Annotated in this window: 46 protein-coding genes; 23 read left to right on the top strand and 23 right to left on the bottom strand. The window is 64.5% G+C overall.

Annotated features, from left to right (window positions below):
* The first annotated feature begins 661 nt into the window (after nt 1–661).
* From glnA to H1D44_RS17275, 5 genes are all read left to right on the top strand, one after another.
* A complete protein-coding gene (glnA, locus tag H1D44_RS17295; protein WP_181516299.1) occupies nt 662–2,068 on the top strand; it encodes a glutamate--ammonia ligase in 1,407 nt (468 codons plus the stop codon).
* Between the two features lie 173 nt (nt 2,069–2,241).
* The gene (locus H1D44_RS17290) at nt 2,242–2,811 is read left to right on the top strand and encodes a DUF4124 domain-containing protein (RefSeq protein WP_181516297.1); all 570 of its coding nucleotides are present in this window, start codon (nt 2,242–2,244) and stop codon (nt 2,809–2,811) included.
* 324 nt (nt 2,812–3,135) lie between these two features.
* Nucleotides 3,136–4,182, top strand: coding sequence for a nitrogen regulation protein NR(II) (gene glnL, locus H1D44_RS17285; RefSeq protein ID WP_181516295.1), 1,047 nt, complete (start codon nt 3,136–3,138; stop codon nt 4,180–4,182).
* The gene (ntrC, locus tag H1D44_RS17280; RefSeq protein ID WP_181516293.1) at nt 4,175–5,584 is read left to right on the top strand and encodes a nitrogen regulation protein NR(I); all 1,410 of its coding nucleotides are present in this window, start codon (nt 4,175–4,177) and stop codon (nt 5,582–5,584) included. Before glnL ends, ntrC begins: the two co-directional genes overlap by 8 nt.
* Nucleotides 5,585–5,775: 191 nt before the next feature.
* A complete protein-coding gene (locus H1D44_RS17275; RefSeq protein WP_181516291.1) occupies nt 5,776–7,113 on the top strand; it encodes a deoxyguanosinetriphosphate triphosphohydrolase in 1,338 nt (445 codons plus the stop codon).
* Nucleotides 7,114–7,131: 18 nt separating this feature from the next.
* On the opposite strand, the gene H1D44_RS17270 is transcribed toward H1D44_RS17275, so the two are convergent.
* Nucleotides 7,132–8,049, bottom strand: coding sequence for a nuclease-related domain-containing protein (locus tag H1D44_RS17270; protein WP_181516289.1), 918 nt, complete (start codon nt 8,047–8,049; stop codon nt 7,132–7,134).
* Nucleotides 8,050–8,185: 136 nt separating this feature from the next.
* Here H1D44_RS17270 and H1D44_RS17265 point away from each other — a divergent pair, with 136 nt between their 5' ends.
* Nucleotides 8,186–9,058, top strand: a complete 873-nt coding sequence (locus H1D44_RS17265; protein WP_181516287.1) for an NAD-dependent protein deacetylase — start codon at nt 8,186–8,188, stop codon at nt 9,056–9,058.
* On the opposite strand, the gene H1D44_RS17260 is transcribed toward H1D44_RS17265, so the two are convergent.
* The 3 genes from H1D44_RS17260 to H1D44_RS17250 form a co-directional block, all read right to left on the bottom strand.
* The gene (locus H1D44_RS17260) at nt 9,030–9,440 is read right to left on the bottom strand and encodes a YbaY family lipoprotein (RefSeq protein ID WP_181516285.1); all 411 of its coding nucleotides are present in this window, start codon (nt 9,438–9,440) and stop codon (nt 9,030–9,032) included. The genes H1D44_RS17265 and H1D44_RS17260 overlap by 29 nt on opposite strands.
* A gap of 14 nt (nt 9,441–9,454) precedes the next feature.
* Nucleotides 9,455–9,832 (bottom strand): translation initiation factor Sui1, encoded by a 378-nt coding sequence (locus H1D44_RS17255; protein ID WP_181516284.1) that lies wholly within the window; start codon nt 9,830–9,832, stop codon nt 9,455–9,457.
* A gap of 110 nt (nt 9,833–9,942) precedes the next feature.
* Nucleotides 9,943–10,641 carry an HAD-IA family hydrolase gene (locus H1D44_RS17250; RefSeq protein WP_181516282.1) on the bottom strand — a complete coding sequence of 233 codons (699 nt, stop codon included), beginning with the start codon at nt 10,639–10,641 and terminating at the stop codon, nt 9,943–9,945.
* 467 nt (nt 10,642–11,108) lie between these two features.
* Here H1D44_RS17250 and H1D44_RS17245 point away from each other — a divergent pair, with 467 nt between their 5' ends.
* Together H1D44_RS17245 and H1D44_RS17240 are read left to right on the top strand one after the other, a co-directional pair.
* Nucleotides 11,109–11,525, top strand: a complete 417-nt coding sequence (locus H1D44_RS17245) for a hypothetical protein (RefSeq protein WP_181516305.1) — start codon at nt 11,109–11,111, stop codon at nt 11,523–11,525.
* A gap of 492 nt (nt 11,526–12,017) precedes the next feature.
* On the top strand, nt 12,018–12,341 hold the full coding sequence (locus H1D44_RS17240) for a hypothetical protein (protein WP_181516280.1): 324 nt from the start codon (nt 12,018–12,020) through the stop codon (nt 12,339–12,341).
* Nucleotides 12,342–12,417: 76 nt separating this feature from the next.
* Here the strand turns inward: H1D44_RS17240 and H1D44_RS17235 are convergent, their stop codons facing one another.
* The 6 genes from H1D44_RS17235 to H1D44_RS17210 all read right to left on the bottom strand — a co-directional run bounded on the left by H1D44_RS17235 (nt 12,418) and on the right by H1D44_RS17210 (nt 18,445).
* Nucleotides 12,418–13,803, bottom strand: a complete 1,386-nt coding sequence (locus H1D44_RS17235; protein ID WP_181516279.1) for an SLC13 family permease — start codon at nt 13,801–13,803, stop codon at nt 12,418–12,420.
* Between the two features lie 81 nt (nt 13,804–13,884).
* Nucleotides 13,885–14,466 carry a COG4315 family predicted lipoprotein gene (locus H1D44_RS17230; RefSeq protein WP_181516277.1) on the bottom strand — a complete coding sequence of 194 codons (582 nt, stop codon included), beginning with the start codon at nt 14,464–14,466 and terminating at the stop codon, nt 13,885–13,887.
* 72 nt (nt 14,467–14,538) lie between these two features.
* A complete protein-coding gene (locus tag H1D44_RS17225) occupies nt 14,539–14,895 on the bottom strand; it encodes a hypothetical protein (RefSeq protein ID WP_181516274.1) in 357 nt (118 codons plus the stop codon).
* 156 nt (nt 14,896–15,051) lie between these two features.
* On the bottom strand, nt 15,052–16,116 hold the full coding sequence (gene fba / locus H1D44_RS17220; protein ID WP_181516272.1) for a class II fructose-bisphosphate aldolase: 1,065 nt from the start codon (nt 16,114–16,116) through the stop codon (nt 15,052–15,054).
* A 75-nt stretch (nt 16,117–16,191) separates the two neighbouring features.
* Nucleotides 16,192–17,358 carry a phosphoglycerate kinase gene (locus H1D44_RS17215; protein ID WP_181516270.1) on the bottom strand — a complete coding sequence of 389 codons (1,167 nt, stop codon included), beginning with the start codon at nt 17,356–17,358 and terminating at the stop codon, nt 16,192–16,194.
* 43 nt (nt 17,359–17,401) lie between these two features.
* Nucleotides 17,402–18,445, bottom strand: a complete 1,044-nt coding sequence (locus H1D44_RS17210; protein WP_181516268.1) for a type I glyceraldehyde-3-phosphate dehydrogenase — start codon at nt 18,443–18,445, stop codon at nt 17,402–17,404.
* A 246-nt stretch (nt 18,446–18,691) separates the two neighbouring features.
* Here H1D44_RS17210 and H1D44_RS17205 point away from each other — a divergent pair, with 246 nt between their 5' ends.
* The 3 genes from H1D44_RS17205 to H1D44_RS17195 all read left to right on the top strand — a co-directional run bounded on the left by H1D44_RS17205 (nt 18,692) and on the right by H1D44_RS17195 (nt 20,772).
* Nucleotides 18,692–19,153: an Hsp20/alpha crystallin family protein gene (locus tag H1D44_RS17205; RefSeq protein ID WP_181516266.1), complete on the top strand. Its 462-nt coding sequence runs from the start codon at nt 18,692–18,694 to the stop codon at nt 19,151–19,153.
* A 45-nt stretch (nt 19,154–19,198) separates the two neighbouring features.
* Nucleotides 19,199–19,588: an Hsp20/alpha crystallin family protein gene (locus H1D44_RS17200; RefSeq protein WP_181516264.1), complete on the top strand. Its 390-nt coding sequence runs from the start codon at nt 19,199–19,201 to the stop codon at nt 19,586–19,588.
* 131 nt (nt 19,589–19,719) lie between these two features.
* The gene (locus H1D44_RS17195; RefSeq protein ID WP_181516262.1) at nt 19,720–20,772 is read left to right on the top strand and encodes a class I fructose-bisphosphate aldolase; all 1,053 of its coding nucleotides are present in this window, start codon (nt 19,720–19,722) and stop codon (nt 20,770–20,772) included.
* A gap of 90 nt (nt 20,773–20,862) precedes the next feature.
* Here H1D44_RS17195 and tkt read toward each other — a convergent pair whose 3' ends face one another.
* Nucleotides 20,863–22,854 (bottom strand): transketolase, encoded by a 1,992-nt coding sequence (gene tkt, locus H1D44_RS17190; protein ID WP_181516260.1) that lies wholly within the window; start codon nt 22,852–22,854, stop codon nt 20,863–20,865.
* Nucleotides 22,855–23,177: 323 nt separating this feature from the next.
* Here tkt and metK point away from each other — a divergent pair, with 323 nt between their 5' ends.
* The 3 genes from metK (at nt 23,178) to ahcY (ending at nt 27,818) form a co-directional block, all read left to right on the top strand.
* A complete protein-coding gene (gene metK / locus H1D44_RS17185; protein WP_181516258.1) occupies nt 23,178–24,398 on the top strand; it encodes a methionine adenosyltransferase in 1,221 nt (406 codons plus the stop codon).
* A gap of 199 nt (nt 24,399–24,597) precedes the next feature.
* Entirely contained in the window at nt 24,598–26,217 is a 1,620-nt protein-coding gene (locus H1D44_RS17180) for an SLC13 family permease (protein WP_181516256.1), read from the top strand.
* A gap of 191 nt (nt 26,218–26,408) precedes the next feature.
* Nucleotides 26,409–27,818 carry an adenosylhomocysteinase gene (ahcY, locus tag H1D44_RS17175; protein WP_181516254.1) on the top strand — a complete coding sequence of 470 codons (1,410 nt, stop codon included), beginning with the start codon at nt 26,409–26,411 and terminating at the stop codon, nt 27,816–27,818.
* A gap of 51 nt (nt 27,819–27,869) precedes the next feature.
* Here ahcY and H1D44_RS17170 read toward each other — a convergent pair whose 3' ends face one another.
* The 3 genes from H1D44_RS17170 to H1D44_RS17160 form a co-directional block, all read right to left on the bottom strand.
* Nucleotides 27,870–28,334, bottom strand: a complete 465-nt coding sequence (locus H1D44_RS17170; RefSeq protein ID WP_181516253.1) for a hypothetical protein — start codon at nt 28,332–28,334, stop codon at nt 27,870–27,872.
* A gap of 9 nt (nt 28,335–28,343) precedes the next feature.
* Nucleotides 28,344–28,694, bottom strand: a complete 351-nt coding sequence (locus H1D44_RS17165; protein ID WP_181516251.1) for a DUF6152 family protein — start codon at nt 28,692–28,694, stop codon at nt 28,344–28,346.
* A 69-nt stretch (nt 28,695–28,763) separates the two neighbouring features.
* A complete protein-coding gene (locus H1D44_RS17160) occupies nt 28,764–29,693 on the bottom strand; it encodes an AEC family transporter (protein WP_181516250.1) in 930 nt (309 codons plus the stop codon).
* A 249-nt stretch (nt 29,694–29,942) separates the two neighbouring features.
* Between H1D44_RS17160 and metF the strand changes: the two genes are divergently transcribed.
* Together metF and sodC are read left to right on the top strand one after the other, a co-directional pair.
* Nucleotides 29,943–30,779 (top strand): methylenetetrahydrofolate reductase [NAD(P)H], encoded by an 837-nt coding sequence (gene metF / locus H1D44_RS17155; RefSeq protein ID WP_181516248.1) that lies wholly within the window; start codon nt 29,943–29,945, stop codon nt 30,777–30,779.
* A gap of 81 nt (nt 30,780–30,860) precedes the next feature.
* Nucleotides 30,861–31,400: a superoxide dismutase family protein gene (gene sodC, locus H1D44_RS17150; protein WP_181516246.1), complete on the top strand. Its 540-nt coding sequence runs from the start codon at nt 30,861–30,863 to the stop codon at nt 31,398–31,400.
* 86 nt (nt 31,401–31,486) lie between these two features.
* Here the strand turns inward: sodC and H1D44_RS17145 are convergent, their stop codons facing one another.
* From H1D44_RS17145 to prlC, 6 genes are all read right to left on the bottom strand, one after another.
* On the bottom strand, nt 31,487–32,542 hold the full coding sequence (locus tag H1D44_RS17145; RefSeq protein ID WP_181516244.1) for a TAXI family TRAP transporter solute-binding subunit: 1,056 nt from the start codon (nt 32,540–32,542) through the stop codon (nt 31,487–31,489).
* 63 nt (nt 32,543–32,605) lie between these two features.
* Complete coding sequence (locus H1D44_RS17140) at nt 32,606–34,765, bottom strand: TRAP transporter permease (protein WP_181516242.1); 2,160 nt, start codon at nt 34,763–34,765, stop codon at nt 32,606–32,608.
* Nucleotides 34,766–34,854: 89 nt separating this feature from the next.
* On the bottom strand, nt 34,855–35,838 hold the full coding sequence (locus tag H1D44_RS17135; RefSeq protein ID WP_181516240.1) for a TAXI family TRAP transporter solute-binding subunit: 984 nt from the start codon (nt 35,836–35,838) through the stop codon (nt 34,855–34,857).
* 196 nt (nt 35,839–36,034) lie between these two features.
* Nucleotides 36,035–37,789 (bottom strand): Na/Pi symporter, encoded by a 1,755-nt coding sequence (locus tag H1D44_RS17130; protein WP_181516238.1) that lies wholly within the window; start codon nt 37,787–37,789, stop codon nt 36,035–36,037.
* Nucleotides 37,790–37,791: 2 nt separating this feature from the next.
* Entirely contained in the window at nt 37,792–38,037 is a 246-nt protein-coding gene (locus H1D44_RS17125) for a YheV family putative zinc ribbon protein (protein ID WP_181516235.1), read from the bottom strand.
* A gap of 74 nt (nt 38,038–38,111) precedes the next feature.
* Nucleotides 38,112–40,163: an oligopeptidase A gene (prlC, locus tag H1D44_RS17120; RefSeq protein WP_181516233.1), complete on the bottom strand. Its 2,052-nt coding sequence runs from the start codon at nt 40,161–40,163 to the stop codon at nt 38,112–38,114.
* 141 nt (nt 40,164–40,304) lie between these two features.
* Here prlC and H1D44_RS17115 point away from each other — a divergent pair, with 141 nt between their 5' ends.
* From H1D44_RS17115 to H1D44_RS17105, 3 genes are all read left to right on the top strand, one after another.
* Complete coding sequence (locus H1D44_RS17115; RefSeq protein ID WP_181516231.1) at nt 40,305–41,645, top strand: sodium-dependent transporter; 1,341 nt, start codon at nt 40,305–40,307, stop codon at nt 41,643–41,645.
* A gap of 41 nt (nt 41,646–41,686) precedes the next feature.
* A complete protein-coding gene (locus tag H1D44_RS17110; RefSeq protein WP_181516229.1) occupies nt 41,687–42,238 on the top strand; it encodes a gamma carbonic anhydrase family protein in 552 nt (183 codons plus the stop codon).
* Nucleotides 42,239–42,344: 106 nt separating this feature from the next.
* Nucleotides 42,345–43,016 (top strand): metal-dependent hydrolase, encoded by a 672-nt coding sequence (locus H1D44_RS17105; RefSeq protein WP_181516228.1) that lies wholly within the window; start codon nt 42,345–42,347, stop codon nt 43,014–43,016.
* Here the strand turns inward: H1D44_RS17105 and H1D44_RS17100 are convergent.
* Genes H1D44_RS17100 through H1D44_RS17090 form a run of 3 tightly spaced genes read right to left on the bottom strand, consistent with a single transcriptional unit; the run spans nt 42,992 to nt 47,071 of the window.
* The gene (locus tag H1D44_RS17100) at nt 42,992–44,374 is read right to left on the bottom strand and encodes a sigma-54-dependent transcriptional regulator (protein WP_181516226.1); all 1,383 of its coding nucleotides are present in this window, start codon (nt 44,372–44,374) and stop codon (nt 42,992–42,994) included. The two genes, H1D44_RS17105 and H1D44_RS17100, sit on opposite strands and share 25 nt — an antisense overlap.
* Nucleotides 44,367–46,280 carry a sensor histidine kinase gene (locus tag H1D44_RS17095; RefSeq protein WP_238984569.1) on the bottom strand — a complete coding sequence of 638 codons (1,914 nt, stop codon included), beginning with the start codon at nt 46,278–46,280 and terminating at the stop codon, nt 44,367–44,369. Before H1D44_RS17095 ends, H1D44_RS17100 begins: the two co-directional genes overlap by 8 nt.
* A gap of 17 nt (nt 46,281–46,297) precedes the next feature.
* Nucleotides 46,298–47,071: a GntR family transcriptional regulator gene (locus H1D44_RS17090; protein WP_181516225.1), complete on the bottom strand. Its 774-nt coding sequence runs from the start codon at nt 47,069–47,071 to the stop codon at nt 46,298–46,300.
* A gap of 315 nt (nt 47,072–47,386) precedes the next feature.
* On the opposite strand from H1D44_RS17090, the gene H1D44_RS17085 reads away from it, so the two are divergent.
* The 4 genes from H1D44_RS17085 to H1D44_RS17070 are packed head-to-tail and all read left to right on the top strand — an operon-like array spanning nt 47,387 to nt 53,152.
* A complete protein-coding gene (locus H1D44_RS17085) occupies nt 47,387–48,142 on the top strand; it encodes a (Fe-S)-binding protein (RefSeq protein ID WP_181516223.1) in 756 nt (251 codons plus the stop codon).
* Complete coding sequence (locus H1D44_RS17080) at nt 48,139–49,608, top strand: LutB/LldF family L-lactate oxidation iron-sulfur protein (protein WP_181516221.1); 1,470 nt, start codon at nt 48,139–48,141, stop codon at nt 49,606–49,608. Before H1D44_RS17085 ends, H1D44_RS17080 begins: the two co-directional genes overlap by 4 nt.
* On the top strand, nt 49,605–50,273 hold the full coding sequence (locus H1D44_RS17075) for a LutC/YkgG family protein (RefSeq protein ID WP_181516219.1): 669 nt from the start codon (nt 49,605–49,607) through the stop codon (nt 50,271–50,273). The genes H1D44_RS17080 and H1D44_RS17075 overlap by 4 nt, the downstream gene beginning before the upstream one ends.
* Nucleotides 50,270–53,152 (top strand): FAD-binding and (Fe-S)-binding domain-containing protein, encoded by a 2,883-nt coding sequence (locus H1D44_RS17070; RefSeq protein ID WP_220128149.1) that lies wholly within the window; start codon nt 50,270–50,272, stop codon nt 53,150–53,152. The genes H1D44_RS17075 and H1D44_RS17070 overlap by 4 nt, the downstream gene beginning before the upstream one ends.
* Nucleotides 53,153–53,280 lie beyond the last annotated feature (128 nt).

Here is a 53,280-nt window from a genome sequence, read left to right as displayed (position 1 = left end):
CGTAGGTGGGGACGACCCAGGTGAGCAGCAGCACCGCGAGGGCGGCGACGCCCAGGCCGGACCAGAAGTTCATGCGTGGCGTATCGGTCATGTGAATACGTCTTGTAGTGAGGGGCTTTTTGTAGATTGAGGTTTGCTTGAAGCAGCAAGCTGATCTGGTAGCTAATATTATTGTGACCTAAAGCAAAGCCAAAAATATCGACTGGCTGGGTGCAGGTCAAAGCACCGTATGCGCTTCATCCGTTTGCCTCAATCTGCTGTGTCTGACGTTTATTCAACGGGGGCGGGTCTCCGCTCGACCGAGAAGGGTTTTTCGACCACAGAGCGACGCTGAACCCTATTGGTGCAATTGGAGCATATATGCCCTAACTTGGTGCGGACAACCCTCGGCTTCGCTTCTGGAATATGCTTCTACGAAATGCCGCAACAGAGTGGTGCACGAGGGGGCGTAAAAATTTTCTATATATAATAACTGCTTGCAATTTTTTGGGGCTTTGTTGGTGCAAGTTGGCATGTAACATGCTTTAAGTTTGCCAGCTCCATGGATGTGCAAGTGACGTGGGCAGCCTGTTCTACCACGTGCTACAACACATGCTGGAAAGCACCAGCACCAGTGGACTTCAGCCAACCGAATCGAGCCACAGCTCAAACGGAGGACACAATGTCAGCCAAGACTCTCGCCCTGATCGAAGAACATGATGTGAAGTGGGTGGACCTGCGTTTCACCGACACCCGTGGCAAGGAGCAGCACGTCACCATCCCGGCCCGTGACGTCGACGAGGAGTTCTTCGAGAACGGCCAGATGTTCGACGGTTCCTCCATCCATGGCTGGAAGGGCATCAACGAATCGGACATGATCCTGCGTCCGGAAGACGGCACCGGCTTCCTCGACCCGTTCACCGAGGATGCCACCCTGGTGCTGCGCTGCGATATCATCGAGCCGGCCACCATGCAGGGCTACGAGCGCGACCCGCGCTCCATTGCCAAGCGCGCCGAGGCCTACCTGCAGTCCAGTGGTCTGGGCGACACCGCCTTCTTCGGCCCTGAGCCCGAGTTCTTCATCTTCGACGAGGTGCACTGGAAGGCCGACATCGAAGGTGCCATGTACAAGATCACCTCCGAAGAGGGTGCCTGGTCCACCGATCGTCAGCTCGAGGGCGGCAACCTGGGCCACCGTCCGCGGGTCAAGGGCGGCTACTTCCCGGTGCCCCCGGTGGACAGCTTCCACGACATTCGCGGTGCCATGTGCAACACCCTCGAGGCCATCGGCCAGACCGTAGAGGTACACCACCACGAGGTGTCCAACGCCGGCCAGAACGAGATCGGCGTCAAGTTCAATACCCTGGTGAAGAAGGCCGACGAGCTGCAGGAAATGAAGTACGTGGTCCACAACGTGGCCCACGCCTACGGCAAGACCGCCACCTTCATGCCCAAGCCGCTGGTCGGCGACAACGGCAGCGGGATGCACGTCCACCAGTCGTTCTGGAAGGAAGGTCAGAACCAGTTCGCCGGCGACCAGTACGCGGGCCTGTCGGAAATGGCGCTCTACTACATCGGCGGCATCATCAAGCACGCCCGTGCCCTGAACGCCTTCACCAACGCGTCGACCAACTCCTACAAGCGTCTGGTGCCGGGCTTCGAGGCGCCGGTCATGCTGGCCTACAGCGCCCGCAACCGCTCTGCCTCCATCCGCATTCCGTACACCGCGAGCCCCAAGGGCAAGCGCATCGAGGCCCGCTTCCCGGACCCGACTGCCAACCCCTACCTGGCGTTCTCCGCCATGCTGATGGCCGGTATCGACGGCATCAAGAACAAGATCCACCCCGGCGACGCCATGGACAAGAACCTCTATGACCTGCCGCCGGAAGAGGGCAAGAAGGTGCCGACCGTGGCTCACAGCCTCGACCAGGCCCTGGAAGCTCTCGACAAGGATCGCGCCTTCCTCACCGAAGGCGGCGTGTTCACCGATGACATGATCGATGCCTACATCGAACTGAAGATGGAAGACGTGGAGCGCATCCGCATGACCACGCACCCGATCGAGTTCGATATGTACTACAGCTGCTAAGCAGCCGCCGCGCCCGGTGGCAGTGCCGCCGGTTCGCCGCAAGGGCCCCGCACCGCGGGGCCTTTTTTGTCATACACTAGAGCGGAACGTTCCGTTACACGTGCCCAATTCCGACATGCCCATGCCTGGCCTCGAGCAGCAGGTGCGATGCGGAGCTCAAGGGGGAATTGCCCATGCTCAAGCCGATCGTGCTGTTCCTGCTGGGAAGCCTGGTGGCGCCCATGGCGCTGGCCACGACCATCTATCGCACCACCGATGCTCAGGGCAATGTCATTTTCACCGATGACCCCAACCGCGGCGGTGAGCCGGTCGAGCTGGCCCCGCTCACGGTAATTCCTTCGCGCATTGAGGGGCGCCAGGCCGAGCCGCCCCGGGTCGAAGGCGCCGCCCCGCGGGCCAGTCAGTCGCCGGGCCAACCCTTCATGCCCTACGACGCCTTCCGCATTCGCGCGCCTGAACATGGGGCCGACCTGCCAGCAAGCTATGCCGGTAACCTGCAGGTAGAACTGGCGATCGAGCCGGAGCTGCGTCCCGACCACAGCGTGCGGCTGCTGGTCGATGGCCAGGTAAGCCAGACTGCCATGCACACGCGAGCGTTCATGCTGACCGACCTGCCGCACGGTGAGTATGTGCTTCAGGCGGAGCTGCTTGATGCTCAGGGTCGGGTGCGTCACCGCACCTCACCTGTGAGCCTCCATGTGCATCGAGCCAGCACTACGCAGCTGCAGGGCGCTGACGGCTGATCCCCCACGCGCCCCTATCCCCGACTTCCTTGGCCTGAAGTGCCTGGTGGCGTGTTGCACCAGATGGAGGAGGCTGAGCGAACTGCTGAACTGCTGAACTGCTGAACTGGTAACTCTCCTATTTTCGCACCATCATGGTGCATTGATGGGTGGGGCGCTCGCCCCGAAATGGCGCCATAGCGGGGAATTAAGGGTTGGCGCGCTTCTTGCTTGAGTATGTTCAGCCCGGGGACCGGACTGGCCGCCGTCAGGATTGGCCGCTGCGCCATTCCGATGCAAGCGTTGCGCTTCCATCCCCCCTGTATTCACCTTGGAAGGTCGAACATGTATCGACGCCTGATGGAACACCTCACCACGGCGGTGCTGCTGCTGGATGGCGAGCTACGCTTGAGCTGGATGAATCCGGCGGCAGAGGCTTTGCTGGCGGTCAGCCTGGGGCGGGTCAAGGGGCTCGACCTGCCCTCATTGCTGCTGGGTGACGATGGCATGGGTGAGGTGCTGGCCAAGGCGCGGGACGATCAGCATCCTTTTACCCAGCGTGAAGTTCGCCTGGCGCTGCTGAGCGGTACCGTGGTGACCATCGACTACACGGTCACGCCGCTTTCCGCGGCCGAGCTGCTGGTGGAGATGGAACCCCGCGACCGCCTGCTGCGAATCTCCCGCGAGGAAGCCCTGCTCAATCGCCAGGAGGCGATCAAGGTGCTCTCGCGGGGGCTCGCTCACGAGGTCAAGAACCCACTGGGCGGCATTCGCGGCGCTGCCCAGTTGCTCGAGCGTGACCTCGACGACCCTTCGCTGAAGGAGTTCACGCGGATTATCGTCGAGGAGGTCGATCGCCTGCGCGACCTGGTCGATAGCATGCTGGGCCCCAACCAGCCGACCCGCCACGACCCCCTCAACATCCACAAGGTGCTGGAGCGAGTGCGCACGCTGCTGATGGCCGAAACTCCCGGGGTCATCGTCGAGCGAGACTATGATCCCAGTCTGCCGGACTTTCCCGGTGACGAGGCCCAGATGATCCAGGCGGTGCTCAATGTGGCACGCAATGCCATGGAGGCGATGGCCGCGGCCGGCACCAAGGCCCCACGGTTGCTGCTGCGCACCCGGGCTCGCCGCCAGTTCACCCTGGGGGCGGAGCGTCATCGGCTGGTCTGCGAGGTGGCCATGATCGACAACGGCCCGGGCATACCCGAGAGCCTGCAGGAAACCCTTTTCTATCCCATGGTATCGGGTCGTGCAGACGGCAGTGGGCTGGGTTTGTCCATTGCCCAGGGCATCCTGCACCAGCACCAGGGGTTGATCGAGTGCGACTCGCGCCCCGGACATACCGAATTCCGTCTGCTTATTCCATTGGAGAGGCGCCATGACTGATGTCGCACGTGTCGCGGTGGTCGACGACGACCGCGCCATTCGCTGGGTGCTGGAGCGCGCCCTGGCTCAGCCCGACCTCGAGGTCGAGTGCATCGATCGAGCCGATGTGGCGCTCAGCCGTCTTCTCGACGATCCCCCCGATGTGCTGGTGACCGACATCCGCATGCCGGGTATCGATGGCCTGGACCTGATGTCACGCGTGCGTGAAGTTCACCCCGAGCTGCCCGTCATCGTGATGACGGCGCACTCCGACCTGGACAGCGCCGTGGCCTCCTACCAGGGTGGGGCCTTCGAGTACCTGCCAAAGCCGTTCGATGTCGACGAGGCGCTGGCACTGGTGCGGCGTGCCGTGGCGCATGCCCGCGAGCGCAAGCGCCCGGTGAGCGTTCCAGAGGGGCTGGACGCCGAGATCATCGGTGAAGCGCCGGCGATGCAGGAAGTCTTCCGTGCGATCGGACGACTGTCCCACTCGCACATCACCGTGCTAATCAACGGTGAGTCAGGCACCGGCAAGGAGCGCGTGGCCCGGGCCCTGCATCAGCACAGCCCACGTGCCGCACAGCCCTTCATCGCCCTGAACATGGCGGCGATCCCGCGCGACCTGATCGAGTCCGAGCTGTTCGGCCATGAGAAGGGCGCCTTTACCGGGGCCACCGCCCAGCGTCAGGGGCGCTTCGAGCAGGCCAACGGCGGCACGCTGTTCCTCGATGAGATCGGCGACATGCCTGCCGAAACCCAGACACGGCTGTTGCGGGTGCTGGCCGATGGCGAGTTCTATCGGGTAGGCGGCCACACGCCGGTCAAGGTGGATGTGCGCATCATTGCCGCGACTCACCAGAACCTGGAAACGCTGGTGGAGGACGGCCGCTTCCGCGAAGACCTGTTCCATCGCCTCAATGTGATCCGGGTTCACCTGCCCAAGCTGGCCGAACGGCGCGAGGACATTCCCCGCCTGGCGCGGCACTTCCTGGCCGAGGCGGCCAAGGAGCTCGCCACCGACGTCAAGGTGTTGACCAAGGCCGCCGAGACCCACCTGACCCGCCTGCCCTGGCCCGGCAACGTGCGACAGCTGGAGAATACCTGCCGCTGGCTGACGGTGATGGCCTCGGGGCGTGAGATCCTGGTCGAGGACCTGCCGCCGGAGCTGCGCCAGGGGGATTCAGTCGAAGTCAGTAACGGTGACTGGCGGGCGGCCTTCCGCGAGTGGGCCGACCGTGCCCTCGCGGCCGGCCACACCCATTTGCTGGAGGAAGCGGTACCGGACTTCGAGCGCATCCTGATCGAGACCGCGCTCAAGCACACCGGTGGGCGCAAGGGCGAAGCCGCCGAGCTGCTGGGCTGGGGGCGCAATACCCTCACCCGCAAGCTCAAGACGCTGTTGCCCTCACTGGCGGAGGATTGAGCGGCACGTATTTCACCTGCGTGCTGCCTGCTGCCTGGACCCGCCAGTCGAGTCAGGAAGGTCGAGCCACAGGGGGTTCGACCTTCCGCGTCAGAGCGAAGGGGCACGGAGGTGGGGCTAATCCTGAAGCGTAGCAGCGATGGCCATGTTGCCCATGCCAATGCCAGAATGGGGCCTTCAGGAGGAAGCCCATGACCCAGATGCAGTGGCAGCAGTTGCTCGACCCTTCCCGGCTGCATGGAAAGCCTACCAGCGGTCGCGACGAAATCGGCCGCAGCCCGTTCCACAAGGATCACGACCGCATCGTCTTTTCCGGCTCGTTCCGGCGGCTCGGCCGCAAGACCCAGGTCCACCCGCTGACCGACAACGACCATATCCATACTCGCCTGACCCACTCGCTGGAGGTGGGCTGCGTAGGGCGCAGCCTTGGTATGATCGTCGGCGAGCTGCTCCGCGAGCGACTGCCCAAATGGATCACCCCGGCCGATCTCGGCGTGATCGTACAGGCGGCCTGTCTGGGCCACGACATCGGCAACCCCCCCTTCGGCCATGCCGGCGAATATGCCATCCGCGACTGGTTCAAGTGTGCGGAGGCGGAAGGCAGCGGGCTGCTCGAGGGGCTGAGCGCGCGCGAGCGAGCCGACCTGCTGACCTATGAGGGCAATGCCCAGGGCTTTCGTATCGTCACCCAGATCGAATACAACCAGTTTCGCGGTGGCATGCGCCTGACGGCTGCCACGCTGGGCACCCTGCTGAAATATCCCTGGACCGTGGAGCATGGCGGCGGGGCCGGCAAGTTCGGCTGCTATCAGTCGGAACAGCCCTTGCTGGAAGACGTGGCCCGCTGCCTGGGCCTGCTGCCGCGCGGCGAGGGCCGCTGGTGCCGGCACCCGCTGGCCTGGCTGGTGGAGGCTGCCGACGACATCTGCTATGCCCTGCTTGATCTCGAGGATGGCCTGGAGATGGGGATCCTGCGCTACGAGGAGGTCGCCGACGTGCTGCTGCAGATCGCCGGCGACCCACCACCGGACTACGCGCGCATGAGTCGCGACGGTGTTTCCCAGCGGCGCCGCATCGCCGCCTTGCGCGGCGCTGCCATGGAGCGGGCGGTCAACGATGTAGGAGCGGTCTTCGTAGAACACGAAACGGCGCTGCTCAACGGCAGCCTCAGCAGCGATCTGCTCGAGCTCTGCCATCCCGACTTGGGCTGGGGGGTGGCGGCGGCCAAGCAGTTGGCCCGCGAGCGCATCTTCCAGAACGAACGCAAGGCCAAGCTGGAAATCGGCGCCTACACCACCCTGGGTATCCTGCTCGAGGCCTTTATTGGCGCCGCGCACGAGCTGCACTGCACTGGGCAGTCCAGCTTCAAGCACCAACGAGTGCTGGCGCTGATCGGCGAGAACACCCCGCGCCCTTCCTGGCCGCTCTACGACAGCTACCGGCGCATGCTCGATTTCATCGGCGGCATGACCGATCACTATGCCGTCGACCTGGCCCAGGAGATGGGCGGACGGCTCAGGGGAGACTGATCACGGGCGAGGCCGCGCTCAGATCGATGGCGCCACGTTCAGTGACGGGTTGCTGTCCAGCTCCGCGGCCCGCTCCACCAGCGCCGTTATCACCGCGTCATGCAACTCGTCACTCAACTCGCCCAGGCGACGCTCACTGAGCTGCTGCGACAAGGTCTCTCCGCTGACCACCATCAGCCCTTCCGGTGTGCCGGCACAGGAAATGTCCCAGCCGGGCAAGGCGAGAACTCCCATCACCGGTACCGGCTGGCCACAGCGCTGCTCTAGCCAGGAGGCCAGCCAGCGAGAGGCACGCAGGGTCTTGACCAGCGGGGCATGCTCGCTCCAGCCCGGAAAGCGCAAGCGCTCCGGTTCGACCGTCACCAGGTTGATCTCGCGCCCATCGGCGGTGAACGGCCGTGTCCGGGCGCGTGTCTCAACCACGAACACGCCGTGGGGAGTGATGGCAATATGGTCGATGATGTCGCCATCGGTAGGCACGTCATGGAACACGTAGTAGGGGTGGGCTTCGGGACGCACCATGCGCTCCAGCTCTTGCCCCACGGCCATTTCACAGGCCAGCCCCAGCTTGATGCGGCGGATATGCTGGAAGTCACGAATCAGCAGGAAGCAGTAGATCAGCACCAGGATTGTGCTCAGGGCCCCGTAGAGCGCCCATTCGATCCAGTTCTGACGGCTGGCAAAGAGCATCCGGCCCATGCCGTAGACCAGCGGTGCCAGGGTCAGGATAGGGCCCAGCGCACCATTGAGGAACAGTGTGGCGAAAGCCTGGTCGAGCCGGTCGCGCAGTGCCTGTCCGGGTTCGCGCAGCGGCCGTGAGTTGAACGGCGAGCGTACCCGGGCATCGTGCAGGTTGCGCAAGGCGATGACGATGACGGCCATGGCCCCGAGGGGGAACAGGAAGATCAGAGGCAGCAGGTATTCCAGCCAGGCCATGGGTTCGTCCTTGCCGGTGAGGGGCACATAAGCGTCACATTCTAGACAACCTGAGGCGCCCGGGGCCATCTTCGGTACTATGTTTCCGGTATATGTCTTCGGTACAGAGGCATATGCGCCGCAGCATGATGGATAGATGATGAACGATACACCACAGCCAGCCGTGACAGAAGCGGTAGCGCAATTGCGAGACTTCATCGCAGGCCACTCACGCCTTGCCGTACTCACCGGTGCCGGGGTGAGTACCGAGAGCGGTATTCCCGATTACCGTGACGCCTCGGGCGCATGGAAGTGCGCGCCGCCCATGCAGCACCAGCAGTTCATGGCCAGCCATGCCGCCAGGCAGCGCTACTGGGCACGGGCGCTGGTGGGGTTTCGTACCCTGCATGGGGCTCGCCCCGGTGCGGCACATCTGGCATTGGCGCGCCTGGAAGCGGCGGGAGTCATCCACGGTATCATTACCCAGAACGTCGATGGCCTGCACCAGAAGGCCGGTTCGCGGTGCGTCATCGATCTGCATGGGCGCGCCGAGCAGGTCCGCTGCATGGGCTGCGGTGCGCTGCGCATGCGTCACGACCTGCATGGGGAACTGGCCGAGCGGAATCCCGATTGGCTCGCCGTGGAGGCCGAGGCACGGCCGGATGGGGATGCTGCCGTCGAGCAGGACTTCTCGACTTTCGAGGTGCCTGGCTGCCGGCGCTGCGGCATCGGTATCTGGAAGCCCGATGTGGTGTTCTTCGGCGACAACGTGCCCCGCGAACGAGTCGCTCGGGCCCGGGCGCTGGTTGAAGAAGCCGAAGCGCTGCTGGTAGTGGGTTCATCGCTGATGGTCTATTCCGGCTACCGTTTCGCGCGCCAGGCCAGTCATGCCGGCAAGCCCATCGCTTGCCTCAACCTGGGGCGCACTCGCGGCGATGCGTTCTATTCCCTCAAGCTCGAGTCGCCCATCGGGGAGGTCCTCGGCGCGGTGGCCGCCAGCTTCACGGGCGGGGTGCGAGCGGCAGGCTGAATGGCCCGGCATCTGGCCCCGGCACGATCACTGGCTCAGGCGTGATGTGTGTCAGGTTGCCCTGCTGGCGCAGTTCGGCCGATAGCTGCGGAGACCGAGCTGACTCGAACGTGCGCCGGTCGAAGCGCAGCGTGACAGGCCATGGGCCGCTATCGTGCGGCGTGGCCTGGGTTTCTGCCAGGGTGCCGGAGTCGTCGCTCAGGCGCACACGGAGTTCGGCATCGTCGCTCGGCTCGAGCCCAGCAGGTGGCTCGACCTGAGCGTCCAGCTCGGTGAACTGTGGTGCACCGGCGCAGCCCGTCAGCGCCACCAGCCCCAGCGTTACCAGGGCAAGCCGTGAGCGTTTCACGGCATTGATCACGAATGCCTGTGGATACGACATGGTTCCTCCCTGGATCAGCCTCCGGCGAGCTTGACAGTGTAGCCTCGGCGCTCCAGCTCTGCCTTGAGGAGCTCTCGATGGTCGCCCTGGATTTCAATCACGCCCTCGTCGGTGACCGAGCCGCCGGTACCGCAGCGTTTCTTGAGTGTCTTGGCCAGCGCCTTGAGTTCAGCGCTGGCAAGGGGAAGGCCGCTGAGAGTGGTCACTCCCTTGCCCTTGCGCCCGCTGGTTTCCCGGCGTATGCGCACGATCCCGTCGAGGGCCTCGATACGCTGCTGCTCGGCCAGTTCGGTACAACGGCACGCCGCTTGCGGCTGGCGGCAGCCGGGGCAGATGTCGCCGTGTTCCGTGGAATACACCAGGCCGCGCAATTGGTCTTGCAATGAGGCCATGGGAGAGCTCCTGGCTTCGATACGATGCAGGCCATGATAACGCCCCGCGGAAGGGGCTGGCTATGCCAGGTTCGGGCGATCAGGAAGTGGGAATGGCTGGGTCGGTGGAGTCAACTGCCAAAGGCGATCTGGCGATTCTCCAGGGCGCGGGTATGGGCCAGGTTCTCGACTACGTTGGGAAGCTGGAACATGCTGCTGATCATGATGGCGCCTTCCGGTGTCTCCTCGGCATCCGGAAAGCGATTCAGGTGGATTACCGTCATGCCGGCATCCAGTGCCGCCCTGACTCCTACCAGCGCATCGTCGATGGCGATGCAGTCCTCGGGCTCGAAGCCCATCTCGGTGGCGGCATGGAGGTAGAGGCGTGGGTCAGGCTTCCAGCAGTTGGCGGTGTAGCCGCTATAGAGATGCTCACCGAAGAAGTCATCGAAGCCGATTGCCTTGAGCGAAGTCTGGATCTTGTTCACGGGGCCGTTGGAGACGACGCCGCGGGGATAGTCGATCAAGGCCATGAGGGCCTCGCGCGCGCCCGTAATGGCTCCCAGTTCGGACTCGAGACGGCGGTTGAGGTTGCTGCGCATCTCGCTTTCGCCTTCGGCGAGGTGCAGTGGGTCGATGCTGCCGTATCGGCCTTCGAGTACCGCCACGATGTTACGGAAGCGACTGCCGCGAAACTCGCCGATGTAGTCGCTGGCCTGGAAGGGCAGCCCCAGCCGGGTCAAGCTGGCTGCCATTTCGGCGGCCAGCAGGGGCTCGCTGTCGACCAGCGTGCCGTCGCAATCGAAGAGCAGGCATAGGGGGCGCATCATCCTGGATTCCTCACAGTCTCGTGACTGTCGTACACCGTATGTCTTGTATCGGCATGCAGGGGTTGAAATTTAGGCCCGCGCATGTTTAAGAACGCTGTTTCCTAAGTATTGCGTGTAACCACTCCGTTTTCAAGTTGCCGTTGCGTCTTTGGTCGCATACGTGAAGCGTCCCGCTGAAAACGGGTCTGCAGAGGTGGGTTGTGTCTGCCTAGAACCGACCCATGTGTCAGAAATCACCAACGTCAGGCCGGTTTAAAGTCCCAAGCTGGCATGGTGGGGTTGGTGCTATATTTTTGATTTAAAAGATTTTTTATTTTTTATTCCGATGTTGGCCCAGCCTCTGCAACGTTCAGGGTGAGCAAGACAGACCGAATGGTAACGCAGCAGGATCTGCAGTCATCGGTCTCAATGAGCGAAGCTCCGGCTTCAAAGGAAAATTCACGTTCAACACCTCTGGAGGTGCGAACATGATGTCCAAGGAATTTCTGAAGAAACTCGGCATTGTCGGTATCACTTTTGGCCTGTCAGCCAGCCCGCTGGCTTTCGCCGATTTCCATGACGAAGAGGACACCCAGGACGGCGCCGTTCCACAGGAAACGGTTCCGGGTGATGAAGCTGGAGCAGGTGCAGGCACTGACGCTGGTGCCGGCATGGGCGCCGAAGATGATGCTGGCATGGGCGCTGGCGCTGAGGCTGAAGGTGACGCTGGCTTCGGAGCGGACGCTGAAGGCGACACTGGCGTAGGCGCCGGTGCTGGTGCTGAAGGCGACACCGGCTTCGATGCTGAAGGTGATACCGGCTTCGATGACGCCGATGACGAGTGGGAAGAAGAGAACGAAGAGGAAGAATGGGAAGAGGATCAGGATGACGACCAGGATTGGTAATCGCTGATACCCATGGATGGGTAGCCGCACATGGAAAGTGCCATCGATGCTGACCAAGGAAGGTTGCCTACCCATGGATGGGTAAGTCCTCCCCAAGGAGGGGGAATCGTTCTCAAGGATGAGAGCGGTGTCACCTGAAGGTTGATGAGATCAACCGCCTCGGAACCACCCCCGGCTCTAAGCCGGGGGTGGTTTTGTGTGCGTGGCAGGTGAAGCGGGTGACGAGCGGAGCTGGCGGGAATGCTTGCCGGAGAGGTCAGGCGGGCACGGTCATTCTGTGCTCATGTGACATTTTTCACCACTTTCTCGTCTCAGGTGAAAGTTCATTGGCTCATTCATACGCTTCTTAAGCTTTTGAAATAAAACTATTAATTGTTTTCTCTGTCGAGTTGGCCTGGGTTTCGCTTTGTCCAAGGTGCTTGTCGGAATCATTTTCGAAACGGTTTCGGTAAATTTTCAGGAAGCAGTTCAAACTTCGTAGGAGGTACGAACATGATGTCCAAGGAATTTCTCAAGAAGCTCGGTGTTGTCGGTATTACTTTTGGCCTGAGTGTCAGCCCGCTGGCAATGGCTGGTTACCATGACGAAGAGAAGGACGGTGACGATACCTTCCCTGAAGAGACCGCTCCGGAAACCAGCGGCCAGGCTCCCGTGATCGAGGGCATCGAGTACGAGAACGAAGAGGAAGAGTGGGACGCTGACGAGTGGGAAGAAGAGAATGAAGAGGAAGAGTGGGAAACCGCTGACGACGAGTGGGAAACCGAAGATGAAGAGGAAGAGTGGGAAATCGATGAGGACGACGACCAGGATTGGTAATCGCCTGAACGGCTAATCCCCGCTCATCGCCCCCGGCCATGCCGGGGGCGACGCGTTTGTGCGATACGATAAACGCTCAGATCCAGCCCAGCCACTCCCACCACAGGTAGTTCAGCGGCCACAGCAGCACCACGCTCAGCAGCGCGGTGATCAGGCACAGCCTGGCAGTTTCGCGCAGGGAAATACGTGCGGCCAGGATGCCTACGATCAACGGCGGCGCCTGATACGGCAGCAGTACGGTGGAAAACCCCACCACCTGGGTCATGTAGACCGCTTCCGGCGTCCAGTCGGTCATCGCGGCAAGACCCGGTGCCATCGGCGTCAGGATGGCAGGAATCCCTGGCAGCGTGACCAAGGTGCCGAGCAGCATGGCCAGTCCCGAAAGCATGCCGAAGACGGCAGCATCGGTGGCTTCATGCAGGGGAAGCACTGAAAGCAGGCTGCCAGCCACGCGTTCCCCCAGGCCGCTATGGAAGGCCAGCGCCCCGAGGCTGACGATACCGGCGACGTAGATGAAAGAGTCGAAGCTGATCGAGTGCAGGGGGTTGGAGCCCATCAACCTGCTGCCGGGGAACAGGCAGACCAAGGCTACCAGCATGCCGATCCAGGCCGGTGAGATGCCGTGCCAGGCATCGCTCATCCACAGCAGCACCGCCACCGTGAGCAGGGCCGCCAGACCGAGTTCGGGCCGAGTGAGTGGCGTGGTTTCTGCTGCACTGCCGGTTGATCTGGGGGCATGTGCCGGATAAAGCCATAGCATGACGACGATCAGCAGCAGCGTCTTGAGCAGGCCCAGCACCGGGAAATGCAACAGCAGGTATTCGCTGTAGTTGGGCGGCGTTCCCAGCACCGCCTCGGCGGCCCCCATCAGCACGTTATTGGGCACGTTGGCGGGCAGGATGGCGTAGGTGGGCAGGAAGGTACCCATCATGCCTCCCAGTATCAGCCCGGTGCGACCGCGCTCGCCGGGCTCGTACCCCAGATGATCGGCCAGGGTGGTGAGAATCGGCACCATCAAGAGGATGCGTCCCATGCCGGATGGCATGAAGAACGCCATGACCAGACCCAGCAGGATCACCCCGATCAGTGCCCGTCGATAGGAACCTTCCAGCCAGGGGCCGACGCCCTGCGCCAGGCTGGTACCCAGTCCGGTGTACTGGATCGCCGCGCCGATGATCAGCCCTGAAAAGACCAGCCAGGTCGCCGCCGATCCGAAGCCGGCGAAGACGATATCCGGCGACGCCACACCGGCCACGGTGCAAAGGGTGAAGAATACCAGCGCGGTCAGCCACTGCGGCAGCCAGCCGGTCGCCCACAGCCCGATGCACAGGCCGATGACGGCACCCGCGCGCACCAGCATCGACGCCTCGGGCAGCGCCAGCAGGAACAGGACCACCGCCAGCGTGGCGACAAGAGAGATCCAGTGACGAGGGGTGGGAAGCGACTTGGCGGCGGCAGGCATGCAAACTCCAGGCTCGGGCATGGCCGCAGAGTTTAGCAGGCGAAGGAATCGGCGGTCATGTCCGCCGGCCTGTCTGTTGGGTCAGGGGCTACCTGGCTCCACCGGGTCTGCCTGCTCGGGGCCGGCTTCTTCGATGATGTCGCCATCCGGCGAGATCAGGTACCAGGGGCCGCCCATGTGGTCAAGGCCCTGACCCAAGGCGTCGCCGGGATAGACGTCGCGGGCGAAGAAATAGAGCGGCCAGCCGTCGTAGGTGACCTGCCGGGTGCCGTCGTCCCGCTCGATCACGCCCAGGCGCTCGGCATCTACCTGCTCGCCGGCAGCCGGGGGCTCTTCGGTGGTGTAGGGCGGCCAGGCGATAGCGCAGGTTTCGTAGCAGGTGGAATAATCGCCGCCCTGCTCGTCTTGTTCGAATATATAGAGGCTTTTGCCGTCCTGGTTGGTCAGGTAGCGCCCGAAGGGCTCCTGCTCGCCGACTTCAGGTCGAGCCTGCTTGATTGGATCGGCCCTGGGGTCCAGCTGCTGTTCCGACTCTTCAGGGGGCATGCCTTCGACCTGCGCCAGATCGTCGCCGTTGGCGTCGCGGGCTTCCGCTGCGACGCTGCTCGCAGCGGCCAGGATCAATGCGGCCAAGAGGCCGCCGCTCAGGGCAGGTGACATCATGTCGATCTCTCCTCTCGACCTTCCGTGGCGATGTTCCTTCACTGTAGGTAGGCCCTGGGCCGTCGCGCAAGCTCAGCGACGGCGAGAGAGCCGCAGGGAGTTGGCGCTGCTGCGTCGATGGTAGGGGGTCATGGCGCGCAGGCCGGTATCCCACCAGGGCGAACTCTGGCCAAAGGCCATCTGCAGCATGGCTTTCTGGATCTCGAATCCGGTTTCCAGGCCGGCCTCGAACTTTTCCGTCACCATACGCCGGTTCTCCCGCAGCATGCGGGCACTGGTGGGAGGCTGTGTCTGCCACAGACTCTGGCGCAGGGTGATGGTGGAAACGGAAGTCGACCAGAGCTCGAAGGCCATGACGCCGAGCTTCCATACGTCCATCATGGCCGCAGGGTTGAGAGGAACCAGCGAGTAAGGCGAGACCGTCTTCATGCGATGCGTCCTTGTACAGGGGGAAACACTCAGTCGCTAGTGTGAGCGCCGTGATTGTTGCAATGCAATAGCCTGGGTTGCCTTCGCCCATTGGCGCGGCAACCGGGAACAAAAAAGGCGGCCCGTTCAGGCCGCCCCGGGTTTGACAGACGCAGTTCAGCGCACCTTCGGATCCAGCTCGCCGCGGGCGTAGCGCTCGTACATCGCCTCGAGGTTGATCGGCTTGATGCGGCTGGCATTGCCGGCGGTGCCGAAAGCCTCGTAGCGGGCGATGCAGACGTCGCGCATTGCGGTCACGGTTTCCTTGAGGTACTTGCGCGGATCGAACTCGGCCGGGTTGTTGGCCAGGAAGCGACGCACCGCCCCGGTAGAGGCCAGACGCAGGTCGGTATCGATGTTGACCTTGCGCACGCCGTACTTGATTCCCTCGACGATCTCCTCGACCGGCACGCCATAGGTCTCGGGGATTTCGCCGCCGAATTCGTTGATGATGGCGAGCCACTCCTGGGGCACCGAGGAGGAGCCGTGCATCACCAGGTGGGTGTCCGGGATGCGCGCGTGGATCTCCTTGATGCGCTGGATCGACAGCGTGTCGCCGGTGGGCGGCTTGGTGAACTTGTAGGCACCGTGGCTGGTGCCGATGGCGATGGCCAGGGCGTCGACCTGGGTCGCCTTGACGAACTCGGCGGCTTCTTCCGGGTCGGTCAGCAACTGGTCATGGGAGAGCACGCCTTCGGCGCCGATGCCGTCCTCTTCGCCGGCCATGCCGGTCTCGAGGCTACCCAGGCAGCCCAGCTCACCTTCCACCGAGACGCCACAGGCGTGGGCCATCTCGACGGTGCGACGGGTGACGTCGACATTGTAGTCGTAGTCCATCGGGGTCTTGCCGTCCTCGCCCAGCGAGCCGTCCATCATCACCGAGGAGAAGCCGAGCTGGATCGAGCGCTGGCACACCGCGGGCGAGGTGCCGTGGTCCTGGTGCATCACCACCGGGATGTGGGGGAACTCCTCCACGGCGGCCAGGATGAGGTGGCGAAGGAACGGTGCGCCAGCGTACTTCCGCGCACCGGCGGAGGCCTGGACGATCACCGGTGAATCGGTTGCGTCAGCCGCTTCCATGATGGCGCGCATCTGTTCGAGGTTGTTGACGTTGAAGGCTGGGATGCCATAGCCGCGCTCGGCGGCGTGGTCCAGCATCTGGCGCATGCTGATCAGTGCCATGAACTCACCTGTTCTCTCTATGCAGTCTATCTGGGAGCTGTAGGGTGCCGCCCGGCAGGGCCGGGCGGCTGGGGGTCAGCGAGCGGCGGCGTCTTCCAGGGCCTTCACGGCGGGCAGGATCTTGCCCTCGACGTATTCGAGGAAGGCGCCGCCGCCGGTGGAGATGTAGGAGACCTTATCCGCAATGTCGTACTTGTCGATGGCGGCCAGGGTGTCGCCGCCGCCGGCGATGGAGAAGCCGTTACTCTCGGCGATGGCGCGCGACAGCGCCTCGGTGCCGTGGCCGAACTGGTCGATCTCGAACACGCCCACTGGGCCATTCCATAGAATGGTGCCGGCATCCTTGAGCAGGCCGGCAAGCCTTCCTGCGGTATCGGGACCGATGTCGAGGATCATTTCGTCGTCGCCCACCTGGTCGACCGGCTTGACCACGGCTTCCGCCGATTCGGAGAACTCAGTGGCCACCACCACGTCGGTGGGCAGCGGGATCTCGACCTTTGCCATCAGCGCCTTGGCCTGGTCGATCAGGTCGGCTTCATGCAGCGACTTGCCGACGTTGTGGCCGGCCGCAGCGATGAAGGTGTTGGCGATGCCGCCGCCGACGATCAGCTGATCGCACTTGTCGGAAAGCGCGTTGAGCACCTCGAGCTTGGTCGAGACCTTGGAACCGCCGACGATGGCGGCCATGGGGCGCCTGGGCGTGGCCAGTGCCTTTTCCAGGGCGTCGAGCTCGGCGGCCAGCAGCGGGCCGGCACAGGCCTGGGGGGCGAAGCGCGCCACGCCGTGGGTCGAGGCCTGGGCGCGGTGGGCGGTGCCGAAGGCATCCATCACGTAGATGTCGCACAGCGCGGCGTAGCGCTGGGACAGCGTTTCGTCGTCCTTCTTCTCGCCCGCGTTGAAGCGCACGTTCTCGAGCAGTACGACTTCGCCATCGGCCAGGTCCTGGGCGCTGTCGAGGTACTCCTCGACCAGCCGCACCGGGCGGCCGAGCAGCTCACCGAGGCGCTCGGCCACCGGGGCCAGCGAGAACTCCGTCGCCGGCTCGCCCTCGGTGGGGCGCCCCAGGTGGCTCATCAGCATCACTTTGGCGCCGGCCTCCATGGCCGCCTTGATGGTCGGCAGGCTGGCCCGCAGACGGGCGTCGCTGGTCACCTTGCCGTGCTTGACGGGTACGTTCAGGTCCTCGCGGATCAGCACCCGCTTACCGCGAAGCTCGAGGTCGGTCATCTTGAGCACGTTCATCAAGCGTCTTCCTTTCCTTGTCTGAGGGAAACCGCAGCCGGGATCATCTGGCCACCCTTGGCAGGGCCGCCATGCGCTGGGCGACATCGAGCATGCGGTTGGCAAAGCCCCACTCGTTGTCGAACCAGCACAGCAGCTTGATCAGGCGATGACCCGCCACTCGGGTCTGAGTGGCGTCAACGATACCCGAGCGGGGGTCATGGTTGAAGTCGACCGAGGCCATGGGCTCCTCGGTGTAGCCGAGCAGGCCGGCCAGGCGCCCTGCGCTGGCCTCGCGCAGCAGGGCGTTGACCTCGCTGGCCGTGGTATCGCGGCGCACGCAGAGCGACAGGTCCATGGCCGAGACGTTGATGGTCGGCACGCGCATGTGCAGGCATTCGAAGCGTCCGGCCAGGTGCGGCATCAGGCGATTGATGCCGCGGGCCAGGTTGGTATCGACTGGCACGATGGAGTGCATCGCCGAGCGCGTCAGGCGCAGGTCGGTCTGATGGTAGGCGTCGATCACCGGCTGGTCGTTCATCGCCGAGTGCACCGTGGTGGTCACGCCGTGCTCGATGCCCAGTGCCTCGTCAAGCACCGTGAGCACCGGTATCAGGCAGTTGGTGGTGCACGACGCTGCCGAGACGATGCGATGCCCGGCGGCCAGCTCGCTGTCGTTGATGCCGCAGACGATGGTGGCGTCGACGTCACTTTCGGCGGGCTGGGAAAACAGCAGGCGTCCGGCGCCGGCGTCGAGGTGCCGGTCGGCGGTGGTGCGGTCCTTGAAGCTGCCGGAGCACTCCAGCACCAGGTCGATACCGAGTTCGGCCCAGGGTAGCCGGTCCGGCTCCGGCTCCGTCAGTACCTCGATGGAGGCGCCGTTGACGACCATGCGATCCCCGGACGTTTCCACCTTGCCGGGAAAACGGCCGTGGGTGGTGTCGTAGCGGGTCAGGTAGGCGATGGTGTCCAGGTCGGAGAGCTCGTTGATTGCCACCACTTCCAATGCCTGTTCGCCGGCAGCGAGATGCAGTTGCCGCTCCAGCAGCGCGCGCAGCACGCACTGGCCGATGCGGCCATAACCATTGATGGCGATACGTTGGGGCATGTCGGGAGCAGAACTCTCTTGCCGGCGGAAAGCGGCGATTCTAGCGCATTTTCGCTGATCTTGCCCAACTGGCGCCGGTGTTGCCGGCTGTAGCGATGCCGGGTGCCATGGAGTTGGGGAGAGGCCTTGAAAAATACCGGCAAGGCCCTATTGAAACGTTACGGCACGGCAAATTCAGTCTGCGTCGTGCCGCGGTTCGGGTTAACCCGTGAGAACAAAGCCTGATCAGCGTAGGAGGTGTTCGATATGTTCGGAGATCTCAGGCGTTTCGATACCGGCCTCTCGCCGGAGGCGGACTGGTTTCGCCAGTGGTTCCAAGACCTCTTCAATGAGGGTGGCGCAGCGGACATTCGCTCCGTACCGCGCGGCAGTTTTCCGATGATCAACGTTGGCCGCACCGATGATGCCGTGCGCGTCTATGTCCTCGCGGCGGGACTGGGCATGAACGATCTCGACATCAGCGTACAGGACAACGTGCTGATCCTGCGCGGCACGAGAAATGCCCTGCCGGGGCACGGGGAGGAGGACAGCAGGCGACCCAGCTTCCGTCGCGAGCGCTTCGACGGAGAGTTCGTCCGTTCCATCGCCCTTCCCGAGGGTATCGACGTCGAGCGTGCCGAGGCGCGGTGTCACGACGGGGTGTTCGAGATTCACTTGCCCAAGCAGGAGGAGCTCAAGCCGCGTCGCATCGAGATCCAGGCGGCATGAATGGCGCGCCTGGGGGTTCAGGTCATTGATAGGGAGGTGATGAGCATGAGCGAAGTCACTCGTCATGAGTCTCAGACTGGTGCGCCCATGCCTGGGCGTGAGCGCTTGGCGATGCGTCCCCCCGTGGATATCTATGAGGAGGACAACGTCCTGATGGTCGTGGCAGACATGCCCGGAGTGACCCGAGACGGCTTGAACGTCGAAGTGGACGGGCATCTGCTCAGCATCGAAGGCGAGATTAGCATTGATATGCCGGAGGGCATTACCGCGACCTATGCGGAGGCCCAAGCCCAGCGCTATGCTCGGCGCTTCACGCTGAGTCATGAGATCGACACTGCGGCCATCGAGGCGCGCCTGGAGAATGGCGTGCTCACGCTACGCCTGCCCAAGGCGGAGCGGCATCGCAGCCGCAGGATCGAGATCAAGGCAGCTTAGCTGTCCTTGAGCGGGGCTCGTAAGCGCCTTTCCGCAGTGGAAGGGCGCTTGCGTTTGCAAGCGAAGCGTACGCTCGGTACGGTTTTCACTACGCTGGGAATAGCGATTCACGACACCATGGAGAGGAAGACATGACCGACATTACCCAACTGCTGGGTGACGACGCCGAGTACCTGCTGGATCACCGCTGCCGAGGCTTTCCCCGCGAACAGCTGCATCTGCCGGGGCCGGACTTCGTCAGCCGGGTGGTGGCCGACAGCGACCGCAGCCCGGCGGTAATGCGCAGCCTGCAGGCGATGTTTGGCCACGGCCGCCTGGCTGGCACCGGCTACCTCAGCCTGCTGCCGGTGGATCAGGGCATCGAACACTCGGCCGGCGCTTCGTTCGCTCCCAATCCGCGCTACTTCGACCCGGCCAACATCGTCGAGCTGGCCATCGAGGGCGGCTGCAACGGTGTGGCCTCGACCCTTGGGGTGCTGTCGTCGGTGGCGCGCCGCTATGCCCACCGCATCCCGATGATGCTCAAGCTCAACCACAACGAGACGCTGAGCTACCCGGCGATGTACGACCAGACCCTGTTTGCCGAGGTGGACCAGGCTCACGACATGGGCTGCGTGGCGGTGGGGGCGACCATCTACTTCGGCTCCCCCGAGAGCCGCCGTCAGATCATGGAGATCAGCGAGGCCTTCGAACGCGCCCATCAGCTGGGCATGGCCACGGTACTGTGGGCCTACCTGCGCAACCCGGGGTTCAAGCACGAGGGCAAGGACTACCATGTGGCGGCTGACCTCACCGGCCAGGCCAACCATCTCGCTTCGACGATCAAGGCCGACATCGTCAAGCAGAAGCTGCCCGAAACCAATGGTGGCTATCAGGACATCGGCTTCGGTCATACCCACGCCAAGGTCTACAGCGAGCTGACCTCCGATCATCCCATCGACCTGGCCCGTTACCAGGTGGCCTGCTGCTACATGGGGCGCGCCGGGCTGATCAACTCCGGCGGCGGCTCCAAGGGCCACTCCGACCTGGGCGAGGCGGTACGCACCGCCGTGATCAACAAGCGCGCCGGAGGCATGGGGTTGATCTCGGGGCGCAAGGCGTTCCAGAAGCCCATGAGCGAGGGCGTCGAGCTGCTCCACGCCATCCAGGACGTCTACCTCGACCAGAGCGTGACAGTGGCCTGAGCACCATCCTGCAAACAGGCAAGTAAAAGGGCACGACCGTCAGGTCGTGCCCTTTCTTCATGGTGCTAGCCTACCGCTAGGGCATGCCTCTCAGCCCAGCAGCTCCTTGGCCTGATTCACCACGTTCTCCACGGTGAAGCCGAAGTGCTTGAACAGGTCGCCTGCCGGGGCGGATTCGCCATAGGTCTTCATGCCGACCACGCGGCCGTCGAGGCCCACGTACTTGTACCAGTAGTCGGCGTGGCCGGCCTCGATGGCGATGCGCTGGGTCACCGAGCGTGGCAGCACTTTCTCGCGGTATTCGGCGTCCTGGCCGTCGAAACGATAGGCCGAGGGCATCGAGACCACGCGTATCGCATGGCCCTGACCTTCCAGCTCGGCGGCAGCATCCATCGCCAGCGCCACTTCGGAGCCGGTAGCGATCAGGATCAGCTCGGGGGTGCCTTCACTGTCCTTGAGGACATAGGCGCCGCGCTGGATCTCGGCCAGCTGCTGCTTGCTGCGCTGCTGGTGCGGCAGGTTCTGACGCGATAGCACCAGCGCGGTGGGGCCGGAGTTGCGCTTGATCGCCGCGTCCCAGGCGGCGGCGGTTTCCACCGCGTCGCAGGGGCGCCAGGTGCACAGGTTGGGCGTGCTGCGCAGGTTGGTCAGCTGCTCGATCGGCTGGTGGGTGGGGCCGTCTTCGCCCAGGCCGATGGAGTCATGGGTGAAGACGTAGATGGCACGCTTGCCCATCAGTGCCGCCATGCGCACTGAGTTGCGCATGTACTCCATGAAGATCAGGAAGGTGGCGCCGTAGGGAATGAAGCCGCCGTGAAGCACGATGCCGTTCATGATCGCGCCCATGCCGAACTCGCGCACGCCGTAGTGCAGATAGTTACCGCTCGGGTTCTCCCGCGAGATCGACTTGGCGCCGCTCCAGAAGGTCAGGTTGGAGGGCGCCAGGTCGGCGCTGCCGCCGAGCAGCTCGGGCAGCTGCGGGCCGAGCTCGTTGAGGCACAGCAGCGACGCCTTGCGCGTGGCGATGGTCTCGCCTTTCTCCTGCATTTTCTCGATGAAGGCCTCGCTGGTAATCTCAGCCGGCAGCTTGCACTGAGTTCGACGGCTGAACTCCTTGGCCAGCTCGGGGTGCTCGTCGCGGTAGCGGGCGAAGCGGGCCTGCCAGTCGTCCTGCTGCGACTTGCCGCGCTCGCGGGCGTCCCATCCCTGGTAGACAGGCTCGGGAATGTGGAACGGCGCGTGGGGCCAGTCGAGCTGCTTGCGTGCGGCGGCCACTTCCTCGTCGCCCAGCGGGGCGCCGTGGCACTCCTCCTTGCCCTGCTTGTTGGGTGCGCCGAAGCCGATTACCGTCTTGCAGATGATCAGGCTGGGCTTCTCGTCGTGGCTGCGGGCCAGTTCGATGGCGGCCTTGATCTCCTCGGGATTGTGGCCGTCGACGTTGGGCACCACGTGCCAGCCGTAGGCCTCGAAGCGCTTGGCGGTGTCGTCGGTGAACCAGCCTTCCACCTCGCCGTCGATGGAGATGCCGTTGTCGTCATAGAACACCGTGAGCTTGCCCAGGCCGAGGGTGCCGGCCAGCGAGGACACCTCGTGGGAGATGCCCTCCATCATGCAGCCGTCACCGGCGAAGCAGTAGGTGTGGTGGTCGACGATGGTGTGGCCGGGGCGGTTGAACTGCGCCGCCAGGGTCTTCTCGGCGACGGCCATGCCCACGGCGTTGGCCAGGCCCTGTCCCAGCGGGCCGGTGGTGGTCTCGATGCCCGGGGCGTAGCCGAATTCGGGGTGACCTGCAGTCTTGGAGTGCAACTGGCGGAAGTTGCGCAACTGCTCGAGCTCGAGGTCGTAGCCGGTCAGGTGCAGCAGCGAGTAGAGCAACATGGAGCCGTGGCCGTTGGACAGCACGAAGCGGTCGCGGTCGGGCCACTTGGGATCGCTGGGGTCGTGCTTGAGGTAGTCGTTCCACAGCACTTCGGCGATGTCGGCCATGCCCATCGGGGCGCCGGGATGGCCTGACTTGGCCTTCTGAACGGCATCCATGGATAGGGCGCGAATGGCGTTGGCCAGTTCGAAACGGGATGGCATGTTGGGTTAGCTCCTCGCCTGCGGCAGAATGGGGCAAGTCATCGGCGGCCTGCCGGGCCTGCCGGTAGCGTTCTGGCTGGGCGCCGCAAGAAGGTACGGCGCAGTCGAATCCGGGCGCCTATTGTCGCCGACTTGCCGCCGGTCATCAAATGACGGGTGCCACTGCCGGTGCCAGCATGTAAACTCGTGTGCTCACAGCGCTGCATGCTCGCCGGGCAGGAAGCCAGGCATCATGCCGCCTCAGGCGTCGTCACCCCGCTTCGACGACAGCGCCGCGCCTTACCGATACTAACGCTTGCCGATACATAGAAGGGTCGACACGCATGAGCGAATACTCCCTGTTCACCTCCGAATCCGTCTCCGAGGGGCATCCGGACAAGATCGCCGACCAGATCTCCGATGCGGTGCTGGACGCCATCATCGCCCGCGACAAGCATGCCAGGGTGGCCTGCGAGACGCTGGTCAAGACCGGCGTGGCCATCGTCGCCGGCGAGATTACCACTTCGGCCTGGGTCGACCTCGAGGAACTGGTGCGTCAGGTGATCATCGATATCGGCTACACCTCCTCCGAGGTTGGCTTCGACGGTGAGACCTGCGGCGTGCTGAACCTGATCGGCAAGCAGAGCGTGGATATTGCCCAAGGGGTCGATCGCAGCAAGCCGGAAGATCAGGGGGCGGGCGACCAGGGGCTGATGTTCGGTTATGCCACCAACGAGACAGAATCCCTCATGCCAGCGCCGATCCACTATGCTCATCGCCTGGTGGAGCGCCAGGCCGAGCTGCGCAAGCATGGTCTGCTGCCGTGGCTGCGCCCGGACGCCAAGAGCCAGGTGACGTTCCGCTACGACGAGGCGGGCATGCCCTGCGGCGTCGAGGCGGTGGTGCTCTCGACTCAGCATGCGCCGGAGATCGATCAGGAGGAGCTGCGACGCATGGTCAAGCGCGAGATCATCGAGGAGGTGATCCCGGCCGAGTGGCTGACCGAGTCGACCAAGTACCACATCAACCCCACCGGCAAGTTCGTCATCGGCGGTCCGGTGGGCGACTGCGGCCTCACCGGGCGCAAGATCATCGTCGATACCTACGGCGGCATGGCGCGCCATGGCGGCGGCGCCTTCTCCGGCAAGGACCCCTCCAAGGTCGACCGTAGCGCCGCCTACGCCGGACGCTACGTGGCCAAGAACATCGTCGCCGCCGGGCTCGCCGACCGCTGCGAGATTCAGGTTTCCTATGCCATCGGCGTGGCCGAGCCCACCTCGGTGTCGATCAACACCTTCGGCACGGCCAAGGTGGACGAGGCGCGCATCATCGAACTGACGCGCGAGCACTTCGATCTGCGCCCGTTCGCCATTACGCGCATGCTCGATCTGTTGCACCCGATGTATCAGCTCACTGCAGCCTATGGCCACTTCGGTCGTGAGCCCTTCGAGACCAGCTACCACTGGAAGGACACCAAGGGTCAGGAGCACACCGAGACCTTTACCGCCTTCCCCTGGGAGCGCACCGACCGCGCCGCGGCGCTGCGTCAGGCCGCCGGTTTGTAAGCACTCGCCCAGGCATGAAGTGACAGGCCCCGCCGGCTTAGCCGTGCGGGGCCTGCTGTTATGGTCGAAATAGAGGGTCGACCACCCCCCATGAAGTGAATCTCAGTGGGCAGCTGCTGTCGGAGCCACCATGCGGAGGCCCGGCAGCGGTCGCTCGCTGTGCCAGCAAAGTAAAAGCAAGTAATGGAGAGATCGACCAATGGACAAGCAACCCCACGAGCAGAGACAGGGCGAGGCGCCGGGTGGCGAAGAGGCCAGCGGGCGCTCCGCCAGATTGATATGGGGGCTGCGCGCCTTCGGGTTGCTGGTGGCGCTGATCGTCTGGCTTGCCATGGGCCAGGCCGAAGGACTGTCGCCGGATGCGCGCTGGGTGGCGACGATCGGCGCCCTGATGGCGGTGTGGTGGATGACCGAGGCGATCCCGCTCTCGGCTACGGCCCTGCTGCCGATCGTGCTGATCCCGATGCTGACGGAGCGAACCGTCGCTCAGGCCACGGCGCCCTACGCGAGCTCCATCGTGTTTCTGTTTCTCGGCGGTTTCCTGATCGCCATCGCCATGGAGAAGTGGAACCTGCACCGGCGCATCGCGCTCTTGACCCTGGCCCGGGTCGGGGTCTCGCCGCATCGGATCGTGCTCGGCATGATGCTCGCCACGGGGTTCCTGTCGATGTGGGTCTCCAACACCGCGACAACGCTGATGATGCTGCCGATCGGCCTCTCCGTGCTGGCCCTGGTCGCGGAACGCAGCGGCGAGTCGATGGCCACACCCGCGCCGGGACATGACCCGGCGGGACACGAGCACGACCATCACCGGCCCGGCCACGTCGACTTCATCGTTGATGAGAACGTCAAGCGCTTCGGTCTCTGCCTGCTCCTGGCAATCGCCTGGTCGGCGAGCATGGGCGGCCTCGGCACCCTGCTTGGCAGCCCCCCCAACGCTATCGTCGCCGGCTACGCCGCCGACGAGTTGGGTCGCAACATCGGCTTTCTCGAATGGATGATGCTCGGTGTGCCCCTGGGGTTCACCTTCATCCTGGTGGGTTGGGTGTTGATGACCCGGGTGCTCTACCCGTTCAAGGTCGCGGAGATTCCCGGCGGCAAGGAGATGATCGACGGCGAGATCCAAAAACTCGGCGGGCTCAGCCAAGGCGAGAAGATGGTGATGCTGGTGTTCGGCTCGGCGGCCTTCCTGTGGGTCGTGCCCGGCCTGCTTGCCAGTATCCCGGGAGTGGGAGAGCGCTTGGGGCCGCTGGGTAATCTCGATGACACCGCCATTGCCATCGCTGCCGGCATTGCGCTGTTCTTCCTCCCCGCGCGAGGGCGGGACGAGATGGTGCTGACCTGGCAGGATGCCGAGGACGGGCTGCCCTGGGGCGTCTTGCTACTGTTCGGCGGTGGCCTGAGCCTGGCGGGTGCGGTAGCCGGAACCGGTCTCGACAGCTGGTTCGGCGAGCAGATCACCGGGCTGCATGTGCTGCCGATCCTGCTGCTGGTCGCCGCCGTGGCCTCTATCGTGCTCTTCCTCACCGAGGTCACCAGCAACACGGCGACGGCTGCGACATTCATCCCCGTGCTCGGAGGGGTGGCAGTGGGCATCGGCGCCGACCCGATGACGCTGCTGATTCCTGCGGCCTTCGCCGCGACCTGCGCCTTCATGCTGCCGGTCGGTACGCCACCCAATGCCATCGTGTTCGGCACCGGCGCGGTCACCATTGGTCAGATGGCCCGCGGCGGCGTCGTTCTCAACATCATCGGGGTCGTCTTGATCACGCTGTTCTGCTATCTGCTCGGCGGCTTTGCGTTGGGGCTGCAGTTCTGACCTTCACTGGGGTGGCATCGTGACGGGCTCTCCCCGGCCTGGGCTTCAGCCGAGCGCCACCCCACTTCGTTCGGTACCTCCGGTGCCGTTCGAGTGTGTCGATCAGCCAGGGAGGTGCGAGCGTTGATTGTCGCTGCCAGCGTTCCCTGCCTATAGTGAGGGCACCGTTTTTCGCTCGAGAGAGGTGACGCATGAACCAGCCCGCCGTTTCCGCCCCGACCGCGCAGGACTTCAAGGTCGCCGATATCAGCCTGGCCGACTGGGGACGGCGCGAGATACGCATCGCCGAGACCGAGATGCCGGCGCTGATGAAGATTCGCGCCAAGTATCATGACGAGCAGCCGCTGGCGGGGGCGCGCATCGCCGGCTGCATCCACATGACCATCCAGACCGCGGTGCTGATCGAGACCCTGATCGACCTGGGGGCTTCGGTACGCTGGTCGTCATGCAACATCTTTTCGACCCAGGATCATGCCGCTGCGGCCATCGCCGCCGCTGGCATCCCCGTGTTCGCCTGGAAGGGCGAGACGGAGGAGGAGTTCTGGTGGTGCATCGAGCAGACCGTGGAGGGCCCTGACGGCTGGGCCCCCAACATGGTGCTCGACGACGGCGGCGACCTCACTGCCCTGCTGCATGAAAAGCGCCCCGAATTGCTCGACGCCATCCACGGCATTTCCGAGGAGACCACCACCGGCGTGCATCGCCTGCAGGAGATGCTGCGCGATCGCACCCTCAGGGTGCCGGCAATCAACGTCAACGATGCCGTGACCAAGTCGAAGAACGACAACAAGTACGGCTGTCGCCACTCACTCAACGACGCCATCAAGCGCGGCCTAGATCACCTGCTGGCGGGCAAGCAGGCGCTGGTGGTGGGCTACGGCGACGTGGGCAAGGGCTCGGCGGCCTCGCTGCGTCAGGAGGGCATGATCGTCAAGGTCACCGAGATCGACCCGATCTGCGCCATGCAGGCGTGCATGGACGGCTACGAGGTCGTCTCGCCCTACGTCGATGGCGTCAACCGCGGCAAGCAGAGCGTCGACCGCGAGCTGCTGTCGCGCATCGATCTGGTGGTGACCTGCACCGGCAACATCGAGGCTTGCGACGCCGCCATGCTCGAGGCCCTCAAGCCGGGAGCGGTGGTCTGCAACATCGGCCACTTCGACAACGAGATCGCCACCGGCTACATGCGCCGCCACTGGCACTGGGAAGAGATCAAGCCGCAGGTGCACAAGGTCTATCGCGACAGCAAGCCGGGCCACTTCGACCCTGCCAGCAGCGATTACCTGCTGCTGCTCTCCGAGGGGCGCCTGGTCAACCTGGGTAATGCCACCGGCCACCCCTCGCGGATCATGGATGGCTCCTTCGCCAACCAGGTACTGGCGCAGATCCACCTCTACCAGCAGCGCTTCGCCGACCTGCCGCCGGCCGAGAAGGAGGGCGGTCTGGCCGTCACCGTGCTGCCGCGCCATCTCGATGAGGAGGTGGCGCGCTACATGGTCGAGGGTTTCGGCGGGGTGCTGACGCAGATGACCGAGCAGCAGGCCGAGTACACCGGGGTGCCGGTGGCGGGGCCCTACAAGCCGGACGCCTATCGCTATTGAGGTGTCCCACGAGGCAATGAAAGCGCCGCCTGCGGGCGGCGCTTCCATTTGTCAGCCGTCGACGAAGGCGAGCATGCGACCCGCCAGCAGCACTGCCGGCCATAGCAGCAGCGACAGAGTGCCGGCCACGAGCTGCCGCCGCGGCGAGGCATTTTCCAGCCCTGGCCCCAAGTTGAGCAGCAGCGCATTGGCGATGGCCAGTGCGATCAGTGCCAGCTTGAGCAAGAACAGCGGCATGGCGGCATAGCCGCTGGGGTCGGCGAGAAACAGCAGCGCCCCGGTGGCCATTGCCAGCAGGAGCCCAGCGATCGCCACCGGCTGCAGCAGCTGGCCCAGTTCACGCACCGGCAAGCGCTGGCGCCAACCCAGCAAGCGCAGGTCGAGAGCGAGGATGGCACCGATCAGCAGGGCGATGCCCAGCACGTGCAGTGCATTGATCGCCGCATAGCCCCAGCGCGAGAGTCGCATCCATTCGGCCAGGGCAGTATCGGCGAGCGATGTCAGCAGGGCTTCCACGTCGCCAGGTCAGATTCGCCCGGGATACAGCACGTAGTGTTCTTCGCCAATCCACAGCTGCTCGGCCTTGAGCACACCTTCACGGGCATATTCGCCCGAGACGCGCAGCTCCACGCCTTCGGCGAGGTCGCCCTCTTCCAATCCGGCGCGTTCGTTGCGCCAGGGCTGGCCGACCTCGACCGTCCAGGTTTCGCCATCCACGTCGAGTTGCACTTCGCCGTGGGGGTTGCCCAAGCGTACATGGGTGATGGTGCCTTCGATCTCGATGGTCTCGCCGCCGACCCAGCCATGGTGGGCCTGGGCGGGGGCGAGGAACAGCAGCATGACGATGGCGAGCGCCCAATATCCATGACGATGCATGATGGCCTCCTTCCGAAGATACCTTTCTTCAGGCTAGCTCTACCGGGCCGGGCTTCAAGGCCAATCGCTCTACAGGCCGGCCAGGCGCATCAGCAGTGGCAGGTAGAGGGGAACCAGCAGTGGGGCGGCCAGGGTGGTGACCAGCACAGCCAGGGCGCCCTTCTCCGGCTTGATGCCAAGCTCCATGGCGACCACCACCACGTTGGCGGCCATCGGGACCACTCCGAACAGCAGCAGGGCCAAGGCCAGCTCGCCGGGCAGGGGCATCATGGTCTGGAGCAACAGCACCACGGCCAGCATTAGCCACGGCCACAGCAGGTAGCGAATCGTCACGCAGCCGGCCATGAAGCGCAGGTCGATCTCGCGGATCGCCACGCGACCCAAGGTCATACCGATGATCATCATGCCGAGCAGGGTATAGGTGGCCGGAAACACCGTCAGGCTTTCCATCAGGGCGCTCGGCAGCGTCATGCCCAAGCCACTCACCAGCAGCGCGGCGAGAAAGGCGTAGATCAGGGGCAGGCGCACGATCTTGACCAGGCTCTCGCGCACCGAGAACCGGCCGCGGGCACTGAGGTAGAAGCCCACCGTGAACTCGTAGAGCGTCACCCCGAGAATGCAGAAGAGATAGAGGGTCACCCCTTCGGGGGGCAGCAGGAGCATGGCGATGGGCAGGCCAAAGTAGCCGGTATTGCCGGTGCCGGAGGAGAAGGCCAACACGGCGCTCTCCTGGGAGGAGAGGAAGCGTTTGGCCAAGGGGTTGATGGTGGCGGCGACCAGGCTCGCCAGCAGGAACAGCGCCAGCGTCAGCAGCAGGTACTGAGGCGTCGGGCCGCCCAGCAGCAGGCCGCGGAAGAAGGTCAGCGGGGCGATGATGTAGATCAGCAAGGTGGCGATGGGCCGCGGGTCGATGGCCAGTCGTCGTGCCGCCAGCCAACCCAGGCCGACGAAGGCCAGAAGCGTCCAGAGGGGGCCCAGCAGGGCTCCGGGGTCGATCATGCCAGCTCATCCATCGCTGAAAGCCGATATGATGCCTTTCGACAGGGCGGCTGTCAGCCGTTGTGTTGCCTCGGCAGGACTTCCCCAGGCTGATGCCAGAGAGTCTGCATCAGGCCCAAAGGTTCTAATCCTTCAGCTCTATATGACGGAAGCTCATGTGCCAGTGTGGAACTTTTCATTGGTCAGGCGTCCGGCCGGACGGCAGAATGCAGGGATTCGCATCGCCACTGGCAAACCAGAGAGACTTTCATGAGCACCTCATATCCGCTAGGCATCAGCTTCGAGTTCTTTCCGCCCAATACCGAGGTGGGGCGCGAGAAACTGGTCGGGGTGCGCGATGCCCTGGCTGAGCGGAACCCCCGGTTCTTTTCCGTGACCTACGGGGCGGGCGGCTCGACCCAGGGGCGCACCTTGGATACCGTCAGGGCCGTGCGTGAGGCGGGCATCACCACCGCCCCACATCTTTCCTGCATCGGCAGCGAGAAGGCTCAGCTTCGCGACCTGCTCGTCCAGTATCGCGAAGAGGGCATCGACAGCCTGGTGGCGCTGCGAGGCGACCTTCCCTCCGGCATGGGCGGAATCGGTGAGCTGCGCTATGCCAACGAGCTGGTGGAATTCATTCGTGAAGAGACCGGCGACCATTTCGAGATCGCCGTGGCGGCCTACCCGGAGTCACACCCCCAGGCGCCGAGCTTCGAGCGTGACCTCGAGAACTTCGTACGCAAGATGAAGGCGGGTGCCGATCTCGCCATTACCCAGTATTTCTTTACTGCCGAGGCTTACTTCCACTTCGTCGAACGTGCCCGGGCACTCGGCGTCGAGGCGCCGATCGTTCCGGGCATCATGCCGATCACCAACTACACCAAGCTGGCTCGCTTTTCCGACGCCTGCGGTGCCGAGATCCCGCGCTGGATCCGCAAGCAGCTCGAGGCCTACGGTGACGACAGCGAGGCCATCGCCGAGTTCGGCACCGAGGTGGTGTCGCGGCTGTGCCAGCGCCTGCTGGACGGCGGCGCGCCGGGCCTGCACTTCTATACCCTCAACCAGGCGACTCCCTGCCTGCGTATCCTCGACAACCTGGCTTGACGGCTTTTTCTTGGCGCCGAAGTGCATCTGTGGCTAGCCTGATCCTGCATATCCATGGAATCAGGAAAAGGAGGTCGCTAGATGCGCCATGCCAACCTTACGGGAGTCGCTGTCGCCTCCCTGCTGCTGGCCGGAGTGGGACAGGCCCAGGCCCAGGAAGGCCATGAAGTGGAAATGAACTGGGTGAGCGTCGATGGCATCGAGGACTCCATCGGCACCATCACCCTCGAGGATAGCGACCACGGTCTTCTGCTGACCCCCGACCTGCGCGAGATGCCGCCCGGCGTCTACGGCTTCCACGTTCACGAGAACCCCAGCTGCGAGCCGGGTGAGAACGAGGATGGTGAAATGGAAGCCGCCGGCGAGGCGGGGGGACACTACGACCCGGAAGAAACCGATACCCACCAGGGACCCTACGGCGACGGGCATCTGGGTGACCTGCCGGTGCTGATCGTCAACGAGGATGGCGAGGCCAACTTGCCGGTGCTGGCGCCGCGGCTGACCGTCGAGGATATCCAGGACCGCAGCCTGATGATTCACGAGGGCGGTGACACCTACTCCGACGAGCCTGAACTTGGCGGCGGCGGGGGTCGCATGGCCTGTGGCGTGGTTGAGTCGTGACCGCGGCCCCGTGCAACGCCTCATCCTGAAACAGCGCAGCCCCGCCATGGCGGGGCTGCGTATTTTTTGTCGGGTTGACGGTGTGCTTAATCGGGCGTGTCGTCAACGTCGGTTGCTTCAGGCGCTTCGGCGTCCTCGTCCGTACGCATTTCCGGAGGCAGCATGGCACTGGGCACTTCCAGGCCGTGTTCCTGGTAATAGCGTACGGCACCGGGGTGGAACCACATCACCGTGTTCTTGTCGAGGTGCTCGGCGCGGGTCTCGAGCGCGGCGGGATGGATCGTCTCCATCGCCTCAGGGGCATCGAGTACCAGCGACATCAACTCGTAGACGAAGCTCTCTGGCAGGTCCTTGTGGCCAATGGCGAAGTTCCACAGCGCGACCGAGGCGTGAGGAGCCTCCATGCTGGCATAGGTGTCGGCCGGGATCTCGAAAGGCTCGACCGGGAAGGCCTCGAGCAAGGCGAGCTGCTGCTCTTCGGTCATGCCGAACATGTGCACACTGCGGTTGAGCTCGAGACGCTCAAAGGCGCTGATCGGCAGACCGGCACAGAAGGCAAAGGCGTCGCTGAGCCGGGAAGTCAGGTAGTCTGCCAAGTGGTTGGCGTCGGCATATTGCAGCTGTACGTCCTCCACGCCCAGCGTCTCCAGAAAGCGCGGCCAGTAGGAGGCACAGGTGCCACCCATGGGGCCCACACCGACCCGCTTGCCGCTCAGGTCCTCGAGGCTCTCGATGCCCGAGTTGGCCAGGGTCACCACGTGGAACGGCGTCTGATACATGGGGAAGAGGGCACGTACGTTGCGCATGGCCTCGCCGCGTGCAAACTCCGCTTCGCCTTCCCAAAGATCCCTGGCAGGGCCCAGGGTGACCAGCCCCAGCTCCGCCTCCCCGGTATGGACCAAGGTCATGTTGTGGTAAGGGCCACCAGTCGCCTGGGAGAGGGCAGTGATGCCCAGTTCCTCGCTGATGCGGGTGACCAGGCCATCGCCGTAGACTTGATAGGTACCGCCAAGCGAGGCGGTACCCAGCAACACTTCCGCCGGCCAGTCGCTGCGGTCGTCGGCCTGGGCAAGGGAGCCCCAGGCCAGCAGACCGCAGGCGATCAGCAGGGAGTGACGTGAGGGGAAGGATCCAGAGTTCATGCTAAACCTCCTTGCGAACTTAGCGTCGCAAAGCCCGGGTGGCCGCGGCCACCCGGGGATCGCTCAGGCCGAAGCAGAGGGCTTGGCCTTCAGTGCGGCAGCCTGCCAGGCAAACACCAGCGCACCGAGACCGATACCGACCAGGTCGGTCATCCAGCCGCCGGCGATCATGGCGAGCGCTGCCACAAGCAGCAGGCCGCGCTGCACGAGGTTGGCCACGCCGTTGAGGAACCAACCCTGCACGGCCGAGGCCAGCAGGTAGATGCCGATACCGGCGGTGATGGCCACGCGCAGGATCTGCGTCCAGGTGCCGTCCATCAGCAGCGCGGGGCTATAGAAGAACATGAACGGCACGATGAAGGCGGCCAGGCCGAACTTGAAGGAGGTCACGGCCGTCTTCAGCGGATCGGTATTGGAGATTGCCGCCGCGGCGTAGCCGGCCAGGGCCACCGGTGGGGTGATCGCCGAGAGCACCGCGTAGTAGAACACGAAGAAGTGCGCCACCAGCGGCGGAATGCCGATCTGCTGCAGGCCCGGGGCAACCACCGAGGCGGCCACCGCATAGGCGGCGGTGGTGGGCATGCCCATGCCCAGCAGGATCGAGATACACATGGCGAAGAACAGCGCCAGCAGGTGGCTGGCATCGGCGATGCCCAGCAGCATGGAGGCGAAGCGCGCGCCGACGCCTGTCAGCGAGATGACCCCGACGATGATGCCGGCGCAGGCGCACACGGCGATCAGAGGAATGGCCATGCGGGCGCCCAGCGAGAGGGCGTTGAGCAGCGCCTTGGGCCCCATCCAGTGCGGGGTGAACCAGGAGACCACGGCGGCGCTGACCATCGCCAGGGTGCCGGCGCGGATCACCGAGTAACCCATGAACAGGGTGCCGATCAGAATGATGATGGGCAGGAACAGATAGACCTGCTTGACCAAGCGACGGAACTGCGGGATCTCGTCCTTGCGCATGCCTTGCATGCCGTCGCGGCGCGCTTCCAGGTCGACCATCAGGTAGATGGAGAGGAAGTACAGCGCGGCCGGAATCAGCGCGGCAATGGCGATTTCGGTGTAGGGAATGCCGGTGATCTCGGCCATGATGAAGGCGCCGGCGCCCATGATCGGCGGCACGATCTGTCCACCGGTCGAGGCCGCGGCCTCGATGCCGCCGGCGCTGCGCGGCCGGTAGCCCACCTTCTTCATCAGCGGGATGGTCAGCGAGCCGGTGGCCACCACATTGCCCGCGGAGGTGCCGTTGATCATGCCCATCAGGCCGGAAGCGAAGACTGCGACCTTGGCCGGACCGCCCCGTGCGCGCCCGGCAGCAGCGAAGGCGAAGTTGATGAAATAGTCCCCCACCTTGGACGCCTGCAGGAAGGCGGCAAAGGTGATGAACAGAATGATATAGGTCGACGAGACGGCGGTGGTCGGGCCCAGGATGCCGTTGTCGGTGTAGAGATAGGTAAAGAAGCGTGAGGCGGAGTAGCCGCGATGCTCGAGCAGGCCCGGCAGATAGGGGCCGGCAAAGGCATAGACCAGGAACACGGCGGTGATGACGATCAGGGCCAGGCCGGCCACGCGGCGGGTCAGCTCCATGATCAGTGCCACGCCGACGGCGGCGATCATGAACTCTGTCTGTCCGGCGAACGGGGTGCCGGCGGCCATGCGCCAGCGCTGGAGCACGAGAATGAGGTAGGCGGCAACGATGATCGAGGCCACGATCAGGATGGCATCGGCCCAGTGGATGGAGCGGCTAGAGCTTTGCCAGATCCAACTGCTGACCAGGGCGATGGCGGTCGCGACCACCAGCGACCAGCTCATGTGCACGACCAGCCACTCGGCGGGTGCCGTGCCGGTCTCGCGCATGTACCAGGCATAGCCGATGGTGAAGGTGGCATAGGCGATGGCAGCGGCCGCGGGTATCAGGGCAAACCACTCGAGGCGGCTGATGCGCACCGGCTCGGGACTGCGATCCAATGTCATGGCGGCGGTGATGGCGAAACCGACGGCCAGGCCACCGGCCACGTGGATGATGCGAAAGGCCCATGTCTCGATGGGAGCGACATTGAGCGCATACAGATGCATTGCGGTGAATAGCACACAGGCGGCGAACACCGTCTGTCCGAGCAAGCCGGAAAGCACGCGCTCGTTGTGGGCAATGGGCATATCGGCGACGCCTTCAGTGCCGAGCTTCGCCGCCGCTTCGTTGGGTTGGGTTTCGTGAGTCATGCCGGAGTGCCTAGATGGTTACGGGTGCCTTGGTTGAGGCAAGGCGTTGACGCCGGCCCGCAGGCCGGCGTCGATGGCGCGCTGGTTGATCAGCCGCGCAGGTCTTCCGGAATGTCGTAGCCGTTCTCTTCGAACCAGCGAACGGCACCCGGGTGCCAGGGCAGGAAGGAGTTGTGCTCGAAGTTCTCGGGCAGTGTCTCGCGAGCGGCACCGTGAATCTGGACCATGCGCTCATGGTTTTCCATGACGGTCTGGGTCACTTCATAGACCAGCGACTCCGGCATGTCCTTGTGAGTGATGGCGAAGTTCCAGATCGAGACGGCCGGCAGATCCTCATCCAGGCTGTTGTAGACGGAGGCCGGAATGCTGGCCGGGCTCAGCTCGGGGAAGTCGTCCAGGAACTGGCCCATCTCGTCATCGGAGAACGAGAAGATATTGACGTTGGCCTGGGCCTCGAGCTGGCTGAATGCAGAGATCGGCACGCCGGCAGCGAAGGCGAAGGCGTCGATCAGGCCATCCTGCAGCTGGCCTGCCTGGTCGGAGGCGCCGCCGTTACGAGTATCGACGTCAAGGCCAAGCTTTTCGAACAGCTGCGGGTAGTACATGTCCGACGTGCCGCCCGCCGGGCCAACGCCCACGGTCTTGCCGTCCAGATCGGCGACGGAGTTGATGCCTGAGCCGGACAGGGCGACGATCTGCAGGGTGGTCTGGTACATCGGGAATACGGCACGGATGTCGGTGTGCTCGACGCCCGGGGCAAGCTCACTGTTGCCGGTCCAGGCTTCATAGGCCGGGCCCATGGTCACCATGCCGAAATCGTGCTCGCCCATCTGAACCAGAGTGGCGTTCTGAACCGGGCCGCCGGTGACTTCGGCGCCGAAGGAGACGCCGAGAGCATCGCCCACCATGTTGGCCCAGCCAGAGCCGTAGATGTAGTAGGTACCACCCTGGCTGGCGGTGCCTACGGTCAGGCTGCGGGGCCAGTCGCTGCGGTCTTCGGCCTGGGCGCCAGTGGCGATCAGGGCCGCGCCGAGCACGGAGGTGGCGATCAGTTTGGAGGCGGTATAGCGCATGGAAGTACTCCGATTTGCCTTGTCGTTATGAGAGCGCACCGCGGCGCTCTGATGAAAACCGTGGTGATACATCCTAGTGTAGGCAAATGCTGAGCCATGCTGGCAAGGTAATTGGAAAAACAAGGGATTGGATGTCTTTTTTTCAACTAAAGTCGATAGCGGGTGGTGGCGTGCCTGGCTGGGATTTCACACTAAGTTACTGTGGGGATGTGTGGTTTTCCGCACGCTCGGCGGAAGCATCCCGTTCGCTGAGTGCCGCCATCATGCGGCTTGCCTGATGAAGGTCGTTCATCAGGGTCGAGGCGAGCCAGGGGTCGAGGCGGTGCTCGCGCAGCCGCTTGGCGAGCTGGTCCTGCCAATGTCGCCGCACCTCCTCGAGGGGGGCGGCAATCGTCTGGCCATCTTCCTGCTCGGCCAATCGGTTGAGGCCAATTGCGACGGCCAGGCGCAGGTCGTCATGCGCCTCCCTCAGGGGGCTGACGCGTGCCGAGTGGCGCAGCAGGCTGCGTTGCAGCACCTCGCCGAAGCGTACCGCCTCTACCATGCGCAGGGAGCGAGCCTGCAGCACTGCCAAGTGCTGCTGCTGGGCCTCGGTCAGCGGTACGTCGATGCGTGCCTGAAACGCCATGATCTCGGTCAGCAGCGGCTTGATACGTTCATGGTAACGCGTATTGACCAGGGGCCATGCCTCCCGCTCGATGGGGGCCGCCACGCTGTGGGGCTGGGGTGGGTGCCCGATCACTTCCGCACTGGGCATGAGGATGGCATTGCACAGCAGGTGATAGGCACGTCGCTCGAGACGTCGGCACTCCTGCTCCATGGCACTGACGGCAGTGTCGGCATGGTTGAGGGAGGCCGGGTCGAGATAGCGTGCCTGGGTCAGCGGCAAGCGCGCCGGTTCCGGAAAGCGCTGCTCGAGCCACTCGGCCAGGCGAGGGATCAGGGGCAGCATCAAGACGATGCCCAGCAGGTTGAACAGGGTGTGAAACAGGGCCAGCTTGAGCGGCCAGGCGGTAGCGGCGAGCCCGATCACCTCAGCGATGGCGTCCACCAGCCATGCCAGCGGCACGAGCAGAACAAGGGCAACGGCCGCCGTGGCCAAGTTGAAAATCACATGCGCCCCGGCCAGACGCCGTGCCGCTACCCCCGCTGGCAGGGCGCCGATCACGGCGGTGACGGTGGTGCCGATATTGGCGCCGATGGCGATGGCCAGGGCCGGGAGGTAAGGCAGTTGGCCCGAGGCAAGCGCCGTCAAGGTCAGCAGCAATGTGGCGTGACTCGACTGCATCACCACGGTGGCAATCACGCCGAGCAGCACCAGCAGTGGCCAGTGCCAGGCGCGGTCGCCGGCCAGCCCGTCCAGGCGGATACCGTCCTGCCACGCCTCGAAGCCGAGCTTCATGAAGTCGATGCCGAGAAACAGCAGGCCTATGCCGAGCAGCAGCCCGGCCATGCCTGCCAGCTTGCCGCTCAGGCGGTATTGACCGAGCAGGCCGAGAGCGAGCAGCGGCATGGCGTACTGGGCCAGGTCGAAGCGCAGGCCGAACGTGGCGATCAGCCAGGCGCCGGTGGTGGTGCCCAGGTTGGCGCCGAACAGCAGCGCGATGGCACCCGGCAAGGTCACCAGTCCGGCACTGACGAAGGACATCGCCAGCAGGGTGACCAGCGAGCTGGACTGTACCAGGGCGGTTGCCAGCGCTCCCACGCCGATGGCCCGCCCCGTGTGACGAGTGGAGGCATGCAGCCAGTGATCGAGGGTGCCGCCGGAAAGTCGCTTGATGGCCCCTTCCAGTAGCGTCATGCCCCACAGGAATAGGCCCAGCCCGGCGGCGAGAGTGGCAAGGTCGGGGCGCGACAGCAGCAGGGCCGCGGCGGCGGCAAGGCCAAGCAGCTCCAGGTGACGTCGCCTGCCCTGGCGCTGCCTGTCGCCGAGCGCTGCTTCGCGCGTCACGTTCAGCGGCTCCCGGGGTCGAGAATTCTCACGGTCTGCACATCGTTGCGCTGCTGCTCCTCACGTTCGCGGTTGACGCGGGTTTCCAGCTCGGCTGCCGCCTCCTCTTCGATTGCTGTCTGTTCGAAGAAGTCGCAGCTGACACAGTCACGATAGCGGATGCCGTTCTGCTCCCAGGCGCGAATGCGGTCCATCGCGGCACAGCGGGGGCAGATTGCGCCGGCAATGAAGCGTTTCTTAGCGGCCATGATGCCTCCAGGTGAAAGGCCGCCGGGTGGGCCCGGCGGGGATATGGCTACGATAACGTGGTGCGGGGACGGTGTCAGGCGGCGCGGATGCCGTTGTGGCGCAGCAGCGGTTCGACGCTGGGCTCTCGGCCGCGGAAGGCGCGAAACAGCTCCGCGGCATCGCGGGCACCGCCCTGCTCGAGGATCTCGCTGCGGAAGCGGCGACCGGTATCGGGGTCGAAGATACCGGCCTCCTCGAAGGCGCTCCAGGCATCGGCGGAGAGCACCTCGGCCCATTTGTAGCTGTAGTAGCCTGCGGCATAGCCGCCGGCGAAGATATGGCTGAAGCCGTTCTGGAAGCGGTTGAAGTCTGCCCGCGGGACCACCGAGACGGCGTCGCGCACGGAATCGAGCAGCGCCTGTACTTCAGCCGCCGAGGGGGCGGTGAGTTCATGGTGCAGGCGCAGGTCGAACAGCGAGAATTCGAGCTGGCGCACCAGGCCCATGGCGGACTGGAAGTTCTTGGCCGCCTGCAGGCGCTGCAGCAGCTCGGCCGGCAGCGGCTCGCCGCTGTCGACATGGCCGGCGATCAGGTCGAGGCCCTCCCGCTCCCAGCAGTAGTTCTCCATGAACTGGCTGGGCAGCTCGACGGCATCCCAGGCCACGCCGTTGATGCCGGAAACCTCGGCAACGGTCTGGCGCGTCAGCATGTGGTGCAACCCGTGGCCGAACTCGTGGAACAGGGTGGTGACTTCGTCATGGGTCAGCAGCGCCGGTGCATTGCCCACGGGGCGGGTAAAGTTGCAGGTCAGGTAGGCCACCGGCAGCTGCAGGCCGCCGTCCTCGCGGCTGCGGCGCACCCGGCACTCGTCCATCCAGGCACCGCCGCGCTTGCCCTCGCGGGCATACAGGTCGAGGTAGAAGCCGGCGATTGGCTCGCCGTGCTCCACGATGCGGAAGTAACGCACCTCCGGGTGGTAGCGAGGCGCCTCTGCATCCTCCTCGAAGGTGACGCCGTAGAGGCGCTCGACAACCTGGAACAGACCGTCGACCACTCGCGGAGCAGGGAAGTAGGGACGCAGCTGCTCCTGCGAAATGGCGTGGCGTGCTTCGCGCAGCTTTTCACTGGCATAGCCGATGTCCCAGGGGGCCAGCTCGTTCATGCCCAGAGTGTCGCGGGCGTAGGCTTCCAGCTCGGCAAACTCCTCCCGGGCCTGAGGTACCGCGCGACGGGCGAGATCTTCGAGGAAATCGAGCACCTGGCGCGGCGACTCGGCCATCTTGGTGGCCAGCGACAGGTCGGCGTAGCTGGCGAATCCCAGCAGCTCGGCCAGCTCGCGGCGCAGGCGAAGGGTCTCCTCGATGATCGGGGCATTGTCGTACTCCCCGGCATTGGGGCCCTGGTCCGAGGCGCGGGTGACGAACGCCGTGTAGACCTCGCGGCGAAGCTCGCGGTCGTCGGCGAAGGTGAGAACCGGATAGAAGCTGGGAAAGTCCAGCGTGATGCGGTAGCCCTGCCCCCCCTTGGCCTCGGCGTTGGCGGCGAGCGTTGCCAGAGCACTCGGGGGCAGGCCTGCCAACCGCTCCTTGTCGCCTATGTCCTTGTGCCAGGCCTGGGTGGCATCGAGCAGCTGGTTGGAAAAGGTATTGGCGAGCTCCGACAGGCGCGCTTTGATCTCACCGTAGCGGCGCTTCTGCTCGGCGGGCAGGTCGACGCCGGCAAGGCGGAAATCGCGCAGGGTGTTGTCGACGCAGCGCCGCTGGGCCTCGTCCAGCTCGGCCCAGGCCGGTCCCTCCTTGAGCGCTTGCCAGGCGCGAAACAATCCCTCGTGTTGCCCCAACCAGGTGCTGTAGTCGGAGAGCTGGCCGAGGCAGGCCTGGTAGGCATCGCGCAGGGCGGGCGAGTTCATGGTGCCGTTGAGGTGTGAGACCGGCGACCAGGCACGAGAGAGCTTGTCGTTGAGTGCCTCGAGCGGGGCGGCGAAGCTATCCCAGGTGGGCGGTTCCTGCTCTGCCCGCTGCACCAGGGCCTCGGTGGTATTGCGGTTGTCGGCGAGCAGCTTCTCGATGGCCGGCACCACGTGCTCTGGCTTGATCTCGGCGAAGGGTGGCAGCTCATGGGACTCGAGCAGGGGATTGTGGGGCATGCTCACCTCGGTGTTGGGGGTTCGAATCATCGGAATAGCAATTAGATGCGGCCAGCACGATCGGGTTTCAATCCCGGCGGGGATTGGTGGTGGGGAGCCGGGCTGATAGGCTTGCGCCTCCACGAACGTCGAGGTGACCGCATGAACGCAACCCTGGAGCGCTGGAGCACCCGGCGAGCCTTCATACTGGCAGTGACCGGAGCGGCCGTGGGGCTCGGCAACATCTGGCGTTTTCCCTATATTACAGGGGAAAATGGCGGTGCGGCCTTCCTGGTACTCTACGTGATTTTCGTGCTGCTGCTCGGGCTGCCGGCGATGATGGCAGAGATCCTCGTCGGACGTGCCGGCCGTCGCTCGCCGATACAGTCCTTGGGCTACCTTGCCGGGCAGGCGGGAGCCAGCCGCCACTGGCAGCTGCTGGGCTTGTTCGGTGCCTTCACCGTGTTTTGCATCCTGTCGTTCTACTCAGTGGTCTCGGGCTGGTCCATCGAGTTCTTCGTCACTGCTGTCAACGGCGGTTTCACCGGCCTGGGGGCTGCCGAAGTCGCCGCCGGCTTCGAGGGCTTTCTCGCCGACCCGGGAAGGATGACCTTCAACCACTCGCTTTTCCTGTTCATGACCATGACCGTGGTGGCGGCGGGCGTGGCCAAGGGGCTGGAGCGGCTCAACAACCTGTTGATGCCGATGCTGTATCTGCTGCTGGTGCTGCTGGCGGGCTATGCCGCCACCACCGACGGCTTTGGCCCGGCACTGGCCTGGCTGTTCCAGCCGGACTTTTCGGCCATCACGCCGCTCGTCGTGCTGCATGCCATGGGGCACGCTTTCTTCACCCTGGCGGTCGGGGCCTGTGCGCTGATGGCCTATGGCGCCTACATGCCGGAGCGACAGAGCCTTCCGCGGGCAGCGGGTGCAGTGGCGGTACTCGACGTCAGCGTGGCCTTGCTGGCCGGCATCGCCATCTTCTCGGTGGTGTTCTCCCAGGGCATGGATCCCGGCGAGGGGCCTGGGTTGATGTTCGTCACCCTGCCCATCGCCTTTGCCGAGCTCCCCTGGGGCTCGGTGTGGCTGAGTCTGTTCTTCCTGCTGTTGCTGCTGGCCACCTGGACCTCATCAATCAACCTGGCTGAGCCCATGGTCGCCACGCTGCAAGGGCGTGGCCTTGGCCGCGGCAAGTCGGCCGCCGTGGTGGGGCTCTCGGTGTGGCTGCTGGGGCTGCTTTCAGTGCTCTCCTTCTCTACCCTGGCCGAGTGGCGCCCGCTGTTCGGCATGAACGCCTTTGACCTGGTGACGACCATTCCCACCGAGATCTTCCTGCCGGTGGGCGGGCTGCTGATCGGTATCTTTGCTGCCTGGGTCATGCCGCAGCAGGAGGCTCGCGCGGCCCTTGGCGTCAGCGAGCCCGGCTTCCTGCTGTGGCGGTCGGTGGTACGCTGGGTTTCGATTCCCCTGGCGGCCGTGGTGCTGGCGGCCGGACTGCTGTAACGACTTGATGTGACCGGCGAGACGCCGGCCTGGAGGCTTGCATGAGTTGGAATGACCCCATCCGCAGCTGGCAGGGTACGCAGCCGACCCTGGGTGCACGGGTCTACGTGGATCCGGCCAGCGTGGTGCTGGGCGACGTGGTGTTGGGCGACGATTGCTCGGTTTGGCCCATGGCGGTGATCCGCGGCGACATGCACCGCATCCGCATCGGCGCGCGTACCAGCGTGCAGGACGGCAGCGTGCTGCATATCACCCACGCCAGTGACTTCAACCCCGATGGTTTTCCTCTCACCGTCGGTGAGGACGTCACCATCGGCCACAAGGCGATTTTGCACGGCTGTACGCTGGGCAATCGCATCCTGGTGGGCATGGGTGCCATCGTCATGGATGGTGCGGTGGTCGAAGACGAGGTGATCATCGCGGCCGGCGCCGTGGTGACCCCGGGCAAGCGGCTCGAGAGTGGCCATGTGTATGCCGGCAATCCGGCCAAGGCACTGCGGCCGTTGAAGCAGAAGGAGCGTGAATTCTTCCCTTATACCGCAGGAAATTACGTCAAGCTCAAGGACCAGTACCTGGCTGCGCAGGGCGGGTAACACTCGGTTGCGATTCTGCTGCGGCTTGAGCCGCTAAGCCATTGTTTCCGGTGCGGGTGCAGGCGATAATCTGGGTATTTATCCAGTTTAGAGGGCTTGCCCCGGCATGGCCGATTTTCGCACCCATCTCGGCGTGGCCGCCGCCGGTGGCGCCGTGCTGGCGCATGGGGGCTGGCAGGCGGGCCTGTGGGATCTGTGGCAAGGCGCGGTTGTTCTCGGCTTGGTCACTTTCGGCGGCATTTTGCCCGATATCGACGCCGACCGCTCCCGGGCGATACGCCTGATCTTCAATCTCCTGGCCATACCGGCCGTGGTGGTTGCGGCGCTGCTGCTTCAGGCCAGGTTGGCGCCGGGGCACCTGCTGCTGGTATGCGGTGCGCTCTATCTCGTGGTGCGCCATGTGGCAGGTGGTGTATTCAGCCGCTTCACCGTACATCGCGGCATCTGGCATTCGTTGCTCGCCGCCGGCCTCTGCGGTCTGGCGGCGGCAACGCTGAGCTACCGGTTCTTTGCCCAGTCGGCGTGGCTGGCTTGGGCCCATGGGTTAGCCATTTGCCTGGGGTTCGTCATCCATCTGCTGCTGGATGAGCTTTACAGCGTCGATCTCACCGGGGCTCGTATCAAGCGCTCGTTCGGCACGGCGATCAAGCCTTTCGATCTGCGCTCTCCGGGCAACTCCGTCGCCATGCTGATGACCGGTGTCGCGTTGCTACCTTGGCTACCGCCCTGGCCGCTGCTGCTGGGCCTGCTGTCTCAGGGAGCCACCTTATGGCGATAATCTTCCGCCTTTAGGCCGTACTTCTTGAGCTTGTCGTAGAGTGTCTTGCGCGGCAGGCCGAGGTGCTCGCAGACCTCGGTGATGCGGCCGCGGTGGCTGACCAGCGACTGGCTGATCAGGCTCTTCTCGAACAGCTCCACCTGCTGGGGCAGGGCCAGCTCTGCGGCATCGGCCTCGATCCCCTGCAGCAGCAGGTCGATGCGGTAGTCGAAGGCCGAGCCCAGCAGCACATAGCGCTCGGCGAGGTTACGCAACTCTCGTACGTTGCCCGGCCAGTCGTGGGCCATCAGGGTGGAGATGCCTTGGGTGTCCAGCGGCGGTGCCTCCAGTCCGCTGCGATTGGCGGCGACCACGGCAAAATGCTGGAACAGCAGTGGAATGTCCTCGCGTCGCTCGCGCAGCGGAGGGATCGGCAGGGTCACCACATTGAGCCGGTAGTAGAGGTCCTCGCGGAAATCGCCGGCTTCGGAGGCCAGCTTCAGGTCGACCTTGGTGGCGGCGATCACTCGGATATCCAGGGGGACGGGCTCGTTGGCGCCGAGCCGCTCGATGCAACGCTCCTGTAGCACCCGCAGCAGCTTGACCTGCAGCGCCAGCGGCATCGACTCGATCTCGTCGAGGAAAACGGTGCCGCCATTGGCGTGCTCGAACTTGCCGATGCGGCGCTCCACGGCACCGGTGAAGGCGCCCTTCTCGTGGCCGAACAGCTCCGACTCGATGATGCTCTCGGGTACCGCGCCGCAGTTGATGGCGACGAAGGGATGGCCGCCCCGGGGGCTGCGCTCATGGATGGCGCGTGCCACCAGATCCTTGCCGGTACCGGTCTCGCCGAACAGCAGTACGTCGGTTTCCACCTGGGCGATGCGCTGGACCATGGAGGCCAGCCGCTGGATGATGGGAGTCCTGCCCACCAGACGTGGCCCGGGAGCGGACTGCTGGGCTTCGAGCTCGGCCTTGAGCTGGCGGTTCTCAAGGCTCAGGCGGCGCTTCTCGACGCCACGGCGGACCATTTCGACCAGGCGCTCTCCGGCAAAGGGCTTCTCCAGAAAATCCCAGGCCCCTTCGCGCATGGCTTCCACGGCAGTGGAAATGTCGCCATGGCCGGTGATCAGGATCACCGGCAGGTCCGGGTCACGTAGCCGCACCTCACGCAGCAGCTCCATCCCATCCATGCCGGGCATACGAATATCGCTGACGATGACCCCGGGAAAATCGGGTGTCAGGACGGCCAGTGCGCTCTCGGCACTGGCGTGGGGCTCCGGCTGGTAACCGGCGAGCTCGAGCGTCTGGCCGGCGGTAATGCGCAGGTGGGGCTCGTCGTCGATGATCAGTACCGGAATGGTCGCCGGGTCATGCATGGGAACGCTGCTCCTGGGCTGAAAGCCGGGCGTCCTCGGGACGCTGTGCCTGGGGCAGGGTAATGGTAAAGCGGGCGCCGGCGCCAGGTAGGTTGTCGGCTTCGATGTTGCCACCAAGGTCCTTGATGATGCGGGCCGAGATCGACAGCCCCAGCCCCAGCCCGCTGCCGGGCGACTTGGTAGTGAAGAAGGGCTCGAAGATACGTGACAGGTGGGCGTGAGGTATGCCGGGGCCGGTATCGGTGACGCCGATCCGCACCTGCCCCTCCTGGGTTTCGATGCTGAGTGTCAGCCTCGGCGAAGGAGTGTCAGCCATCGCCTGCAGGGCGTTGCCAATCAGGTTGACGAGCACCTGCTCGAGTCGTACCAGGTCGGCCTGGACCCATACCTCCTGCTCCCAATGGCGTACCACTTCGATATTGCGCAGCCGGTTCTGGTAGAGCCGCAGGGCATAATCGAAGCAGGCCGGTACCGACACTGCCGTCAACGAACTGTCGCTCTTGCGCGAGAATTGACGCAGCTGGGCACTGATATCGGCCATGCGCTCGGTCAGCTCGACGACCTGAGCCAGGTTGGCATCGGCCGCCTCCAGGCGCTGTCGCTCGAGGAAGGTCCGGGCATTTTCGGCATAGGCGCGGATTGCCGCCAACGGCTGGTTGAGCTCGTGGTTGATACCGGCGGCCAACTGGCCGAGCACGGCTAGCTTGGCAGTCTGCACCAGCTCGTCCTGGGTTCGGCGCAGGTTCTCCTCTGCTCGGCGACGCTCCTCGATTTCATCGGAGAGCAGGCGGTTGGTGTCGGTCAGGTCCCGTGTTCGCAGCTCTACGTTGCGCTCCAGTTCGTCCCTCGCCTTGGCCAGCGTGTGGCGCTCGCGCTCGGCGAAAAGCTCTCGCTCGCGGCGCAGGCGCAGGCGCTGCCAGCCCACGCCGCCGGCCAGCACGAACATGCCATAAAGGCCGCCGGCAAGCGCGGCAGCGAGCCACTGAGCCTGGTAGACGCCGCCAAGCGGCTTGAGAATATGCATGTCCCAGTCATAGGCATCCATGTGTCGGGACAGGCTGAGGTAACTCTCATCGATTAGCGGGCCTTGGCTGAACCGCACCAGGCGACTGCCGTCCGGGCGCTGCTCATACACATCGAGGTGAGAAGGAGAGAGAGGCTCATCGGCGTAACGCCGGGTGGCGAGCAGCGTCTCACGCTCTGCTTCCGAAAGCGGGTGCAGGGCCGCCATGCGCAGCTCGGGTCGGCTGGCCATGAAGATGATGTTATCTGCATCGGTGACCATCAGCTCGGCGTCCTGCTCGGCCCAGCTCTCCTCCACGGCATCGAGCAGAACCTTGATGACCATGACGCCGTCGGGGCGAGCGTCCGGTGTCGTTTCATCCAGCCAGACCGGGGCCGAAAAGTAGTAACCGCGCTCCAGGGACTGGGTGCCGAGGCCGAAGAAGCGACCACGGCCCCCCTCGATGGCATCCTGGTAGTAGCTGCGGAAGGAGTAGTTGTGGCCGATGAAGGTATTGTCCATGTGCCAGTTGCTGGCAGCCAGGGTGGTGCCGTGACGATCGAGTAGGTAGACGTCGGATACGCTGGCAACGGCGCGGAACTGGTCAAGCAGCAGGTTCAGGGGCATCGGATTCTGCTGCCCCCGGCCACTCAGGAAACGTTTGACCATCTCGCGAGAGGCGAGTAGCTGCGGGAGGTAGTCGTGACGCGTCAGATGCCCTTCGAGCCCGGCTGCGGAGAGGCGCAGTTCGTTCTCTGCTTCTCGTACCATCGACTGCAAGGCCTGTTCGCGAGCCATCTGGGCCGCTTGCCACATGACCGCCACCAGCCCCAATGGCAATAGCAGCAGCAATAGTCGGCGCAGAGGGCGCGGTAGGCGGGGAGGACGATGCGGACCTTTCAAATGCAGCCTTCCTTTGTCTACAGCTGGACTTCCGGCAGTGCCTGGGCACGGCGAAGGGCGCGCTGGGCACGAGTCTCGGCCCGCTCCATCTCAAGCAGCTCTTCCTCGACGAAGACCAGGTGTTCGTGGGCGCGGGCCCTGGCATCCTCGGCGCGACCCTCGAGGATAGCGTCGAGCAGGGCGCGGTGCTGCTTCATCAGCATCGGCCGCGACTGGGGTTTTTCGAACAGGTGGGCCAGGTTGTCGACGATGCTCTTTTCCAGCAGGTGGAAGATGCCGCGAATGGTATGCAGCAGCAGCACGTTATGCGCGGCCTCGGCGATGGCCAGGTGAAAAGCAGCGTCTGCCTTGGCCTCGAGTTCGGGGTTGCGTCCGGCAAAGCAGGCCTCGAGCTCCTCGAAGCGTTTGATCAGCATGGCGCGGTCGGCCGGTGTCGAGCGCAGCGCGGCATAGTAGGCCGAGATCCCCTCCATGGCGTCGCGGAACTCGAGCAGGTCGAGGTGAAACTCCTGATGCCGCGACAGCATGTCGAGCAAGGGATCGCTGTAGCCGCTGTTGAGCTCTCGTGTGACGAAGGTACCGCCGCCCTGTCGGCTGGTCAGCAGGCCGCGGGTTGCCAGTTTCTGGATGGCTTCGCGCAGCGAGGGGCGAGATACGCCGAAGCGCTCGGCCAGCTCGCGCTCCGGGGGGAGCCGCTGGCCAGGTTTCAGGCTGCCCTCGAGAATCATCGCTTCGAGGCGTTCGGTGATGACATCTGCCAGGCGCGGCTGGCGTACGTTCTGGTAGGTCATGCTTGAGGGTCCTGGAAACGATTTCTTCCAAATTGGTCTTACCAATAGTGGCGCGAAATTGCGTACCTTGCAATCCCGTCAATTGACATTGGAGCAAGATCAGAAAGCCTGGCTTGGGATCAGTCCTCTTGGGTAGACCAAAGTATACCCGGTTGAAACGGGTAGTTCGTGGCCGAGCGTTTGACACCGCCAGGCGTGAGCCCTAAGGTTCAACGATCTTGCGAGGTAAATTGGTTTTACCAATTTTTCTCGGCGTAACGAAACCAATAATCCAGCAAGACCGCACTGCCTACGGGCCGACAGTGAGGGAGCCTCATGACGCCAGTCAAGCTGTACCCCCCAAAGCCGGAAAAGGTCTATTTTTTTGGCACCTGCCTGATCGATCTGTTTTATCCCGAAGCCGGAATGGATGGCATTCGTTTGCTGGAGCGTGAAGGCATCGAGGTGCACTATCCCCAGGCTCAGACCTGTTGCGGCCAGCCGGCCTACACCTCGGGTTATCAGCAGGAGGCGCGTGCGGTGGCGGCAGCGCAGCTCGACCTGTTCCCCGAGCCTTGGCCGATCATCGTACCTTCCGGCTCCTGTGGCGGCATGATGCGAACCCACTATCCGCAGCTGTTTGCCGGTACTGGGCATGAGGCTCGAGCCAACGAAGTGGCGGGTCGCATCTATGAGCTGACCGAATTCCTGTTGCACGTCTGTCAGCTCAGGCTCGAGGATCGTGGCCAGCCCGAGAAGGTGGCCATGCACACCTCTTGCAGTGCCCGGCGCGAGATGGGTCTGGGAGAAACCGGGCCCACACTGCTGGCCCGCATGGGGCAGGTCGAACTGGTGGAGCAGGCTCGTGCCACCGAATGCTGCGGCTTCGGCGGGACCTTCGCCGTGCGTCACCCGGAGGTTTCCGCGGCCATGGTGGAGGACAAGACCCAGGCCATCGAGGCCACGGGTGTGAAGCGCTTCGTCACCTCGGACTGCGGCTGCCTGATGAATATCGGCGGTCGCTTCGAGCATCAGGGCAAGGCGGTTGCCGGCGAACACATTGCCAGCTATCTGTGGCGGAGGACCTCATGAGTGCATCCGGCGTACAGACGTACACCCCCCGCGAGTTTCACCGCCAGGCCCACGACGCGCTGGGCAACCCGCAGATCCGGGCCAACTTCCGCCGCGCCATGGATGGCCTGATGGCCAAGCGCCGCGACGTCTTCAGCGACTGGGATCTCGAGACCCTGCGTGAACTTGGCGCCAACATCCGTCTGCGGGCGCTGGCCAAGCTGCCCGACCTGCTCGAGCAGCTCGAAGCCAACTGCCAGGCCAACGGCATTCAGGTGCACTGGGCCGAGAATGGCGACGAGGCGTGTCGTGTCATCCGAGAAATCTGTGAGCGCCATGAGGCGAAGGCGGTGATCAAGGGCAAGTCGATGGTCTCCGAGGAGATGCACCTCAATGCCCACCTCGAAGAGGCCGGCATCGAGGCGCTGGAGTCCGACCTCGGCGAGTACCTGGTGCAGCTCAACGAGCAGACGCCTTCCCACATCATCATGCCGGCGATCCATCTCAATACCGATGAGATCTCCGACATCATGCACGAGAAGACCGGCACCGAGCGTACCCGTGATGTCGACTATATGACCGCCGCGGCCCGGGCCCAGCTGCGCGAACGCTTCATGGCCGCCGACGTGGGTATCTCAGGGGTCAACTTCGCCGTGGCCGAGACCGGCACGCTGTGCCTGGTGGAAAACGAGGGCAACGGCCGCATGACCACCGCCGTGCCGCCGGTGCATATCGCCGTGACCGGCATCGAGAAGGTGGTCGAGCATTTGCGCGACGTGCCGCCGCTCTATGCGCTGCTGACCCGATCGGCCACCGGGCAGCACGTCACTACCTACTTCAACATGATCAGCTCGCCGCGCAAGGAAGGGGAGCACGATGGACCCAGTGAGGTCCACCTGGTGCTGGTCGACAGCGGTCGCTCCAATATCTACCAGGACGACGAGCTGCTCGATACCCTGCGCTGCATTCGCTGCGGCGCCTGCATGAATCACTGTCCGGTCTATACCCGGGTCGGCGGCCACACCTACGGCACCACTTACCCCGGCCCCATCGGCAGCATCCTGATGCCACATATGATGGGCCTGGAGGAGACTCGTGACCTGCCCAGCGCCTCGAGCCTGTGTGGTGCCTGCGGCGAGGTGTGCCCGGTCAAGATCCCGATTCCCGACCTGCTGGTGCGGCTGCGCCGCGAGGCGGTGGGAGAAGGCCGCGGCAACGTGCCCGGCGCCGGCGTCAAGCGGACGAAAAAGGAGGTGGCGGCGTGGAAGACGTACCAGTGGCTGGCCACCCACCCCGCTGCCTGGCGCAGCGGTACGGCCATCGCCGGTAAGCTTCAGGCTCTCGTGCCGTCGAAGCTGGGACCCTGGACCGAGCACCGTACCGCGCCAAGGCCGGCCAAGGTTTCATTGCATGCCTTGGTTAAACAGCACAAGGCCAAGCGCCATCAGGCAGGCAAGTCCGACGACGATGGGGAGAAGCGCTCATGAGTGCCCGTGACAACATTCTCGAGCGCCTGCGGCAGCGTGCCGATGGCCCGCTGACGGCACCGCAGAGCGATTTCTCCGTGGTCACCGGACGCGGCTGGAGCCAGGCGGACCGGCTCGAGCGCTTCGAGCGGCTGATCACTTCGGTTCATGGGGAAGTGGTGCATGTGGCACAGGCCAACTGGACGGCAGAGCTTGTCGAGCTGCTGCATGCGAAGGGCATCCGGCGACTGGCCTTGGGGCGCGAGCACCCCGTTGCCGCCGAGGCCCGCGCCGCGCTGGACGGTAAGGACGTGGCCCTGCTCGATGCCGATCGCGATATCGAAACCTGGCAGCACGAGCAATTTCATGAGACCGACGCCGGCCTGACCTCCACTCGTGGCGCCATCGCCGAGACCGGCAGCCTGTGGCTGTGGCCGACGCCCGACGAGCCGCGCCTGCTGAGCCTGGTGCCGCCGATTCACATCGCCGTGCTCGATGCCAACAGCATCGAGGACACCTTCTTCGACGTCATCGAGACCCACGGTTGGGCTGGCGGCATGCCCACCAACGCACTGCTGATCTCCGGGCCGAGCAAGACGGCGGATATCGAGCAGACTCTGGCCTACGGCGTGCACGGCCCCCGCGAACTGGTGGTGCTGGTGCGTCACGCCAAGGAGCACTCATGACCGCTGCGACGATACCCCCTGCGGCCGACGCCTGGCAGGCGCTCAAGCAGGAACTGCTCGCGATCATGCCCGCCGAGCGGCTGATCGACGATCCGCTGCGCACCCTGACCTACGGCACCGATGCCAGCTTCTATCGGCTCATTCCCAAGCTGGTGGTCCGTCCCGCCGACGAGGATGAGCTGATGGCGGTGCTGGCCGGCTGCCGCCAGCGTGGGCTTCCGGTCACCTTCCGTGCCGCCGGTACCTCGCTCTCGGGGCAGGCGGTGACGGACTCGGTGCTGATCCAGCTGCGCGAGGGCTGGCGCGGGCACGAGATTCTCGAGAACGGCCGTGCGATCCGCTTGCAGCCCGGCATCATTGGCGCCCGGGCCAATCAACTGCTGGCGTCCTTCGGGCGCAAGATCGGCCCTGATCCGGCCTCCATCAACAGCTGCATGGTGGGCGGGATCGCCGCCAACAACGCCTCCGGCATGTGTTGCGGCACGGCGCAGAACAGCTACCGCACGGTGCGTGACATGCGCGTGATACTGGCTGACGGCACGCGTCTGGACACCGCCGATCCGGCCAGTTGCGAGGCCTTTCGGCGCAGCCATGCCGAGCTCGTCGCAGGGCTCGAACGACTTTCCGCCGAAACTCGGGCCAATGAAGCCCTGGCGGAGAAGGTCCGCCACAAGTACCGGCTCAAGAACACCACCGGCTACGCCCTCAACAGCCTGGTCGATTTCGACGATGGCATCGAGATCCTCAAGCACCTGATGATCGGCTCCGAGGGCACGCTCGGCTTCATCAGCACCATCACCTATGACACCGTCATCGACGAGCCGCACAAGGCGGCGGCGCTGGTTTTCCTGCCCGACATGGCGACCACCTGCCGCGCCACCATTGCCCTCAAGCCGGCGCCGGTCTCGGCGGTGGAGCTGATGGACCGTGCCGCGCTGCGCTCGGTGGAGGGGAAGCCGGGCATGCCCGCCGCGCTGGAGACCCTGCCAGAGGGAGCGGCGGCGCTGCTGATCGATGTGCGCGGCAACGACGAGGCGCAGCTGAAGGAGCGCCTCCAGGCCGTGCAGGAGATCTTCGAGGGCATCCAGACCCTGGAGCCGGTCAGCTTCATGCACGACAAGGCCACCTACGAACTCTACTGGAAGATCCGCAAGGGGCTGTTCCCCGCCGTGGGCGCGGTGCGCGATACCGGCACCACGGTGATCATCGAGGACGTGGCCTTCCCCATAGAGCGTCTCGACGAGGGCGTGTTGGCGCTGACCGACGCCTTTCATCGTCACGGCTACCCCGAGGCGATCCTGTTCGGCCACGCCCTGGAGGGTAACTTGCACTTCGTCTTCCCCCAGGGCTTCGAAAAGCCCGGCGAGGTGGAGCGCTATCAGGCGCTCATGGACGAAGTCGCCCAACTGGTCGGGGTCGAGTACGGCGGCTCGCTCAAGGCCGAGCACGGCACCGGGCGTAACATGGCACCCTACGTCGAGCTGGAGTGGGGGCCCGAGGCCTATGCGTTGATGTGGCAGATCAAGGCGCTGTTCGACCCTGAAAATCTGCTCAACCCCGACGTCATCCTGAGTCGCAACCCCACCCTGCACCTGGAGAATCTCAAGCCACTGCCGGCGGCCGATCCCATCGTCGACAAGTGCATCGAGTGCGGCTTCTGCGAGCATGTCTGCCCGTCGCGGGATCTCACGCTGACACCGCGGCAGCGCATAGTAGCTGCACGCGAAATGGCCAGGCTCGAAGCCCTTGGCGACGGCCTCGACCAAGAGAACGCCGCGCGCCTGGAGCGGCTGCGCAAGGACTACCGCTATGCTGGTGACGAGACCTGCGCGGTGGATGGGCTGTGTGCTACCCAGTGTCCGGTGGGGATCAACACCGGTGAGTTGATTCGCGAGATGCGCCACGAGCGGCTGGCATCTCATGCCGGGGCTGCACGCAGGGTGGGGCGCCATTTCTCCGGCACTACGCGGCTGGCGCGGGGCATGCTCAACCTGGCCGGCGTCGGGCGCGCCGTGCTCGGCGAGAAGGGGCTCTCCAGGGTGAGTCGCGGTATTACCCAAGCCAGTGGCGGCCGGGTGCCGCAGTGGGTGCCGACCCTGCCCAAGGCGGCGCCGGTACGCGTCTTGAGGCAAGCCTCGGCATCCGGCAGTGGGCGGGAAAAGGTGGTCTACTTCCCTTCCTGCGCCACTCGTGTCTTTGGTGCCACCCATGGTGACAGCGAGAGTCGCTCGATCATGGAGATCACCCTCTCGCTGCTGGACAAGGCCGGCTTCGAGGTGGTCGTGCCGGAAATGACGGGGCATCTCTGCTGCGGGATGGCATTCCAGTCCAAAGGCCAGTTCGAGGAAGCGACACACAAGGCGCGGGAGCTCAACCGCGAGCTGCTGGTGGCCAGTCAGAACGGCCGCTACCCGATCCTCAGCGACACCAGCCCCTGCGTATTGCATATGCAGGGGCGACTGGATGAGCGCTTGACGGTGCAGGAGCCGGTGGCCTTCGCCCATGATTACCTGCTGCCGCACCTGGACATCACTCAGCTCGACGAGCGGGTGGCCGTGCACGTGACCTGTTCGAGCACCCATATGGGGCTGGGTGAGCGGATGATCGCCATTGCCCGGGCCTGCGCCCGGGAAGTCGTGGTGCCCGCCGATATCACCTGCTGCGGTTTCGCTGGCGACAAGGGACTGATGACGCCCGAGCTCAACGCCTCGGCGTTGAAGGGGCTCGCCGAGCAGGTGGACGACTGCGACGCGGGATACTCCAACTCGCGTACCTGCGAGATCGGCCTGTCGCTGCATGGCGGCATCCCGTATCGTTCGATCCTGTCACTGCTCGACCGTGCCAGCCGCCAGCGCAGGGAAGCGGTCGAGACGGCCTGAGCCATCCACAGCCCCTCGCCGGCGAGGGGCTGTGGATAAGCCTTCGCGTCACGCGCCTGAAATATTTTTACAACCGCCCCTTGCAGGGGGCGGGGGAAAGCCGTAAAGTACGCATCCGCTGCCGGTGA

Source organism: Billgrantia kenyensis (genome assembly GCF_013697085.1).
GTDB classification, from domain to species: domain Bacteria; phylum Pseudomonadota; class Gammaproteobacteria; order Pseudomonadales; family Halomonadaceae; genus Halomonas; species Halomonas kenyensis.
Note: the sequence above shows the minus strand (reverse complement) of the source record. Positions and strands in the feature narration are given on the sequence as shown.

Excerpts from the sequence above, each read along its gene's own strand:
- H1D44_RS17195 (WP_181516262.1), top strand. The coding sequence starts at position 19,720 with ATGACCGACATTACCCAACTGCTGGGTGACGACGCCGAGTACCTGCTG.
- H1D44_RS17180 (WP_181516256.1), top strand. The coding sequence starts at position 24,598 with ATGGACAAGCAACCCCACGAGCAGAGACAGGGCGAGGCGCCGGGTGGC.
- H1D44_RS17090 (WP_181516225.1), bottom strand. The coding sequence starts at position 47,071 with ATGACCTACCAGAACGTACGCCAGCCGCGCCTGGCAGATGTCATCACC.
- H1D44_RS17205 (WP_181516266.1), top strand. The coding sequence starts at position 18,692 with ATGTTCGGAGATCTCAGGCGTTTCGATACCGGCCTCTCGCCGGAGGCG.
- glnA (WP_181516299.1), top strand. The coding sequence starts at position 662 with ATGTCAGCCAAGACTCTCGCCCTGATCGAAGAACATGATGTGAAGTGG.
- H1D44_RS17200 (WP_181516264.1), top strand. The coding sequence starts at position 19,199 with ATGAGCGAAGTCACTCGTCATGAGTCTCAGACTGGTGCGCCCATGCCT.
- H1D44_RS17240 (WP_181516280.1), top strand. The coding sequence starts at position 12,018 with ATGATGTCCAAGGAATTTCTCAAGAAGCTCGGTGTTGTCGGTATTACT.
- H1D44_RS17160 (WP_181516250.1), bottom strand. The coding sequence starts at position 29,693 with ATGATCGACCCCGGAGCCCTGCTGGGCCCCCTCTGGACGCTTCTGGCC.
- H1D44_RS17250 (WP_181516282.1), bottom strand. The coding sequence starts at position 10,641 with ATGATGCGCCCCCTATGCCTGCTCTTCGATTGCGACGGCACGCTGGTC.
- H1D44_RS17145 (WP_181516244.1), bottom strand. The coding sequence starts at position 32,542 with ATGAACTCTGGATCCTTCCCCTCACGTCACTCCCTGCTGATCGCCTGC.
- H1D44_RS17265 (WP_181516287.1), top strand. The coding sequence starts at position 8,186 with ATGATGAACGATACACCACAGCCAGCCGTGACAGAAGCGGTAGCGCAA.
- H1D44_RS17235 (WP_181516279.1), bottom strand. The coding sequence starts at position 13,803 with ATGCCTGCCGCCGCCAAGTCGCTTCCCACCCCTCGTCACTGGATCTCT.
- metF (WP_181516248.1), top strand. The coding sequence starts at position 29,943 with ATGAGCACCTCATATCCGCTAGGCATCAGCTTCGAGTTCTTTCCGCCC.
- H1D44_RS17245 (WP_181516305.1), top strand. The coding sequence starts at position 11,109 with ATGATGTCCAAGGAATTTCTGAAGAAACTCGGCATTGTCGGTATCACT.
- H1D44_RS17165 (WP_181516251.1), bottom strand. The coding sequence starts at position 28,694 with ATGCATCGTCATGGATATTGGGCGCTCGCCATCGTCATGCTGCTGTTC.
- H1D44_RS17135 (WP_181516240.1), bottom strand. The coding sequence starts at position 35,838 with ATGCGCTATACCGCCTCCAAACTGATCGCCACCTCCGTGCTCGGCGCG.
- sodC (WP_181516246.1), top strand. The coding sequence starts at position 30,861 with ATGCGCCATGCCAACCTTACGGGAGTCGCTGTCGCCTCCCTGCTGCTG.
- tkt (WP_181516260.1), bottom strand. The coding sequence starts at position 22,854 with ATGCCATCCCGTTTCGAACTGGCCAACGCCATTCGCGCCCTATCCATG.
- H1D44_RS17080 (WP_181516221.1), top strand. The coding sequence starts at position 48,139 with ATGAGTGCATCCGGCGTACAGACGTACACCCCCCGCGAGTTTCACCGC.
- H1D44_RS17230 (WP_181516277.1), bottom strand. The coding sequence starts at position 14,466 with ATGATGTCACCTGCCCTGAGCGGCGGCCTCTTGGCCGCATTGATCCTG.
- H1D44_RS17215 (WP_181516270.1), bottom strand. The coding sequence starts at position 17,358 with ATGAACGTGCTCAAGATGACCGACCTCGAGCTTCGCGGTAAGCGGGTG.
- H1D44_RS17115 (WP_181516231.1), top strand. The coding sequence starts at position 40,305 with ATGAACGCAACCCTGGAGCGCTGGAGCACCCGGCGAGCCTTCATACTG.
- ahcY (WP_181516254.1), top strand. The coding sequence starts at position 26,409 with ATGAACCAGCCCGCCGTTTCCGCCCCGACCGCGCAGGACTTCAAGGTC.
- H1D44_RS17225 (WP_181516274.1), bottom strand. The coding sequence starts at position 14,895 with ATGAAGACGGTCTCGCCTTACTCGCTGGTTCCTCTCAACCCTGCGGCC.
- H1D44_RS17210 (WP_181516268.1), bottom strand. The coding sequence starts at position 18,445 with ATGCCCCAACGTATCGCCATCAATGGTTATGGCCGCATCGGCCAGTGC.
- H1D44_RS17085 (WP_181516223.1), top strand. The coding sequence starts at position 47,387 with ATGACGCCAGTCAAGCTGTACCCCCCAAAGCCGGAAAAGGTCTATTTT.
- H1D44_RS17110 (WP_181516229.1), top strand. The coding sequence starts at position 41,687 with ATGAGTTGGAATGACCCCATCCGCAGCTGGCAGGGTACGCAGCCGACC.
- H1D44_RS17125 (WP_181516235.1), bottom strand. The coding sequence starts at position 38,037 with ATGGCCGCTAAGAAACGCTTCATTGCCGGCGCAATCTGCCCCCGCTGT.
- H1D44_RS17075 (WP_181516219.1), top strand. The coding sequence starts at position 49,605 with ATGAGTGCCCGTGACAACATTCTCGAGCGCCTGCGGCAGCGTGCCGAT.
- ntrC (WP_181516293.1), top strand. The coding sequence starts at position 4,175 with ATGACTGATGTCGCACGTGTCGCGGTGGTCGACGACGACCGCGCCATT.
- fba (WP_181516272.1), bottom strand. The coding sequence starts at position 16,116 with ATGGCACTGATCAGCATGCGCCAGATGCTGGACCACGCCGCCGAGCGC.
- H1D44_RS17260 (WP_181516285.1), bottom strand. The coding sequence starts at position 9,440 with ATGTCGTATCCACAGGCATTCGTGATCAATGCCGTGAAACGCTCACGG.
- H1D44_RS17275 (WP_181516291.1), top strand. The coding sequence starts at position 5,776 with ATGACCCAGATGCAGTGGCAGCAGTTGCTCGACCCTTCCCGGCTGCAT.
- H1D44_RS17290 (WP_181516297.1), top strand. The coding sequence starts at position 2,242 with ATGCTCAAGCCGATCGTGCTGTTCCTGCTGGGAAGCCTGGTGGCGCCC.
- H1D44_RS17105 (WP_181516228.1), top strand. The coding sequence starts at position 42,345 with ATGGCCGATTTTCGCACCCATCTCGGCGTGGCCGCCGCCGGTGGCGCC.
- H1D44_RS17255 (WP_181516284.1), bottom strand. The coding sequence starts at position 9,832 with ATGGCCTCATTGCAAGACCAATTGCGCGGCCTGGTGTATTCCACGGAA.
- metK (WP_181516258.1), top strand. The coding sequence starts at position 23,178 with ATGAGCGAATACTCCCTGTTCACCTCCGAATCCGTCTCCGAGGGGCAT.
- H1D44_RS17100 (WP_181516226.1), bottom strand. The coding sequence starts at position 44,374 with ATGCATGACCCGGCGACCATTCCGGTACTGATCATCGACGACGAGCCC.
- H1D44_RS17140 (WP_181516242.1), bottom strand. The coding sequence starts at position 34,765 with ATGACTCACGAAACCCAACCCAACGAAGCGGCGGCGAAGCTCGGCACT.
- glnL (WP_181516295.1), top strand. The coding sequence starts at position 3,136 with ATGTATCGACGCCTGATGGAACACCTCACCACGGCGGTGCTGCTGCTG.
- prlC (WP_181516233.1), bottom strand. The coding sequence starts at position 40,163 with ATGCCCCACAATCCCCTGCTCGAGTCCCATGAGCTGCCACCCTTCGCC.
- H1D44_RS17070 (WP_220128149.1), top strand. The coding sequence starts at position 50,270 with ATGACCGCTGCGACGATACCCCCTGCGGCCGACGCCTGGCAGGCGCTC.
- H1D44_RS17270 (WP_181516289.1), bottom strand. The coding sequence starts at position 8,049 with ATGGCCTGGCTGGAATACCTGCTGCCTCTGATCTTCCTGTTCCCCCTC.